The 57,671-nt window shown below is 71.2% G+C and carries 50 protein-coding genes (2 of these 50 only partly in view); 24 read left to right on the top strand and 26 right to left on the bottom strand.

Features of this window, described 5'->3' with window-relative positions; translation table 11 throughout:
- The 3 genes from AB0A69_RS22520 to AB0A69_RS22510 form a co-directional block, all read left to right on the top strand.
- Positions 1-305, top strand: the 3' end of a protein-coding gene (locus tag AB0A69_RS22520; protein WP_361424700.1) for an alkaline phosphatase PhoX. 1,051 nt of this gene lie to the left of the window's left edge; 305 of the gene's 1,356 nt are visible here — the last part of the coding sequence; the start codon falls outside the window, past its left edge; its stop codon occupies positions 303-305.
- A 94-nt stretch (positions 306-399) separates the two neighbouring features.
- Positions 400-1,245: a polysaccharide deacetylase family protein gene (locus AB0A69_RS22515; protein WP_361424697.1), complete on the top strand. Its 846-nt coding sequence runs from the start codon at positions 400-402 to the stop codon at positions 1,243-1,245.
- A gap of 104 nt (positions 1,246-1,349) precedes the next feature.
- Entirely contained in the window at positions 1,350-1,616 is a 267-nt protein-coding gene (locus tag AB0A69_RS22510) for a DUF2087 domain-containing protein (RefSeq protein WP_361424694.1), read from the top strand.
- 21 nt (positions 1,617-1,637) lie between these two features.
- Here the strand turns inward: AB0A69_RS22510 and AB0A69_RS22505 are convergent, their stop codons facing one another.
- Together AB0A69_RS22505 and AB0A69_RS22500 are read right to left on the bottom strand one after the other, a co-directional pair.
- A complete protein-coding gene (locus AB0A69_RS22505; RefSeq protein ID WP_361424691.1) occupies positions 1,638-1,856 on the bottom strand; it encodes a hypothetical protein in 219 nt (72 codons plus the stop codon).
- 29 nt (positions 1,857-1,885) lie between these two features.
- On the bottom strand, positions 1,886-2,227 hold the full coding sequence (locus AB0A69_RS22500; protein ID WP_361424821.1) for a hypothetical protein: 342 nt from the start codon (positions 2,225-2,227) through the stop codon (positions 1,886-1,888).
- Positions 2,228-2,338: 111 nt separating this feature from the next.
- Between AB0A69_RS22500 and AB0A69_RS22495 the strand changes: the two genes are divergently transcribed.
- The 4 genes from AB0A69_RS22495 to AB0A69_RS22480 all read left to right on the top strand — a co-directional run bounded on the left by AB0A69_RS22495 (position 2,339) and on the right by AB0A69_RS22480 (position 6,301).
- The gene (locus AB0A69_RS22495; RefSeq protein WP_361424689.1) at positions 2,339-3,007 is read left to right on the top strand and encodes a peptidyl-tRNA hydrolase; all 669 of its coding nucleotides are present in this window, start codon (positions 2,339-2,341) and stop codon (positions 3,005-3,007) included.
- 66 nt (positions 3,008-3,073) lie between these two features.
- Positions 3,074-3,835 carry a DUF4142 domain-containing protein gene (locus AB0A69_RS22490; protein ID WP_361424818.1) on the top strand — a complete coding sequence of 254 codons (762 nt, stop codon included), beginning with the start codon at positions 3,074-3,076 and terminating at the stop codon, positions 3,833-3,835.
- 115 nt (positions 3,836-3,950) lie between these two features.
- The gene (locus AB0A69_RS22485; protein WP_361424686.1) at positions 3,951-5,333 is read left to right on the top strand and encodes a DUF692 domain-containing protein; all 1,383 of its coding nucleotides are present in this window, start codon (positions 3,951-3,953) and stop codon (positions 5,331-5,333) included.
- 5 nt (positions 5,334-5,338) lie between these two features.
- Complete coding sequence (locus AB0A69_RS22480; protein WP_361424683.1) at positions 5,339-6,301, top strand: TIGR04222 domain-containing membrane protein; 963 nt, start codon at positions 5,339-5,341, stop codon at positions 6,299-6,301.
- Positions 6,302-6,426: 125 nt separating this feature from the next.
- On the opposite strand, the gene hemQ is transcribed toward AB0A69_RS22480, so the two are convergent.
- Both hemQ and hemG read right to left on the bottom strand, forming a co-directional pair.
- A complete protein-coding gene (hemQ, locus tag AB0A69_RS22475; RefSeq protein WP_361424680.1) occupies positions 6,427-7,140 on the bottom strand; it encodes a hydrogen peroxide-dependent heme synthase in 714 nt (237 codons plus the stop codon).
- A 4-nt stretch (positions 7,141-7,144) separates the two neighbouring features.
- Entirely contained in the window at positions 7,145-8,605 is a 1,461-nt protein-coding gene (hemG, locus tag AB0A69_RS22470; protein ID WP_361424677.1) for a protoporphyrinogen oxidase, read from the bottom strand.
- 163 nt (positions 8,606-8,768) lie between these two features.
- Between hemG and AB0A69_RS22465 the strand changes: the two genes are divergently transcribed.
- Positions 8,769-9,641, top strand: a complete 873-nt coding sequence (locus tag AB0A69_RS22465; protein ID WP_361424674.1) for a DUF4349 domain-containing protein — start codon at positions 8,769-8,771, stop codon at positions 9,639-9,641.
- A gap of 9 nt (positions 9,642-9,650) precedes the next feature.
- Complete coding sequence (locus tag AB0A69_RS22460; protein ID WP_361424671.1) at positions 9,651-11,039, top strand: FAD-dependent oxidoreductase; 1,389 nt, start codon at positions 9,651-9,653, stop codon at positions 11,037-11,039.
- Position 11,040: 1 nt separating this feature from the next.
- Here the strand turns inward: AB0A69_RS22460 and hemE are convergent, their stop codons facing one another.
- On the bottom strand, positions 11,041-12,114 hold the full coding sequence (hemE, locus tag AB0A69_RS22455; RefSeq protein WP_361424668.1) for a uroporphyrinogen decarboxylase: 1,074 nt from the start codon (positions 12,112-12,114) through the stop codon (positions 11,041-11,043).
- A 91-nt stretch (positions 12,115-12,205) separates the two neighbouring features.
- Here hemE and AB0A69_RS22450 point away from each other — a divergent pair, with 91 nt between their 5' ends.
- The 6 genes from AB0A69_RS22450 (at position 12,206) to AB0A69_RS22425 (ending at position 19,240) form a co-directional block, all read left to right on the top strand.
- Entirely contained in the window at positions 12,206-12,877 is a 672-nt protein-coding gene (locus AB0A69_RS22450; protein ID WP_361424665.1) for a DUF3000 domain-containing protein, read from the top strand.
- Positions 12,878-13,169: 292 nt separating this feature from the next.
- The gene (locus tag AB0A69_RS22445; protein WP_355364634.1) at positions 13,170-13,829 is read left to right on the top strand and encodes a response regulator transcription factor; all 660 of its coding nucleotides are present in this window, start codon (positions 13,170-13,172) and stop codon (positions 13,827-13,829) included.
- Positions 13,830-13,907: 78 nt separating this feature from the next.
- A complete protein-coding gene (locus tag AB0A69_RS22440; protein ID WP_361424661.1) occupies positions 13,908-15,212 on the top strand; it encodes a ribonuclease D in 1,305 nt (434 codons plus the stop codon).
- 200 nt (positions 15,213-15,412) lie between these two features.
- On the top strand, positions 15,413-16,639 hold the full coding sequence (locus tag AB0A69_RS22435) for an acetyl-CoA C-acyltransferase (protein ID WP_361424658.1): 1,227 nt from the start codon (positions 15,413-15,415) through the stop codon (positions 16,637-16,639).
- A complete protein-coding gene (locus AB0A69_RS22430; RefSeq protein ID WP_361424655.1) occupies positions 16,636-18,765 on the top strand; it encodes a 3-hydroxyacyl-CoA dehydrogenase NAD-binding domain-containing protein in 2,130 nt (709 codons plus the stop codon). The genes AB0A69_RS22435 and AB0A69_RS22430 overlap by 4 nt, the downstream gene beginning before the upstream one ends.
- An 88-nt stretch (positions 18,766-18,853) precedes the next feature.
- Positions 18,854-19,240 carry an NTP pyrophosphohydrolase gene (locus AB0A69_RS22425; protein ID WP_361424652.1) on the top strand — a complete coding sequence of 129 codons (387 nt, stop codon included), beginning with the start codon at positions 18,854-18,856 and terminating at the stop codon, positions 19,238-19,240.
- Between the two features lie 5 nt (positions 19,241-19,245).
- Here AB0A69_RS22425 and AB0A69_RS22420 read toward each other — a convergent pair whose 3' ends face one another.
- The 9 genes from AB0A69_RS22420 to ngcE all read right to left on the bottom strand — a co-directional run bounded on the left by AB0A69_RS22420 (position 19,246) and on the right by ngcE (position 31,544).
- Entirely contained in the window at positions 19,246-20,730 is a 1,485-nt protein-coding gene (locus AB0A69_RS22420; RefSeq protein ID WP_361424649.1) for an amino acid permease, read from the bottom strand.
- 197 nt (positions 20,731-20,927) lie between these two features.
- Positions 20,928-22,841, bottom strand: coding sequence for a 1-deoxy-D-xylulose-5-phosphate synthase (gene dxs, locus AB0A69_RS22415; RefSeq protein ID WP_361424646.1), 1,914 nt, complete (start codon positions 22,839-22,841; stop codon positions 20,928-20,930).
- Positions 22,842-23,016: 175 nt separating this feature from the next.
- A complete protein-coding gene (locus tag AB0A69_RS22410) occupies positions 23,017-24,300 on the bottom strand; it encodes a sugar ABC transporter permease (protein ID WP_361424643.1) in 1,284 nt (427 codons plus the stop codon).
- The gene (locus tag AB0A69_RS22405; protein WP_355364657.1) at positions 24,297-25,100 is read right to left on the bottom strand and encodes an ATP-binding cassette domain-containing protein; all 804 of its coding nucleotides are present in this window, start codon (positions 25,098-25,100) and stop codon (positions 24,297-24,299) included. Before AB0A69_RS22405 ends, AB0A69_RS22410 begins: the two co-directional genes overlap by 4 nt.
- A 269-nt stretch (positions 25,101-25,369) precedes the next feature.
- The gene (locus AB0A69_RS22400; protein WP_361424638.1) at positions 25,370-26,470 is read right to left on the bottom strand and encodes a substrate-binding domain-containing protein; all 1,101 of its coding nucleotides are present in this window, start codon (positions 26,468-26,470) and stop codon (positions 25,370-25,372) included.
- 121 nt (positions 26,471-26,591) lie between these two features.
- Positions 26,592-27,791 (bottom strand): ROK family transcriptional regulator, encoded by a 1,200-nt coding sequence (locus tag AB0A69_RS22395; protein WP_361424635.1) that lies wholly within the window; start codon positions 27,789-27,791, stop codon positions 26,592-26,594.
- Between the two features lie 230 nt (positions 27,792-28,021).
- Positions 28,022-29,011, bottom strand: a complete 990-nt coding sequence (locus AB0A69_RS22390) for a carbohydrate ABC transporter permease (RefSeq protein WP_361424632.1) — start codon at positions 29,009-29,011, stop codon at positions 28,022-28,024.
- A gap of 17 nt (positions 29,012-29,028) precedes the next feature.
- Entirely contained in the window at positions 29,029-29,952 is a 924-nt protein-coding gene (locus AB0A69_RS22385; protein WP_361424629.1) for a sugar ABC transporter permease, read from the bottom strand.
- A gap of 137 nt (positions 29,953-30,089) precedes the next feature.
- Positions 30,090-31,544: an N-acetylglucosamine/diacetylchitobiose ABC transporter substrate-binding protein gene (ngcE, locus tag AB0A69_RS22380; protein WP_361424626.1), complete on the bottom strand. Its 1,455-nt coding sequence runs from the start codon at positions 31,542-31,544 to the stop codon at positions 30,090-30,092.
- Positions 31,545-31,964: 420 nt separating this feature from the next.
- Between ngcE and AB0A69_RS22375 the strand changes: the two genes are divergently transcribed.
- From AB0A69_RS22375 to AB0A69_RS22365, 3 genes are all read left to right on the top strand, one after another.
- The gene (locus AB0A69_RS22375; protein ID WP_361424623.1) at positions 31,965-35,819 is read left to right on the top strand and encodes a GH92 family glycosyl hydrolase; all 3,855 of its coding nucleotides are present in this window, start codon (positions 31,965-31,967) and stop codon (positions 35,817-35,819) included.
- A 163-nt stretch (positions 35,820-35,982) separates the two neighbouring features.
- Positions 35,983-36,972 carry a hypothetical protein gene (locus tag AB0A69_RS22370; RefSeq protein ID WP_361424620.1) on the top strand — a complete coding sequence of 330 codons (990 nt, stop codon included), beginning with the start codon at positions 35,983-35,985 and terminating at the stop codon, positions 36,970-36,972.
- Positions 36,973-37,221: 249 nt separating this feature from the next.
- Positions 37,222-38,148: a VCBS repeat-containing protein gene (locus tag AB0A69_RS22365; RefSeq protein ID WP_361424617.1), complete on the top strand. Its 927-nt coding sequence runs from the start codon at positions 37,222-37,224 to the stop codon at positions 38,146-38,148.
- A gap of 98 nt (positions 38,149-38,246) precedes the next feature.
- Here the strand turns inward: AB0A69_RS22365 and AB0A69_RS22360 are convergent, their stop codons facing one another.
- Positions 38,247-41,039 carry an aconitate hydratase gene (locus AB0A69_RS22360; RefSeq protein ID WP_361424614.1) on the bottom strand — a complete coding sequence of 931 codons (2,793 nt, stop codon included), beginning with the start codon at positions 41,037-41,039 and terminating at the stop codon, positions 38,247-38,249.
- Positions 41,040-41,446: 407 nt separating this feature from the next.
- Between AB0A69_RS22360 and AB0A69_RS22355 the strand changes: the two genes are divergently transcribed.
- The gene (locus AB0A69_RS22355; protein ID WP_361424611.1) at positions 41,447-42,154 is read left to right on the top strand and encodes a 2-phosphosulfolactate phosphatase; all 708 of its coding nucleotides are present in this window, start codon (positions 41,447-41,449) and stop codon (positions 42,152-42,154) included.
- A 48-nt stretch (positions 42,155-42,202) separates the two neighbouring features.
- Here the strand turns inward: AB0A69_RS22355 and AB0A69_RS22350 are convergent, their stop codons facing one another.
- Both AB0A69_RS22350 and AB0A69_RS22345 read right to left on the bottom strand, forming a co-directional pair.
- Positions 42,203-43,069 carry an AraC family transcriptional regulator gene (locus AB0A69_RS22350; protein ID WP_361424608.1) on the bottom strand — a complete coding sequence of 289 codons (867 nt, stop codon included), beginning with the start codon at positions 43,067-43,069 and terminating at the stop codon, positions 42,203-42,205.
- A gap of 120 nt (positions 43,070-43,189) precedes the next feature.
- Positions 43,190-44,290, bottom strand: a complete 1,101-nt coding sequence (locus AB0A69_RS22345) for an alkene reductase (RefSeq protein ID WP_361424605.1) — start codon at positions 44,288-44,290, stop codon at positions 43,190-43,192.
- 66 nt (positions 44,291-44,356) lie between these two features.
- Between AB0A69_RS22345 and AB0A69_RS22340 the strand changes: the two genes are divergently transcribed.
- The 3 genes from AB0A69_RS22340 to AB0A69_RS22330 all read left to right on the top strand — a co-directional run bounded on the left by AB0A69_RS22340 (position 44,357) and on the right by AB0A69_RS22330 (position 46,837).
- The gene (locus AB0A69_RS22340) at positions 44,357-44,794 is read left to right on the top strand and encodes a MerR family transcriptional regulator (protein WP_361424602.1); all 438 of its coding nucleotides are present in this window, start codon (positions 44,357-44,359) and stop codon (positions 44,792-44,794) included.
- A gap of 106 nt (positions 44,795-44,900) precedes the next feature.
- Positions 44,901-45,257: a VOC family protein gene (locus AB0A69_RS22335; RefSeq protein ID WP_361424599.1), complete on the top strand. Its 357-nt coding sequence runs from the start codon at positions 44,901-44,903 to the stop codon at positions 45,255-45,257.
- Between the two features lie 50 nt (positions 45,258-45,307).
- Entirely contained in the window at positions 45,308-46,837 is a 1,530-nt protein-coding gene (locus AB0A69_RS22330) for a UDP-N-acetylglucosamine 1-carboxyvinyltransferase (RefSeq protein WP_361424596.1), read from the top strand.
- A 291-nt stretch (positions 46,838-47,128) separates the two neighbouring features.
- Here AB0A69_RS22330 and AB0A69_RS22325 read toward each other — a convergent pair whose 3' ends face one another.
- The 3 genes from AB0A69_RS22325 to AB0A69_RS22315 form a co-directional block, all read right to left on the bottom strand.
- Positions 47,129-47,410, bottom strand: a complete 282-nt coding sequence (locus AB0A69_RS22325) for a hypothetical protein (protein WP_361424593.1) — start codon at positions 47,408-47,410, stop codon at positions 47,129-47,131.
- A 65-nt stretch (positions 47,411-47,475) separates the two neighbouring features.
- A complete protein-coding gene (locus AB0A69_RS22320; protein WP_361424590.1) occupies positions 47,476-47,802 on the bottom strand; it encodes a tyrosine-type recombinase/integrase in 327 nt (108 codons plus the stop codon).
- 1,061 nt (positions 47,803-48,863) lie between these two features.
- Positions 48,864-49,700 (bottom strand): GIY-YIG nuclease family protein, encoded by an 837-nt coding sequence (locus AB0A69_RS22315; RefSeq protein ID WP_361424587.1) that lies wholly within the window; start codon positions 49,698-49,700, stop codon positions 48,864-48,866.
- 115 nt (positions 49,701-49,815) lie between these two features.
- Here AB0A69_RS22315 and AB0A69_RS22310 point away from each other — a divergent pair, with 115 nt between their 5' ends.
- Both AB0A69_RS22310 and AB0A69_RS22305 read left to right on the top strand, forming a co-directional pair.
- A complete protein-coding gene (locus AB0A69_RS22310; RefSeq protein ID WP_361424584.1) occupies positions 49,816-51,210 on the top strand; it encodes a DNA cytosine methyltransferase in 1,395 nt (464 codons plus the stop codon).
- Positions 51,207-52,025, top strand: a complete 819-nt coding sequence (locus tag AB0A69_RS22305; RefSeq protein WP_361424581.1) for a very short patch repair endonuclease — start codon at positions 51,207-51,209, stop codon at positions 52,023-52,025. Before AB0A69_RS22310 ends, AB0A69_RS22305 begins: the two co-directional genes overlap by 4 nt.
- Here AB0A69_RS22305 and AB0A69_RS22300 read toward each other — a convergent pair.
- The 6 genes from AB0A69_RS22300 to AB0A69_RS22275 all read right to left on the bottom strand — a co-directional run.
- A complete protein-coding gene (locus AB0A69_RS22300; protein WP_361424578.1) occupies positions 52,006-52,137 on the bottom strand; it encodes a hypothetical protein in 132 nt (43 codons plus the stop codon). The two genes, AB0A69_RS22305 and AB0A69_RS22300, sit on opposite strands and share 20 nt — an antisense overlap.
- Positions 52,138-52,243: 106 nt before the next feature.
- Entirely contained in the window at positions 52,244-52,915 is a 672-nt protein-coding gene (locus tag AB0A69_RS22295; protein WP_361424575.1) for a hypothetical protein, read from the bottom strand.
- A 45-nt stretch (positions 52,916-52,960) separates the two neighbouring features.
- Positions 52,961-54,031: an RNA polymerase subunit sigma-70 gene (locus tag AB0A69_RS22290; protein WP_361424573.1), complete on the bottom strand. Its 1,071-nt coding sequence runs from the start codon at positions 54,029-54,031 to the stop codon at positions 52,961-52,963.
- Positions 54,032-54,480: 449 nt separating this feature from the next.
- Positions 54,481-54,924, bottom strand: a complete 444-nt coding sequence (locus AB0A69_RS22285; RefSeq protein ID WP_361424570.1) for a hypothetical protein — start codon at positions 54,922-54,924, stop codon at positions 54,481-54,483.
- Positions 54,921-56,576 (bottom strand): DEAD/DEAH box helicase family protein, encoded by a 1,656-nt coding sequence (locus AB0A69_RS22280; RefSeq protein ID WP_361424567.1) that lies wholly within the window; start codon positions 56,574-56,576, stop codon positions 54,921-54,923. The genes AB0A69_RS22285 and AB0A69_RS22280 overlap by 4 nt, the downstream gene beginning before the upstream one ends.
- A gap of 5 nt (positions 56,577-56,581) precedes the next feature.
- On the bottom strand, positions 56,582-57,671 hold the 3' portion of the coding sequence (locus AB0A69_RS22275) for an ATP-binding protein (protein ID WP_361424564.1). 1,259 nt of this gene lie beyond the right edge of the window; the window shows 1,090 of its 2,349 coding nt (coding positions 1,260-2,349); its start codon lies beyond the right edge, outside the window; it ends in the stop codon at positions 56,582-56,584.

Raw genomic sequence — 57,671 nt, 5'->3', positions numbered from 1 at the left:
TGGTCGTCGTCTTCGGGCCGAGCACCGACCTCCAGCTGCCGGGCGAGTCGCCCGACAACATCTGCCTGGCGCCGAGCGGCGGGCTGATGGTGTGCGAGGACGGCGACGGCGGGCAGCACGTGTACGGGCTGACCAAGCACGGCGAGGTGTACCCGATGGCGCGCAACGCGCAGAACATCGGTACGCCCGAGGCGCCGGAGTGGGGCGAGTTCGCGGGCGTCACCTTCTCGCCGGACGGCGGGACGATGTACGTGAACTGCTACTCCCCGGGGACGACGTTCGCCGTCACCGGTCCGTGGCGGTGACACGGGCGCAGCGCTCCGCCCGAACCCTCCACTAATCATATAGTTTCACTATGTGATCGAACCTGTACGGTGTGCTGCCCGGAAGCTGTCGTCGGTGACCGCTCTCGCCGCTCTCGCCGCCGCTCTGACCGGCTGCGGCGGAAGCGGCTCCGGCGTCGCACACGCCCCGCCGCCTGCCGGGTCGCCGAGCGCCTCCCCGTCCCCCTCCCCCGCACGCGTCACCCCGCGTACGCCGCCGACGATGGCGCCCGGTCCCGGCGGCCTCACGCCCGTGTTCACCCGGGGACCCGCCCGGACCGAGAAGACGGTCGCCCTGACCTTCGACGCCGACATGACGGCCGGCCAGGGGCCCCGGGCGGCGCGCGGCGAGCGGTTCGACAACCCGCAGCTGATCGCCACGCTCAGGCGCCTGGAGGTCGACGCGACGATCTTCATGACGGGCCGCTGGGCCGAGCAGTACCCCGACCAGGCGAAGGCCATCGGCGCTGACCCGCGCTTCGAGGTCGCCAACCACTCCTACAGCCACTACGCCTTCAAGGCGCCCTGCTACGGGCTCCCCGCCCTGGAGGCCGGCGACGGGCGGGCCATGGCCGCCGACGTACGCCGCGCCTTCGACGCCTTCCGGGCGGCGGGCGTGCGCAACGTCGTGCCGTACTTCCGCTTCCCCGGCGGCTGCTACGACGACGACGCGCTGCGCGCCCTGGCGCCCGCGCGGGTGACCGCCGTGCAGTGGGATGTGGTCGGCGGCGACGCCTTCGCGACCGACCCGGACGCGGTGGCCGAACAGGTCCTCGCCGGTGTGCGACCGGGCTCCCTGGTGGTGCTGCACTGCACCCGCAGCGCGGCGCCCGTGACCGAACAGGCGGTCCGCACGATCGTGCCGGAGCTGCGCAGGCGCGGCTACCGGTTCGTGAAGGTGTCCGAGCTGATGGACAGGTGAAGCGGCGCCGCACGCAAAGGCGCCGCACGCAAAGGCGTCGTACGCAAAGGCGCCGCACGAAAAGGCGTTGCCCGGCCGGAGGCCCGGCTGCCAGGCTTCCGGCCATGTCCGACAACACCCACGGCGGCGTGGCCGCCCTCTTCTCGCGCGGCAGGCTGACCGCCATCCCGCGCAAGGCGGCCCGCCGCGAGCAGCTGCTCAACCACCTGACGGAAACGCTGTTCGAGCGGGACCGGGGCTACACCGAGCGCGAGGTCAACGACGCGCTGCTGACCGTCCACGAGGACTGCTCCGCCCTGCGCCGGTACCTGGTGGTGGCGGGGCTGCTGACCCGTACCAGGGACGGCGGCAGCTACCGCCGCGCCGCGTAGGACGCGGGACGCCGCCGGAGACTAGCCCGAGCAGGCGGTGCGCTCGGCCTCGCGCCACTCGCAGACCGGGCACAGCGTGATGCCCTTGGTCGACTCCGGGTACTCGGTCGGCTCCTGACACAGGACGCAGGCGGCGTACGGCCCGTCGCCGACGGAGTGGGAGCCGGCGGTGACAGCGGTGACAGGCGTGGGCCGGGTCCCACAGGATGTGGTGTCCGTGGTGTCGCTACGCCGTTCCATACCTCCCACCTTAGCCCTCGCCCATCGGGTCACCGGGAGACGTCGTAGGTCAGGTGCGTCGCGGTCGACGTCGGGATCACGCTCCGCTGCACCAGCGTGCGCGGCGCTCCGCCGGTGAACAGTGGTGTCCCGGCACCCAGCACGACGGGGGCGAGGTGCAGCGTCAGTGCGTCGACCACGTCGAAGAGCCGGCGGCCGAGGATGACGGCGCCCGAGCGGGCGGTCGCCTCGCGCAGGACCCGGCGGTCGTCGGGGTCGTCGGAGAACGCCCATGTGTGCAGGGCCTCGCCGCCGGTGCCCAGGCCGTTGTCCGGGCTGGGGCCGGGGCCGGTGACGAAGCCGTCGAGGGAGACCGAGATGTCGGCGATGATGCGTCATACCAGGGCAGACCCGATCCGCCGCCCGAACTCGTCACTCACGCACGAGTCGGGATGACCCGTTCCCCGACGAACCGCCTCCGGACCGGCTGGCACACTGTCCGGGTGACCAGCAGTGAAGCCCCCGAGTTCGCCCTCCCCCTCGTCGTCCGCATCGAGCGGGACGGTCCGCCCGCGCGTACCGACGCCCTCGAGACCGCGGCACGCGCGGTGGTCGTGATGCTCTCCGACGACCGGTCCCTGGGCGACGGCGCATGGGCCCGGGCCGTCCGGGACTGGGAGGACGCGCGGATCCGCAAGGTGGTGCGCCGGGCGCGCGGCGCGGAGTGGCGCAAGGCGTCGCAGCTGCCGGGCATCACCGTCACCCGTGGCACCGCCGAGGTGCGGGTCTTCCCGCCCGTACCGGTGGACGGCTGGCCCAAGGAGCTGGCCAAGCTGCAGGTCTCCGGCACCGAGCTGGACGACACCGGAGCACTGCCGGACGTCGGGCCGGGGCAGGTGGTGCTGTGGCTCAACCCCGGGCTGCGCATGTCGACCGGCAAGGAGATGGCCCAGGTGGGGCACGGCGCGCAGCTGCTGTGGTGGGCCCTGGACGACGCCCGGCGCAAGGCGTGGCGCGAGGCCGGTTTCCCGCTCGCGGTGCGCACCGCGGACCCCGGCCGGTGGGCGGAGCTGACCGAGAGCGGGCGGCCCGTGGTGCGGGACGCCGGGTTCACGGAGGTCGCCCCCGGCTCGTGCACGGTCGTCGCCGACTTTCCCGTACGGGTCAACTGAACGCCGCACCACCGGTATACGTACCTCCCAGTAATGCCATTCGGTTCGGGAGGCTCCACCTTGTTGTTGCGACGCATCAACGGCACGGCACTCATCATCGCGGCCCTGGTCGCCACGGTCGGCGCGCTGGCGTTCCCGGTCTGGTCGTACGCCGACCGCTCCGGCACCGGCGAGGCCAATCTCAACGCGTCGACCGTGGCCACCCAGTGGGGCCCGCTGTCGGCGACCGACCGGGACTTCCTGGTGAAGGTGCGGCTGGCCGGCCTGTGGGAGCTGCCGGCCGGCCAGCAGGCGATCGAGCGGGCGCCCAGCCAGGCCATCAAGGAGGCCGGCGACCACCTCGTCGTCGGCCACACCGATCTGGACCAGCGTGCGCGGGACGTCGCGGCGAAGCTGGGCGTGGAGCTGCCGAACCAGCCGTCGGAGCAGCAGCAGGGATGGCTGCGGGAGCTGTCGGCGGCGAGCGGCGAGGAGTACGAGCGGAAGTTCGCCAACCTGCTGCGCAACGCGCACGGCAAGGTCTTCGCGCTCGTCGCCCAGGTGCGGCACACCACCCGCAACACGCTGATACGGCAGCTCGCGAGCGACGCCAACCAGACGGTGCTGGACCACATCACGATGCTGGAAGCCACCGGCAAGGTCGACTTCGACGCGATCGCCAACGAGGCGGCGGGGCTGGCGACCGCGAGCCCGTCCGGTCCCCCGGCGCCCAACGGCAACCTGCCGCCGGCGCCGTCGCCGGCCGTGCCCTCGGGCGACCAGCAGTTCACCTCCCGGCCGTCGACGCAGCCCGGGCCGCCGACCGCGATCAACACCAACCGCCCGTGAGGCCCCTCCGGCGGGCGGAAGCTCAAATCAACCTCTGAACCTTCCCCGGGGTGGGTTGATCACTCCCCGCCGGGGCCATCACCCCTCCACGAACGTGCAGGAGGGGGACAGGGACATGACGGAACTGAGGCTGGGTACCGGCATCGGCTGGCGTCCGGAGATCGCGGACGCGGTGGCGGGACTGCCCGGGGTGGACTGGGTGGAGGTGGTCGCCGAGAACGTCTGCGCCGACCACCTCCCCGATCCGCTGCTGCGTCTGCGCGAGCGCGGGGTCACGGTCGTCCCGCACGGCGTGTCCCTCGGCCTGGGCGGCGCGGACCGCCCGGACGCCGGGCGGCTGGCGGCCCTCGCCGCCACCGCGGAGGCGCTGGGCGCGCCGCTGGTCACCGAGCACATCGCCTTCGTACGGGCCGGGGGACCCGCCGGGCCGCTGGAGGCGGGGCACCTGCTGCCGGTGCCCCGCACCTGGGACGCGCTGGACGTGCTCTGCGAGAACGTCCGCATCGCGCAGGACGCGCTGCCGGTGCCGCTGGCGCTGGAGAACATCGCGGCGCTGGTCTCCTGGCCGGGCGAGGAGCTGACGGAGGGCCGGTTCCTCGCGGAGCTGGTCGCCCGCACGGGGGTGCGGCTCCTGATCGACGTGGCCAACCTCCACACGAACCACGTCAACCGCGGCGAGGACCCCGGGAAGGCGCTGGACGAGCTCCCTGTCGAGGCGATCGCGTACGTCCACGTCGCGGGCGGCGTCGAACGGGACGGCGTCTGGCACGACACCCACGCCCACCCCGTCCCCCGCCCGGTCCTCGACATCCTCGCGGACCTGTCCTCCCGCGTCTCCCCGCCGGGCGTCCTGCTGGAGCGCGACGACGACTTCCCGCCGGCGGCGGAGCTGGCCGCGGAGCTGACGGCGATACGGGAGACGGTGCGCCTCGGGGCTGACACGGTACGGCGGGCTGCGGCGATACCGGTGGCGATACCGGTGGGTGCGGCGATATCGGCGGCGACACCGGTGGGTGCGGGCGTGGGCGCGGGCGTCGGGAGGGGCCCGCGCATCCCCGCCCCCGCCACGCCCCGCCCCCGCGAGGACGGCGCGCCCGGCGCGGCCCGCGAGCGGCTGTGGGTCGCGCAGACCGCCCTGCTGTCGGCGCTCGTCGCCGGGACGCCCGTGCCCGAGGGGTTCGACCGGGCGCGGGTGCGGGTGCAGAGCCGGGCGCTGGCGGCCAAGCGGGCCCGGGTGGTGGCCAAGCTCGCGCCCGAGGTGCCGGAGATCCTCGGCGACGGCTACCGCGCCTCGTTCGTGGAGTACGCCCTGGCCCGGCCCATGCGCGGCGGCTACCGGCGCGACGCGCTGGACTTCGTCGAGCACCTGCTCGCGGCCGACGAACCGGCCGACCCGGTCGCGCGGCGGCGGCTCACCCGGTGGTGGAAGGAGCGCGCCGGGGCGCGGCCACCGGGGCGCGTGACCCGTCTCGTCCGGTCCGTGCTGGCCCGGCGGTGAACGCCGTGGACGTCTTCGCCTACGTGATCGTCGCGACCGTCCTGGCCTCCTCCCTGGTGCTGCTGTCCGGCACTCTCGCCTCCCGGCCGCGCGGCTCCACGGGAGAGGTCCGCGACTGGGTGGAGGCCGCCTTCCTGGGCGGCGGGCCCGCGCGTGTCGTGGACAGCGCCATCGCGGCGCTCCACGCGGACGGGCGCCTGGTCGTCGCCGGGCCCGGCGTCGTCTCCGTACCGCGCCCGGTCCCCCGCGACGCGATCGAGCGCGCCGTGATCGACGCGTACCACGGGGCGCCGAGCGGCGCGCTGTACCTGGTGCGGGCGGCCGCCATGCGGCACCCGGCGGTGCAGGAGGTGGGGGACGACCTGGCCGCGCGGGGCCTGATCGTGCCGCCCGGTACCCGGCGGGTGTGGCGCAGTTGGAGCGTCGCCCAGGGGATGGTCTGTCTGCTGCTGCTCCTCGCGGGCATTCCCGTGACCCTGGTGCAGCTGATGTGGCGCCTGGTGGACGAAGACCCGCCGTTGCCGCTCATCGTCACGGTGGGCCCGGCCCTCGCCGTCGGCGGTGTCGTCGCCCTCTGGTGCGGGCGCCTCGCCGCCGCGCGGGGCACGCGTGAAGGCCGCGCGGCCCTCACCGCGTACGGCAGGGCGCACGCCCACCTCGGCGATCGGGCGCATCTGGTGGCGCTGCGCGGAGCGCGGGCGATCCCGGATCCGGGCTTCCGGGGGCAGTTGGCCGCTGCGGGCCGGATGTACGGGAGCGGTGGCTCGGGCGGCGGCTCGTCCTCGGCCGCACTGCTCGCCGACGGTACGCCGGGCGGAGCCTGGTGCGGAGGCTCCGACCCCGGGCGTTCGAGCTGTGGCTCCGGTTCCGGCTGTGGCTCCTCCACCGGATCGAGCTGCGGAAGCAGCGGCGGGTCGAGTTGCGGGAGCAGCGGCGGCTCCAGCTGCGGCGGCGGTTCGAGTTCCTAGGGGTGAAAAGGACGCCGGTGCGGCGCGCGTGACGCGCGCCGCACCCGGAGCCTGACCCGGTGTCGCTGGAGCGTCGGGCGCAGTCGCCCGCCGTCTGATCTTCCGGGTCTGTGGGGCGGCGCGGCTTACGCGAGCCCCGCCACCAGGTCCGCCACCGACTTGCGGCGGCCGGTGTAGAACGGGACCTCCTCGCGGACGTGCATCCGCGCCTCGGAGCCGCGCAGGTGGCGCATCAGGTCGACGATGCGGTACAGCTCGTCGGCCTCGAAGGCCAGGAGCCACTCGTAGTCGCCGAGCGAGAAGGAGGCGACGGTGTTGGCGCGCACGTCGGGGAAGCCGCGCGCCATCTTGCCGTGGTCGGCGAGCATGCGCCGCCGCTCCTCGTCGGGCAGCAGGTACCAGTCGTACGAGCGGACGAAGGGGTACACCGAGACGTAGGCGCGCGGCGTCTCGTCGGCGAGGAACGCCGGGATGTGCGAGCGGTTGAACTCGGCGGGGCGGTGCAGCGCCATGTTGGACCAGACCGGCTCCAGGGCGCGGCCCAGCTTGGTCCGGCGGAAGAGGTTGTACGCCTCCTGGAGCGCGTCCGAGGTCTCGGCGTGCCACCAGATCATCAGGTCGGCGTCGGCGCGCAGGCCGGAGACGTCGTACGTGCCGCGCACGGTGACGTCCTTGGCGGCGAGCTGGTCGAACAGTTCCTGGACCTCGTCGGCGTAGCCGGCGCGGTCCTCGGGCAGCACATCGCGCAGCTTGAAGACGGACCACAGGGTGTAGCGGATGACCTCGTTGAGGTCCTTCGCCTTCTTACCGGCGTTCGGGATCTTTTCGGGCGCACTCATACGGCTATTCTCGCTCGTCACTCAGGGTGCCCTGCGCCAGGGTCGGCGTGGCGGGGGTGGCGGCCAGGATTTCGTCGGCCGCGCGGTGCGCGCTCGCGATGGTCGCGGGGATGCCGACACCGTCGTACACGGCCCCGCAGACGCGCAGGGCGGGCAGTTCGGCGACGGCGTCGCGGATGCGGGCGACCCGGGCGAGGTGGCCGACGGGGTACTGCGGCAGGCCGCCGATCCAACGGGTGACCTCGCTCGCGACGGGCTTGGCGGCCAGCCCGGTGGCGGCGGCGAGGTCCCGCAGGGACGCGGAGACGAGGTCGGCGTCGTCGCGCTCCAGGTGCTCCTCCTCGCCGTACCGGCCGACGGAGGTGCGGAGCACGAGCAGGTCGCCGGCGCCCTCGTCGGTCCACTTCCACTTGCGGGTGGAGAAGGTGGACGCCTTGATGGTGCGGCCGTCGACGGGCGGCACGAGGAAGCCCGATCCCTCGGGCAGCGCGGCTTCCGCGTCGGTACGCCGGAAGGCGAGGGTGACCAGGGCCATCGACGCGTACTCGACGGCGGCGAGTTCGGCCGCGGCGGCCGGGGACTCGGCGGCGAGCAGTGCGGAGGCGGACCAGGCGGGGGTGGCGAGGACGACGGCGTCGGCATCGAGGAGGCGCCGGTCGGTGCGGATCCGCCAGCCGCCGGCGGCACCGCGGGTCAGGGCGTGCACCGGGGTGTCGGTGAGGACCTCGCCGCCCTGGGCGGTGATCGCGGCGGCGACGGCGCCGGGGAGCGTGCCGATGCCGCCCGCGATGCCCATGAACGCGGGGCCGGTCTGCTGCCGGGCGGCGCTCTGGACGGCGCGTACGGCCTCGGTGAGGGTGCGGTGGGCGCGCGCGGCCTCGAAGAGCTTCGGGACGGCGGCGCGCAGGGAGATGCGGTACGCGTCGCCCGCGTACACCCCGCCGAGGAGCGGTTCGACGAGCCGGTCGACGACCTCGCGGCCGAGGCGTTCGGCGACGTACGCGCCGACGGCGACGTCGTCGCCGAGCGCGTCGGGGTCGGTGGGCGGCAGGTCGCGCTCCCGCGCGATGCGGGCGACGCCCTCGGTGGAGAGCAGCCCGGCGAGGGCGGCGGCGTCGCCGGGGACGCCCATGACGTGGCCCTTGGGCATGGGGCGCAGGGCGTCGCGGGTCCACACGGCGGCGGTGGCGGTGGCGGGCGGCTGGAGGCGGTCGCCGAGGCCGACGGCGCGGGCGAGGTCGACCGCCTCGGGGCGGCGGGCCAGCATCGACTCGGCGCCGAGGTCGACGGGGACGCCCGCGATCTCGCCGGCGTGGAGCTTGCCGCCGAGGCGGCCGGTGGCCTCCAGCAGGGTCACGCGCCGGCCGGCGCGGGCCAGCCGGTGGGCGGCGGCGAGACCGGCGATGCCACCGCCGATGACGACCACGTGGCCGTCGGAGCCACCGTGCACTGTGTCCGCGTTCATGGTTCAACTATGGCAAACGCCGTTCCGAGTCCCGACCGTGACCGGTTCGTAAGCCGTTTCGCGGGCCGGGGAGGCAACCGGCCCGGGCGCCCCGTACGTCGAAGGGACAGCACTCATCACGGATCCTGGGGGGATCTTGCGTACACGACGACACTCCGTCGCGGTGGCGGTACTGATCGGCGCCTCGCTCGCGCTGGCCGGCTGCAGCGCCGGGGACGAGAGGAGCGCGGGCGCCGCGAAGCCGGGCGCGGCGCGCGCCGACGAGGGGGGTCAGGGCTTCACGGCCGACAAGCCCGCGGAGTCCGCCGGGTCCGGGGCGAAGGCGCCCGAGAAGGCCCCGCGGCCCCAGCACGTCATCCGCACCGCCGAGCTGACGGTGGAGGTGGCGGACGCGGCCAAGGCGCTCGCCGCGGCCCGTGCCACCGCCGCCGAGGCGGGCGGGCACGTGGCGAACGAGACGACGGAGCGCGTCGACGACGACCACGTGACCTCCCGGATCGTGCTGCGGATGCCGCAGGCCTCGTACGACTCCGTCCTCGGGAAGCTGGCGGGCGGCGGGAAGCTGCTGTCCCGCAAGGCGGAGGCGAAGGACGTCACGGAGCAGGTCGTCGACGTGGAGAGCCGGATCGCCACGCAGCGGGCGAGCGTCGCGCGGGTGCGCGCGCTCATGGACGAGGCGACCAAACTCGAGGACGTGGTGACGCTGGAGAGCGAGCTGAGCCGCCGTCAGGCGGACCTGGAGTCGCTGCTGTCCCAGCAGGCGTCGCTGAAGGACCGTACGACCATGGCCACGATCACGCTGGAGCTCACCGAGCGCGAGGACGCGGCGCGGGAGACGGACGAGGACGGCCCCGGCTTCCTGGACGCGCTGAGCGGGGGCTGGAACGCGCTGGTGACGGCCCTGACGTGGGCGGTGATCGTCCTGGCGGCGGTGGCGCCGTGGCTGGCGGTGCTGCTGGCGGCGTACGGGGTGTGGCGGTGGCTGGTGCGGCCGAGGCTGCCGAAGCGCAAGAGGCCGGACACGCCGGCGACGTAGCGTGTCGGTATGGGACGACGAGAACGACTGGTCATCATCGGCGGCGACGCGGCGGGCATGTCCGCCGCGTCGCAGGCCCGCAGGCTCAAGGGTCCGGACGAGCTGGAGATCGTCGCCTTCGAACGCGGGCACTTCACCTCGTACTCCGCGTGCGGCATTCCGTACTGGGTCGGCGGCGACGTCGACGACCGCGACCGGCTCATCGCGCGCGGCCCCGAGGAGCACCGGGCGCGCGGCATCGACGTGCGGCTGCGCCGCGAGGTGACCGAGCTGGACCCGGACAAGCGGCGGGTACGCGTACGGAACCTGCAGTCGGGCACCGACGTGTGGGAGCGGTACGACAAGTTGGTGATCGCGACGGGCGCCCGCCCGGTGCGGCCTCCGCTGCCGGGCATCGACGCTCCGGGCGTGCACGGGGTGCAGACCCTCGACGACGGTCAGGCGCTGCTGGACACCCTCACGGCGCTGAACGGCACACCGGGGCGGCGGGCCGTCGTCGTCGGCGCCGGGTACATCGGCGTGGAGATGGCGGAGGCGCTGCTCAACCGGGGCTACGAGGTGACGGTGCTGAACCGGGGCGAGCAGCCGATGTCGACGCTCGACCCGGACATGGGGCGGCTGGTGCACGAGGCGATGGACGGCCTCGGCATCACCACGGTCGGCGGCGCGGAGGTCACCAAGATCCTCACGAGTGACGACGGCCGGGTCCGGGCCGTGGCGACCGAGGACGCCGAGTACCCGGCGGACGTCGTCGTCCTCGGCATGGGCGTGGAGCCGGAGACGGGCCTCGCGCGGGCGGCGGGGCTGCCGCTCGGCGCGTACGGCGGGCTGCTGACCGACCTGTCGATGCGGGTGCGCGGCCGGGACGACATCTGGGCGGGCGGCGACTGCGTGGAGGTCCTGGACCTGGTCTCCGGCCGCGAGCGGCACATCGCGCTCGGCACCCACGCCAACAAGCACGGCCAGGTCATCGGCTCGAACGTGGCCGGCGGCTACGGCACCTTCCCGGGCGTCGTCGGTACGGCGGTGAGCAAGGTCTGCTCGCTGGAGATCGCCCGCACGGGCCTGCGGGAGCGGGACGCGGAGGCGGTGGGGCTGCGGTTCGTGGCGGTGACGGTCGAGTCGACGAGCCGCGCCGGGTACTACCCCGGCGCGGCCCCGATGACGGTGAAGATGCTCGCCGAGCGCCGCACGGGCCGGCTCCTCGGCGTCCAGATCGTCGGCCGCGAGGGCGCCGCGAAGCGGGTGGACATCGCGGCGGTGGCGCTGACCGCCCGCATGACCGTGGACCAGGTCGCCGCCCTGGACCTGGGCTACGCCCCGCCGTTCTCCCCGGTGTGGGACCCGGTCCAGGTCGCCGCCCGCAAGGCCGTGGCGGCGGTGCGGGCGGCGGGGTGAGTCAGCGCGCGGTCTGCGTGTGGACGTACTCGACCAGGCGCGTCAGGGCGTCCGGGTCGGTCGTCGGCAGGACGCCGTGGCCGAGGTTGAAGACGTGGCCCTCCAGGCCGGCCGCGGCGTCCAGCACCTCGCGGGTCTTCGCCTCGACCGCCTCGGGGGTGGAGAACAGGACCGCCGGGTCGAGGTTGCCCTGGAGCGCCTTGCCGGGGCCGACGCGGCGGGCCGCCTCGTCCAGCGGGACGCGCCAGTCGACGCCGACGACGTCGGCGCCCGCCTCGCCCATGAGGCCGAGGAGCTCGCCGGTGCCGACGCCGAAGTGGATGCGCGGGACGCCGTAGGAGGCGACGGCGTCGAAGACCTTGGTGGAGGCGGGCATCACCGAGCGGCGGTAGTCGGCGGGGGCGAGGGCGCCGACCCAGGAGTCGAAGAGCTGGACGGCGGAGGCGCCGGCCTCGATCTGCACCTTGAGGAAGGCGGCGGTGATCTCGGCGAGCCGGTCCAGCAGGTCGGCCCACAGCTCGGGGTCGCCGTACATGAGCGCCTTGGTGTGCTCGTGGTTGCGGGACGGTCCGCCCTCGACGAGGTAGCTCGCGAGGGTGAAGGGCGCGCCCGCGAAGCCGATCAGCGGGGTGGCGCCCAGCTCGCCGGTGAGCATGCCGATGGCCTCGGTGACGTACGCGACGTCGTCCGGGGTGAGGTCGCGCAGCCGGGCGAGGTCCTCGCGGCGGCGGATCGGTTCCGCGACGACCGGGCCGACACCGGGCTTGATGTCGAGGTCGATGCCGATGGCCTTGAGGGGGACGACGATGTCGCTGAAGTAGATCGCGGCGTCGACCTTGTGGCGGCGGACCGGCTGGAGGGTGATCTCGGTGACGAGCTCGGGCCGCATGCAGGACTCGAGCATCGGGATGCCCTCGCGCACCTTCAGGTACTCGGGCAGCGAGCGACCCGCCTGGCGCATGAACCACACCGGGGTGTGGGGCACGGGTTCGCGCCGGCACGCCTTGAGGAAGGCGGAATCTGCGACGGCGTTGGTCTGCGGCTGCTGGCCCGAGGGGCTGTCGATGGCACTCACGCCCAGAATCTTCGCATGCGGGCGCAAGCCGCTTCGCCGGTGCGGGTGTCCCTCCCTGCGCGAGGGGCTCCTTCCGCCTACTCTTCCCCGCATGGCTGCGGCTCAGGGACAGTTCTCCGATCACCCCGCCCACTCCGAGGGCCCCGAGGGCGTGCCGCCCGCCTTCGCGCTGGCGGTCGACGCCCTGCGCACGGCGCACGTCCGGCCGGAGGTCGAGGCGGAACCGACGCGCCCGCCGCAGCGGCTGGCCCCGTACGCGTACGCCCTGGAGGCGGCGGTCGTCGAGGGCGAGGAGGACCTGGCGGACGGGCGGCTGGTGCTGCTGCACGACCCGGCGGGGCACGACGCCTGGAAGGGCACCTTCCGGCTGGTGACGCTGGTGCGCGCGGAGCTGGAGCCGGAGATGGCCGCCGATCCGCTGCTGCCGGAGGTGTGCTGGTCGTGGCTGACGGGTGCGCTGGAGGCGCGGGGGCTCGCGTACGGGGAGGCGAGCGGGACCGTCACCCGTGCGGGGTCTCACTACTTCGGTGGACTCGCGGAACGCCGTCCGGCGACACAGATCGAGATCCGCGCCTCCTGGACGCCGCGCGAGGGGCGGGGCGGCGTGCCGGACGCGGCGGGGCACCTGACGGCCTGGTGCGACCTGCTGTGCCAGATCGCGGGGCTCCCGCCGTCGGCTCCCGGTCCGCTGGACGAGGGCGCGGGGTCGCCGGGGGCGGGCGTGGTGTCGCTGCCGCAGCGGCGTGGTCCGCAGCACCCCTGACCGTCCACGGGAGCGCTCGGGCGCGCCGTACGAGCCCTACGATGCGACGACCGGGCGACCGCGTACGGGTCCGGCGGCGCCGGAGTGCGGGGGCGCGCGACCCCGATCGCAGGGGGGCGCTCGTAGGATGATCGATCGCCCGTCCGAATTGCCCCAATTGTTACTCACCAAATCGTGATCTTCCCCTAAAGGCGGACGGGTGGGCTGCCGAAGAGGTCTGTGACCCTTCAAACACGGTTCGCCCCGGCTTTTCCCCGAGCCGGCTGTGTCCCGCACCTTCCCAGGAGGCCTGGTGTCCGTTCTCCTCGAGCAGCCCGCAAGCCTGGTCGCCTACCGCCCGAACAAGCCGACGGCCATGGTCGTCGTGGCCGACCCGCGCGTCCGCTCCACCGTGACCCGCCACTTGTGGGCACTCGGAGTGCGAGACGTCATCGAGGCGTCGTCCATCGCGGAGGCCCGTCCCCGTATCGGCAACCCGCGCGACATCTGCGTTGCCGACGTCCACCTGCCCGACGGTTCCGGGCTGACCCTGCTGTCCGAGACCCGCGCCGCCGGCTGGCCCAACGGCCTGGCCCTCTCGGCGGCGGACGACATCGGCGCCGTGCGCAACGCCCTCGCGGGCGGCGTCAAGGGCTATGTCGTCACCGGTACGCGCACCAACATCGGCCACCCCACCCGACCCGGCGCCGCCCCCATCGGCGCCGCCGCCCGGATGCACCGCCGTCCCCCCGGCGCCCCGAGCCACCCGGGCGGCTACCGCGAGCTCTCCGGCCGTGAGGTGGAGGTGCTCCGCCTCGTGGCGGAGGGGCAGTCGAACAAGGCCATCGGCGTCTCGATGGGCCTGTCCGCGCTGACCGTCAAGAGCCACCTCGCCCGTATCGCCCGCAAGCTCGGCACCGGCGACCGGGCCGGGATGGTCGCCGTGGCACTTCGTACGGGAATCATCCACTGACCGGTTCGCACCACATCCACGCCCGTCGACGGAACGTTCCGTCGGCGGGCGCTTGCCGTTCACAGATACCCTTGACAGGTGACCGACGCCCAAGAGACCGCAGCAGAGACCGTACTGCGCATCACCGGGGGCGGCCCTCCGGACGACGGCGTCGCAGACGGCGCAGTCGACGGGACGCCGATCCCCTTGCTGGTGCCCCGTGAAGGGGTGCCGCCCGTGGTGGCCGACGAGCATGCCCTCGCGCAGGTGATCGCCGCCTTCGCCGAGGGCACCGGACCCGTGGCCGTGGACGCGGAGCGCGCCTCCGGCTACCGCTACGGGCAGCGCGCCTATCTGGTGCAGCTGCGCCGCGAGGGCGCGGGCACCGCGCTGATCGACCCGGTGGGCTGCCCGGACCTGTCCGCGCTCGGCGAGGCGCTCGGCGACGCCGAGTGGATCCTGCACGCCGCGACGCAGGACCTGCCGTGCCTGCGCGAAATAGGCATGGTCCCGACCCGGCTCTTCGACACCGAGCTCGCCGGTCGGCTCGCGGGCTTCCCGCGCGTCGGCCTCGGCGCGATGGTCGAGTCGGTCCTGGGCTACGCCCTGGAGAAGGGGCACTCGGCGGTGGACTGGTCCACCCGCCCGCTGCCCGACCCCTGGCTCCGGTACGCCGCGCTGGACGTCGAGCTCCTCGTCGACCTGCGTGACGCACTGGAGAAGGAGTTGGACCGGCAGGGCAAGCTGGACTGGGCGCACCAGGAGTTCCACGCGATCGCCTCCGCCCCGCCGCCCCCGCCGCGCAAGGACCCCTGGCGCCGTACGTCCGGGATGCACAAGGTGCGGCGGCGCCGCCAGATGGCGGTCGTCCGGGAGCTGTGGACGGCCCGCGACCGGATCGCCCAGCGGCGCGACGTGTCGCCGGGCAAGGTGCTCAGCGACGCCGCGATCGTGGAGGCCGCCCTCGCCCTGCCGGCGAACGTGCACGCGCTCACCGCACTGAGCGGCTTCGGTCACCGCATGGGCCGCCGTCAGCTGGAGCAGTGGCAGGCGGCCGTCGACCGGGCCAAGGCCCTGCCGGACGCCGAGCTCCCGCAGCCCGGCCAGCCGGTGACGGGCCCGCCGCCCCCGCGCGCCTGGGCGGAGAAGGACCCGGCGGCCGCGGCCCGTCTCTCGGCCGCCCGCGCGGCGGTGTCGGCCCTCGCGGAGGAGCTGAACCTGCCTCCGGAGAACCTGATCACCCCGGACACGGTCCGCCGGGTCTGCTGGGAGCCCCCGAAGGAACCGACGCCGGACGCGGTCGCGGCCGCGCTCGCGGGCTACGGTGCGCGGCCCTGGCAGGTCGAGCAGGTGACGCCGGTGCTGGTGGCGGCGCTGGCCGGCACGAACGAGCCGCAGCAGTAGGCGTAGGAGCAGCGGAAAAGGGTGCCCCCTCCGGTCGGAGGGGGCACCCTTCTGTTGTGACCACGCAGTGTGACGTTCACCGCTCCGGGCGGGGGGACTGTGCAGCCTGGTTACTCGTAAGTAGCATGGGGGCTGCAAGCGCACGCTTAGCCGCGTCCGCAGCAGTGCAGTGCCATCCCGCACCCTGGAGGAGAGCCATCGTGCCTCGTACCGTCAGGGACGTCGTCTTCGTCGACGGCGTCCGCACCCCGTTCGGCAAGGCGGGCCCGAAGGGCATCTACCACGAGACCCGTGCCGACGATCTCGTCGTGAAGGCGATCCGGGAGCTGCTGCGCCGCAACCCGGACCTCGACCCCGCGAAGATCGACGAGGTCGCCATCGCCGCGACCACCCAGATCGGTGACCAGGGCCTGACCATCGGCCGCACGGCCGGCATCCTGGCGGGTCTGCCGCAGTCCGTGCCCGGGTACTCCATCGACCGCATGTGTGCGGGCGCCCTGACCGCCGTGACCTCGGTCGCGGGCAGCGTGGCCTTCGGCGCGTACGACGTCGCCATCGCCGGTGGCGTCGAGCACATGGGCCGCCACCCCATGGGTGAGGGCGTCGACCCGAACCCGCGCTTCGTCAGCGAGAAGCTGGTCGACGAGTCGGCCCTCTTCATGGGCATGACCGCGGAGAACCTGCACGACCGGTACCCGCACATCACCAAGCTGCGCGCCGACGAGTACGCCGTGCGCTCGCAGGAGAAGGCCGCCAAGGCGTACGCCGACGGCAAGATCCAGGCCGACCTGGTGCCGATCTCGGTGCGCCGCACCAACGCCGAGGCCGGCGAGACCGGCTGGGGCCTGGTCACCGCCGACGAGCCGATGCGCCCGGGCACCACGCTGGAGAACCTGGCCGGCCTGAAGACGCCGTTCCGTACCCACGGCCGCGTCACCGCCGGTAACGCCGCGGGCCTCAACGACGGCGCCACCGCGTCGATCATCGCGTCCGAGGACTTCGCCCGCGAGAACGGCCTGCCGGTCAAGATGCGCCTGGTCTCCTACGCCTTCGCCGGCGTCGAGCCCGAGGTCATGGGCTACGGCCCGATCCCGGCCACCGAGAAGGCACTGGCCAAGGCCGGTCTGACCATCGGCGACATCGGCCTGTTCGAGATCAACGAGGCCTTCGCCGTCCAGGTCCTGGCCTTCCTCGACCACTACGGCATCGCCGACGACGACGCCCGCGTCAACCAGTACGGCGGCGCCATCGCGTTCGGCCACCCGCTCGCCTCCTCCGGCGTACGCCTGATGACGCAGCTGGCGCGGCAGTTCGAGGAGCAGCCGGAGGTCCGTTACGGCCTCACCACCATGTGCGTCGGCTTCGGCATGGGCGCCACGGTCATCTGGGAGAACCCGAACCACAAGGACGCCGGAGGCAGCAAGTGAGCACCACCGCTGAGCTTTTGAAGGGTGCGGCCGAGCTGTTCCCGGACGAGGTCGTCACGCAGGCGCACGTACGCCACTTCGACCTGCCCTTCGGCGCGGGCACGTTCGCCCTGATCACGCTGGACAACGGCTTCGACCACACCAAGCCGACCACCTTCGGCCCGCAGTCGCTCGCCAACCTGAACGCGGCGATCGACCAGGTCGAGAAGGAGGCGTCCGAGGGCGCCATCGTCGGTGTCGGCATCACCGGCAAGCCGTTCATCTTCGCCGTCGGCGCCGACCTCAAGGGCGTCGAGCTGCTGAAGCGCCACGAGGACGCGCTCGCCATCGGCAAGGGCGGCCACGACGTCTTCAAGCGGCTGTCCGGACTGGCCGTGCCGACGTTCGCGTACTACAACGGCGCGGCGATGGGCGGCGGTGTCGAGGTCGGTCTGCACTGCACCTACCGCACCGTGTCGGCGGCCGTGCCGGCGTTCTCGCTGCCCGAGGTCTTCCTGGGCCTGGTCCCGGGCTGGGGCGGCTGCACCATCCTGCCGAACCTGATCGGCGCGGACCGCGCGGTCTCGGTCATCATCGAGAACTCGCTCAACCAGAACAAGCAGCTCAAGGGCGCTCAGGTCTACGAGCTCGGCATCGCCGACGCGATCTTCGAGGGCGCGGACTTCCTGGAGCAGTCCCTGCTGTGGACGGCCTCCGTCCTCAAGGGCGAGATCGTCGTCGAGCGCGCGGACGTCGACCGCGGCGAGGGCTGGGACCAGGCCGTCGCCCGCGGCCGGTTCATCGCCGACTCCAAGGTGCACGGCGCGGCCCCGGCCGCGTACCGCGCCCTGGACATCATCGAGGCGGCCAAGGACGGCGACCTCCAGAAGGGCTTCGACGCCGAGGACACGGCGCTCGCCGACCTCATCATGGGCGGCGAGCTGCGCTCCGGCATCTACGCCTTCAACCTGGTGCAGAAGCGCGCCAAGCGCCCGGCCGGCGCGCCGGACAAGAGCCTGGCCCGCCCGGTCACCAAGGTCGGCGTCGTCGGCGCCGGTCTGATGGCCTCCCAGCTGGCGCTGCTCTTCCTGCGCCGCCTGGAGGTGCCGGTCGTGCTGACCGACATCGACCAGGAGCGCGTCGACAAGGGCGTGGGCTACGTCCACGGCGAGATCGACAAGCTGCTCGGCAAGGGCCGCATCAACCAGGACAAGGCCAACCGCCTCAAGGGCCTGGTCTCCGGTGTCCTGGACAAGGCCGAGGGCTTCGCGGACGCGGACTTCATCATCGAGGCCGTGTTCGAGGAGATGTCGGTCAAGCAGAAGGTGTTCGCGGAGGTCGAGGCGGTCGCCCCGGCGCACGCGATCCTCGCCACCAACACCTCCTCGCTGTCCGTGTCGGAGATGGCGTCGAAGCTCCAGCACCCGGAGCGGGTCGTCGGCTTCCACTTCTTCAACCCGGTCGCGATCCTCCCGCTGCTGGAGATCGTGCGCGGCGAGAAGACGGACGACGCGTCGCTCGCCACCGCCTTCGGTGTCGCGAAGAAGCTGAAGAAGACGGCCGTGCTGACGAAGGACGCCCCGGCGTTCGTCGTCAACCGCATCCTCACCCGCTTCATGGGCGAGATCCAGAACGTCATCGACGAGGGCACCCCGGTCGCCACCGCCGAGAAGGCCATCGAGCCGCTCGGTCTGCCGATGTCCCCGCTGGTGCTGCTGGAGCTGGTCGGCCCGGCGATCGGTCTGCACGTCTCGGAGACGCTCAACCGCGCCTTCCCGGACCGCTTCAAGGTGTCCCCGAACCTCAAGGCGGTCGTCGAGGCCGGCAAGCGCGGCTTCTACGTCTACGACTCCGGCAAGCCGGAGCTGGACCCCGAGGTCGCCGCGCTGCTCAAGCAGGGCGACGTCGTCCTGACCGAGGAGCAGGTCCGCGCGCGCGTCCTGGACGCGGTGGCGCAGGAGATCGGCCTCATGCTGGAGGAGGGTGTCGTCGCCGAGGCGCAGGACATCGACCTGTGCCTGATCACCGGTGCCGGCTGGCCCTTCCACCTGGGCGGCATCACGCCGTACCTGGACCGTGAGGGCGTCTCGGAGCGCGTCAACGGCAAGCGGTTCCTGCCGCAGGGCGTGGCGAGCGTCCCGGCGTAACGCACCTGTCACGCCTCACCGCCCCGGCACCGCGCGCTCGCGGTGCCGGGGCGGTGGCGTTGTCGGCACCGGATGGGAGGCTGGGGCCATGAGCGTCTTGGTGGTCGTCGACGCGGCCAACGTGGTGGGCTCCGTCCCGGACGGCTGGTGGCGCGACCGGCGCGCCGCCGCCGAGCGGCTGCGGGACCGGCTGGTGCCGTACGCCGCGGAGGGCGTGGCCGGGCGCCCGGGGCCGGTCGAGGTCGTGCTGGCCGTGGAGGGACGGGCGCGCGGCGTGGAGTCCGTACCGGGGGTGCGGGTGGAGTCGGCGCCCGGCAGCGGGGACGACCTCATCGCCGAGCTGGCGCGCGAGGCCCGGGAAGCGGCCGGCCGGCCGTGCCTGGTGGTCACGGCCGACCGGGAGCTGCGGCGGCGGGTGGAGGCGTACGGCGCCGAGTGCGTTGGGCCCCGGGCGGTGCACGGACCGCCCTCCTGAAACCCCTAGGCGTCGCGGGTCCCCAGCGGGACCCGGCGGCCGCCGAGCCGGCTGTGGGAGCGGCTGTACAGGAAGTACACGACGATGCCGAACGCCATCCAGACGGCGAACCGGAACCACGTCTCCCCCGGCAGGTTCAGCATCAGCCACACCGACGCCGCGACCGACAGGATCGGGATGAAGGGGACCCACGGCGTGCGGAACGCCCGGTGCAGGTCGGGCCGGGTGCGGCGCAGAATGATCACGCCGAGTGCGACCACGACGAAGGCGAAGAGCGTGCCGATGTTCACCAGGGTCGCCAGCTCGTTGATGCTGGTGAAACCGGCGATGATCGCGATGAGTACGCCGAGGAGGATGGTCGGGCGGTACGGGGTGCGGAACTTCGGGTGCGTGACGGAGAAGAACCGCGGCAGCAGGCCGTCGCGGCTCATGGCGAAGAAGACCCGGGTCTGGCCGAGGAGCAGGATCAGGCACACGGTGGTGAGGCCGACGGCGGCGCCGAAGCTGATGACACCGGCGTAGAAGGGGTGTCCGGTCGCCTTGAAGGCGTCGGCGAGCGGGGCGCTCACCGACAGCCGGCTGTAGTGCTGCATGCCGGTGACGACGAGCGAGACGGCGACGTAGAGCACGGTGCAGATGAACAGCGAGCCGAGGATGCCGCGCGGCATGTCGCGCTGCGGGAGCTTGGTCTCCTCGGCGGCGGTGGCCACCACGTCGAAGCCGATGAAGGCGAAGAAGACGACGGACGCGGCGGTGAAGATGCCCATGACGCCGAAGTTCGTCGGCTCGTAACCGAAGATCGTCTGCACGAGCGGCGCGTCCCAGCCGGAGGACGCCGGCGGGGTCACCGGGTCGGGGATGAACGGCGAGTAGTTGTCCCCCACGATGAAGAACAGACCCGCGATGATCACGATCATGACCACGGTCACCTTGATGGCCACGACCAGCGCGGTGATGTTGGCGGACAGCTTCATGCCGAGCACGAGGATCGCGGTCAGGACCAGGACCAGCAGGAAGGCGAGGATGTCGAAGGTGCCGCCCGCCACGTCCGGTCCCTGCAGCGCCGCCGGCAGGTGCCAGTCCACGTTGTCCATCAGCGAGCGTACGTAGCCGGACCAGCCGACGGCCACCACGGCCGTGCCGAGGGCGAACTCGAGGACCAGGTCCCAGCCGATGATCCACGCGGGCAGCTCGCCGAGGGAGGCGTACGCGAAGGTGTACGCCGATCCGGCCACGGGGACGGTGGAGGCGAACTCGGCGTAGCAGAGGGCGGCGAGGGCGCAGACGACGCCCGCCGTGACGAACGCGAGCGCGGTGGCGGGTCCGGCGGTCTCCTTGGCCACCTTGCCGGTGAGGACGAAGATGCCGGTGCCGATGATGACGCCGACGCCGAACACGGTCAGGTCCCAGGCGGAGAGGGACTTCTTGAGCGCGTGCTCCGGCTCCTCGGTGTCCTGGATCGACTGCTCCACGCTCTTCGTCCGGAACATTCCGGTATCGCGTGACTGCTGGCCTGTGCTCACCGGCGTACCTCCGTACGTACCCATCGGCCCCTAAGGCCATGATCGGGAGGGGTACGGGGCGGCGCCCGCCGTGAGGGGCCGTTTCACACCAATGGACCGGCCGGAAACCCCTCGGGTACTCCGACCGGTCCAATCAGGTGCGCGGCGGTGGCGGCGCGGCGGTGTCAGTCGCGCGCGGCCTGGATCTCGGCCTCGTCGTACCGGCCGTCGAGCGTGGAGACCAGCCCGGTGACCTGGCGGGCGATGTCCGGGGCCGTCAGCCCGATCTCGGCCAGGATCTCCGCGCGCGAGGCGTGGTCCAGGAAGCGCGGCGGGATGCCGAAGTCGCGCAGCGGTACGTCGACGCCCGCGTCGCGCAGGGCCTGGGCGACCGCGCAGCCGACGCCGCCGACGCGGCCGTTGTCCTCGACCGTGACGACCACGCGGTGCCGGGCGGCCAGCGGCGCCATGGCCTCGTCGACCGGCTTGACCCAGCGCGGGTCGACGACGGTGGTGGAGATGCCCTGCTGGTCGAGCAGCCCGGCGATCTCCAGGCACATCGGCGCCAGCGCGCCGACCGAGACCAGCAGCACGTCCGGGGAGTCGGTGCCGGCCTCGCGCAGCACGTCCATGGAGCCGACGCGCGACACGGCCTGGACGGCCGGGCCGACCGCGCCCTTGGAGTAGCGCACGACGGTCGGCGCGTCCTTGACCTCGACGGCCTCGCGCAGCTGGGCGCGGACCTGGTCGGCGTCGCGCGGGGCGGCGATCCTGATGCCCGGGACGACCTGGAGGATCGACATGTCCCACATGCCGTTGTGGGAGGCGCCGTCGGTGCCGGTGACACCGGCCCGGTCCAGGACGAAGGTCACGCCGCAGTTGTGCAGGGCGACGTCCATCAGGACCTGGTCGAAGGCGCGGTTGAGGAAGGTCGCGTACACGGCGACGACCGGGTGGAGGCCGCCGGTGGCGAGGCCGGCCGCGGACACGGCGGCGTGCTGCTCGGCGATGCCGACGTCGTACACCCGGTCCGGGAAGGCCTTGGCGAACTTGTCGAGGCCCACCGGCTGGAGCATCGCGGCGGTGATGGCGACGATGTCCTCGCGCTCGTGGCCGAGCTTGACCATCTCGTCGGCGAAGACCCCGGTCCAGTCCGCACCGGAGGAGGAGATCGGCAGGCCGGTGTCCGGGTGGATCTTGCCGACGGCGTGGAAGCGGTCGGCCTCGTCCGCCAGGGCGGGCTGGTAGCCGCGGCCCTTCTCGGTGAGGCAGTGCACGATCACCGGGCCGCCGAACCGCTTGGCGCGGGAGAGGGCGGACTCCAGCGCCTCGATGTCGTGGCCGTCGATGGGGCCGACGTACTTCAGGCCGAGGTCCTCGAACATGCCCTGCGGGGCGATGAAGTCCTTCAGGCCCTTCTTGGCGCCGTGCAGCGTCTCGTACAGCGGCTTTCCGACGACCGGCGTGCGGTCGAGGATCTCCTTCGTACGGGCGAGGAAGCGCTCGTAGCCGTCGGTGGTGCGCAGCGTGGCGAGGTGGTTGGCGAGGCCGCCGATGGTCGGGGCGTAGGAGCGCTCGTTGTCGTTGACGACGATGACGAGCGGGCGGTCCTTGGCCTCGGCGATGTTGTTCAGGGCCTCCCAGGCCATGCCGCCGGTGAGCGCGCCGTCGCCGATGACGGCGACGACGTGGTCGTCCTTCTTCAGCACCTCGTTCGCCTTGGCGAGGCCGTCGGCCCAGCCGAGGACCGTGGAGGCGTGGCTGTTCTCGATGACGTCGTGCTCGGACTCGGCCCGGGCCGGGTAGCCGGACAGGCCGCCCTTCATCTTCAGCCGCGAGAAGTCCTGCCGGCCGGTGAGCAGCTTGTGGACGTAGGACTGGTGGCCGGTGTCCCACAGGATCTTGTCCTTGGGCGACTCGAAGACCCGGTGCAGGGCGATGGTCAGCTCGACCACACCGAGGTTGGGGCCGAGGTGGCCGCCTGTCTTGGACACGGCGTCCACGAGGAAGGACCGGATCTCCGCGGCCAGCTGCTCCAGCTGCTCCGGGGAGAGCCGGTCGAGATCGCGCGGGCCCGTGATACGGGTCAGCAGAGCCACCCGTGCCTCCTTGCGTGTTGAGCTGGTCGAGCTGCCGATTTTGTCGAGTCTAATGTTCCGCTCCCGATCATCATCATCGGGCGGGCCCCCCTAGGTCATCACATTGGCGCAGACGCAGCGGTGCCCGGCACCGGTTCAGCGGTGCCGGGCACTGCGGCGCATCTCACTCGTGATGTTAGGCGCGGCCCGCGGTCTTCTGCGTGCGGCGGGAGACCGAGTCGATCACGACGGCGGCGAGAAGCACCGCGCCGGTGATCATGTACTGGATCTCGGAGGCCATGCCGAGCATGTTCAGGCCCTGCTGGATCGCCTGGATGACGATCATGCCGAGCAGGGCGGACCATACCTTGCCGCGGCCGCCGAAGAGGCTGGTGCCACCGATGACGGCCGCCGCGATGACGAGCATCAGGGTGTTGCCGCCGCCGAGGCTCTTGGTGGCGCCGCCGGAGAGGCTGGCCACGAAGAGGCCGCCGAAGGCGGCGAGCAGGCCGGAGAGGCCGAAGACGGTGATCCGGATCCGGTCGACGTTGATGCCGGCGCGGCGCGCGGCCTCGGCGTTGCCGCCGACCGCGAAGACCTGGCGGCCGAAGGTGGTGCGGCGGGCGACGAAGTCGGCGACGACCAGGACGACCAGGAAGAGCACCAGCGCGAGCGGCAGGCCGCGGGCGCCGGCGGGCTCGTTGAGCACGTACGCGACGACGAAGCACAGGACCGCGACGACGGCCGTGCGCAGGACGACCTCGCTGGTGGGGCGGGCGAGCAGGCCGGCCGCCTTGCGGCGCTGGCTGTCCAGGACCAGCGAGGCGGCGTACGCGAGGACGGCGATCAGGGCGAGGCCGTACGCGGCCGCCTTGTCCTCGAAGTAGTAGCCGGTCAGGTGCTCGACGATGGAGCCGGTCGGCGCGTTGATGGAGCCTTCCTTGCCCATCAGCCAGATCTGCAGTCCGCTCCAGCCGAGGAAGCCGGCGAGGGTGACGACGAAGGCCGGGACGCCGATCTTGGCGAAGAAGAAACCGTGGAGCAGGCCGAGCGCGAGGCCGCAGAGGACGGCGATGCCGACGGCGAGCCAGTCGTTCATGCCGTTGCTCACGTTGAGCACGGCCCACACGGCGGCGCCGACGCCCGCGACCGAGCCGACCGACAGGTCGATCTCGCCCAGGATCAGGACGAAGACGATGCCGACGGCCATGATGCCGAGGCCGGAGGTGTAGACGGCGATGTTGGCGACGGAGCTCGCGGAGAGGAAGTTCGCGTTCTGCGACTGGAAGACGATCGCGATGACGATCAGGCCGATGAAGACCGGGAGCGAGCCCAGCTCACCGCCGCGCACCTTGCGGGTGAACTCGGTCCAGTAACCCTTGAGGCCCTCTTCGCGTACGAGCAGGCGGGGGTCGACGGCGGGGACGAGGGCGGCGGACTCCGCGTTCTCGCTCGCGGGGGTCTTGGTGAGGTCGCTCACTTCGCGTCCTCCTTCGTGGCCTTCGTGGCCGTACGCGCCTGGCGGCGGGTCACGGCGTTGTCCGTGGCGCCGGTGATGGCGGCGATGATCTCTTCGTGCGTGGTGTCCTTCACGTTGAAGACACCGTTGTTGCGGCCCAGCCGCAGGACGGCGACCTTGTCGGCGACGGCGCGGACGTCGGCCATGTTGTGGCTGATGAGGATGACGCCGTGGCCGCGCTCGCGCAGCCGCTCGACGAGGTCGAGCACCTGGGCGGTCTGCTCGACGCCGAGGGCCGCGGTCGGCTCGTCCAGGATGACGATCTTGGGGTCGCCGATCAGGGCGCGGGCGATGGCCACGACCTGGCGCTGGCCGCCGGAGAGGGCGGCGACGGGGATGCGGACGCTCGGGATGCGGATGGACAGGGTGTCCAGCAGCTCCTTGGCGCGCTTCTCCATGGCGATCTCGTCGAGGACGGAGCCGCGGCGCAGCTCGTTGCCGAGGAAGAGGTTGGCGACGACGTCGAGGTTGTCGCAGAGCGCCAGGTCCTGGTAGACGGTGGCGACTCCGAGGTCGGAGGCCTCGTTCGGCTTCGTGATGCGGACGGGCCGGCCCTCCCACTCGATGGCGCCTTCATCGATGGGGTGGACACCCGAGATCGTCTTGACGAGCGTCGACTTGCCGGCGCCGTTGTCGCCGACCAGGGCGACCACCTCACCGGCGTGGATCTCCAGGTCTACGTCGGTGAGCGCCTGGACGGCGCCGAACCGCTTGGAGACTCCGCGCAACGCCAGCACGGGCGTAGCGAACACGTGAATCATCTCCTTCGCCGCCTGTCCGGCGGGGATGGTGGTGCGATGAGCTGAGGAAGCGTGCGAGGGGTGCGAGAGCGGGTCCGGCGCCCGCCCCCGGTGCTTGCGGGGCATGGACGGGGCGGGGCGCCGGACCGGCGTGGGGAGGCCGCGTGCGCGGCCTTCGCGCGTGGGGGGCGGGGTGCTCGCGGGCGAGGAGTATCGCGTGCGATGGGTGCTCGCAGGCGAGGGGTCTCGCGTGGGGGGTGCTCGCGTGGAGGGGGGTGGGGTGCCGGCGGTTACTTGATGCCGGCCGCCTCGCAGGCCGCCTTGTACTCGGCGGTGCAGATGTCCGCGGCGGTGTAGACCTTGTCGGCGAGGATCGTGGAGGCGATGTTGTCCTTGGTCACGATCTCGGCGTCGTACAGCTTGGCCGGGATGTCCTTGAACTCACCGGTCAGGCTGGTGACCTTGGCGCTCACCAGGTCGTCGATCTTGTCGCCCTTCAGCAGGCGGACGGCGATCGCGGCGGTGGTCTCGGCCTCCGGCTTGATCTGCTTGTAGATCGTGAAGGCCTGGTCGCCCTTCAGGATGCGCTGCAGACCGGCGAGCTCGGCGTCCTGGCCGCCGACCGGGACCTTGATGCCCTGCTTGGCGAGGGCGGTGATGATGCCGCCCGCCATGCCGTCGTTGGCGGAGTAGACGCCCTGGAAGCCGTCCTTGCCCAGGGAGTCGATGGCGGCGCCCATCTTCTTGTTGGCCTCGTCGGGCGACCAGTCCGGGATGTCCTGCTCGTAGACGACCTTCTTGACCTGCTTGTCGAGGACGCTGTGGGCGCCCTTCTTGAACAGCGGGGCGTTCGGGTCGGTCGGCGAGCCGTTGATCATGACGACATTGGCGTCCTTGGCCTGGGCGCCGAGCGCCTTGACCAGGGCCTCGCCCTGGAGGCGGCCGATCTTCTCGTTGTCGTAGCTGACGTAGGCGGAGATCGGGCCCTCGGCGAGGCGGTCGTACGCGACGACCTTGACGCCCTGCTTCTCGGCGCTCTGGACCCACTTCTTGGTGGCCTTGTAGTCGACCGCGTCGAGGATGATCACCTTGACGCCCTGCGTGACCAGCGCGTCGAACTGCTTCTTCTGGGTCTCGGTGTCCTGCGCGGCGTTGTTGTACTTGACCTCGCAGTCGCCGCAGAGCTGCTTGATCTTCGCCTCGATGATCGGGCGGTCGAACGTCTCGTAACGGGTCGTCTTGTTCTCCGGCAGCAGCAGACCGATGGTCTTGCCGTCGCCGCCGCCACCACCCGCGGCGTCGCCGTCGCCGGCCTTGCCACAGGCGGCGAGGGTCGCGGCCATGGACACCGCGGCGGTGCCTATGACAAGGCGTCGCGTCAATGCGTTCATGTGGGTTGCCTCCCTGACGAGGCCGCGACGTTGCGGCCGAGGTGGCTGGAAGTCAACTCGGCCGCCACCCCGTCGTCAAGGAGTAAATTGACAACGAGATGACAACGGTGCCATTCGTTATCTAAGTGAACGCAGGAGCCGACCCCGGCAGCGCACTCTGCAGAAGGGTCGAATCGCCCATTTCGCTCAGTACGAGGGCGAGGGCGCCGAGCACTTCCGCGCGGCCGCCGAGGGCTCCGGGAGCGACCGACAAGTGGCGCGCGGCGCTGGGGATGGCGTACCGCGAGACCGACTCCCGGATGGGGGCGAGGACCAGCTCGCCGGCCTCCGCGAGGTCGCCGCCCAGCACCACGCGGCTGGGGTTGAGCAGGTTGCAGAGGTTGGCGACACCGCTGCCGATGTGACGGCCGACGTCCGCGATGACGCGGCGGCAGCCCGGGTCGCCCTCGCGCGCCAGCTGCACGACCCGCTCCATGGTGAGATCGGCGCCGTGGCTGGGCTGGAGCAGCGGCAGGACGTAGCGCGCGGCGGTGAAGGTCTCCAGGCAGCCGCGGTTTCCGCAGCGGCAGACCGGGCCCGACTCGTCGAGCGTGATGTGGCCGATCTCGCCGGCGGTGCCGCCCGGGCCCCGGTAGATCTGGCCGTCGATCACCAGGCCGGCGCCCACACCGCTGGCCACCTTGATGTACGCGAGGTCCTTGACCCCCCGGCCGCCGCCCCAGACCAGCTCGCCGAGGGCGCCGAGGTTGGCGTCGTTGTCGACGTACACCGGGACGCCGAGGCGGCCGGAGAGCTCCTGGCTCGGGTTGATGCCGGTCCAGCCCGGCAGGATGGACGTGGAGCCGAGGGTTCCGGAGGAGACGTCGATGGGGCCGGGGACGCCGAGGCCGACCCCGATCACCTTGTCCTGGCCGATGCCGGTCGCCGCGATCAGCCGCTTGACCAGCCGTTCCGCCCGGTCGAAGCCCTCGGCCGACGAGGCGTCGACGTCCAGCGGCTCGGCCTCCTCGGCGAGCACCTGGTGGGCGAGGTTGCCCACGGCGACCCGCAGGTGGGTGTGGCCGAAGTCGACCCCGATGACGATGCCGGCGTCCCCGCTGAGCGAGACGCTGCGGGCCCGGCGGCCGCCCGCCGAGGTAGGGGTGACCTCGACGGTGCCGCCGTCCTTGAGCTCCCGGACGATGTTGGAGACCGTGGCGGCGGAGAGGCCGGTGGTCCTGGCGATCTCCGCCTGGGTCAGAGACCCGGCCATGCGGACGGCGCGTACGACGCGCTCGAGGTTGGCCCGATGCAGAGATGTCTGCGACCCCGGAGTCTCCATCGACTCTCTCACTCCTGCCGTTTTCTCCAACATGTGAACTCTAAGCTGAGCCTTTCGGGTTGCTCCCCGTCAAGACCTTGAGCGTTCCGGGCCTCGGATGAGCGAATGACAGGGGGATAAAGCGGGCGCAAGCGCTCACGAGGGAAGAAAAACGCCCGCCGACAGCGGGTGGGCTGTCGGCGGGCGGTTCGGGGAAAACGCGGAGGGCGCGGGGCCGTGGGAGTGACGGACTACTTCAGCGCGCCCGCCGTGAGGCCGGACTGGACCTGCCGCTGGAAGACCGTATAGACGACGAGCACCGGCAGCATCGCGATCATCATGCCGGCCATCAGGGCGCCCCAGTCGTTCTCGTACCCCTGCTGGAGCGCGATCATCGCCAGGCCCTGGGTGAGGACGTACTTGTCCTCCTGCTGGTTGAGCACCATCGGCAGCAGGTACTGGTTCCACTGCCCCAGGAAGTTGAAGATCCCGATGCTGATCAGGCCCGGCTTCGCCATCGGCAGCATGACCTGGAAGAAGGTGCGGGTGTGCGAGGCGCCGTCGATCATCGCCGCCTCCGCGACCGACGCCGGCAGCGTACGGAAGAACGCCGTCATGAAGAAGACGGTGAAGGGCAGCGAGTAGGCGATGTAGACCAGGATCAGCCCGTGGTACGTGGCCAGCAGGGAGCTGCCCGGGAAGTCCCGCAGGACGAAGAAGAGCGGGATGACCAGCATGAAGACGGGGAAGGACATGCCGGCCACGAACAGGTAGTAGATGAAGCGGTTGCCGGGGAAGGTGAAGCGGGCCAGGACGTACGCGGCCATCGAGCCGAGCACCATCGTGCCGACGACCGAGCCGCCCACCACGATCGCGGTGTTGACGAAGTACTGGCCCATGTTCGCGTCGTCCCACGCGTTGGACCAGTTCTCCCACCGCAGCGCGGTCGGCAGGCCCCACGGGTCGGTGAGGATGCCGTTGCTGTCCTTGAAGGCGCTCCACAGCACCCACAGCAGCGGCACGCCGACCATCAGGGCCCACACGATGAGGATGCCGTGCGAGAAGACGTTCAGTACGCCGCCCTCGGCCGCCCGGCCGGCGCGGCCCGGGCCGCCCGTGCGGTCGGTGCGGCGTGCGCGGCCGGTCGTCGGCCCGAGCCGCCGCCGTGCGGCCTTGGCGGGCGGCGGGGCCTGCTCCTTGCTCACCGCGTCGTCCTCGTCCCGGATCTCGTCGGTTGTCATCCGGCGCACCCCTCCCCCTAGTACTCGATCCGCTCACGGCGCGCGAAGCGCATCGTGAGCACGGCGAACGTCATGGTGACGATGAGCATCGCGACGCCCATGGCGGCGGCGTAGCCGAACTGGCTGTCGCGGAAGGCCGTCAGGTACAGCCTCAGCGGCATCACGTCCGTGGCGCCGTCCGGGCCGCCCATGTTCACCGACATGATCTGGACGAGTGCGAAGGCGTCCAGCGCGATGATGCCCATGTACACCCAGCCGGTCTGGACGGTGTCCCACAGCAGCGGGAGGGTGATCCGGAAGAAGGTGTGGAAGCGGCCGGCCCCGTCGAGCAGCGCCGCCTCGTAGATGTCGCGGGGGATGGAGGCCATGGCGGCGGAGAACAGCACCACGTAGAAACCGACGTGGCTCCACACCATCACCGCGCTGATGCACCAGAGGGCGAGGTTCTTCTCCCCCAGCCAGGAGTTCTGCAGGGCGTCCAGGCCGACGGCGCCGAGGAGGGAGTTGAGCATGCCGTCGTCCGGGTCGGGGTTGTAGATGTTGAACCAGATGACGGCGACGATGGTGACCGAGATGACCTGCGGGAAGAAGAAGACGAACTTGTAGAAGCGGGACCCGGTGACCCCGGTGACGACTTCGTTCTTCCGGCGGCGGCCGCCCACGTTGAGCATGAAGGCGAAGAACAGCCCGAGGGCGAGCGTGACCACCGGGACCAGGGCCAGCATGTAGACGTTGTGGCGCAGGGCGTTCCAGAAGTCGTCGTTCTCCCAGAGTCTCCCGAAGTTGTCGAGGCCGACGAACTTCGCGGTGCCGACGAGTCCGGACCAGTCCGTCATCGAGATCTGGAAGGCCTGGACGAAGGGCGAGATCACGAAGACGCCGTAGATGAGCAGAGGCAGGGCCAGGAAGCCCACGATGAATCGGTACTTGCCGTGTTGCATGAGCTCCCCGGCCCTTCCCCTCTGGGTGTCCGCCCGACGGTCGGTCAGGCGGTGCATAGCTGGTGGCGTCAGGCGGTGCGTCGCTGGTGGCGTCAAACGGTGCGTAACTGGTGACGTCAGGCGGTGCGCTCCCGGCGTCAGGCCGTGCGCTTGAACTTGGTCACGGAGTCGTCCTTGGCGACCCGGTCGCACTCCTGCTGGGTCTTCTTGATCCAATCGGCGGCTTTGAGCTCGCCCGTGAGCAGCTGACCGGTCAGACCGCCGATCTTCTCGTCGGTGAGCGCCGGGTACCACTCCTGCAGCTGAAGGCTGATCAGGTTGTCGCCCGCCTCCTTGAAGGCCTTGCTGGCGGAGGCGAGGCCGGGCGAGAGGGTCATGCCCTCGGTGGCGTCCATGACGCAGGTCAGCGACTTCACCTTGGTGGCGAAGTTCTGGGCGTGCTTCTTCGAGAGCATGATGCGCAGCAGCTCCATGCCGCCCGCCGGGTTCCTGCCCTTGCTGGCGACGAGGTACGGCTCGCTCGGCTCGCCGCGCAGGGTGCCGTGCGGCATCTTGTCGCCGGTGCCGTCGAAGAGGGCGCCGACCGCCATGCCGAAGTCCTTCGGCGTGGTGGGGGCGGCTTCGTTCTCGACCCAGGAGCCGTTGGGGATGAAGACGGCCTTGCCCCGGTTCCAGGCGGTCTGGGACTGGATGTGGGTGAGGCCCTGGCTGCCTTCGAGGAAGTACTTCTTGGCGGCGAGCTCCTCGTAGTGCTCGACGACCTCCTTGACCGCGTCGTTCGAGGTCCAGGCGTTGGGCTCCAGGTTGTCGATGGCGATCCACTTCTCCATGCCGCCGATCTTGGCGATCTGGGCGAAGAGGTTGAAGTGGACGTAGTACGGATACTTTCCGGCGTACGTCCAGGGGGCGATGCCCGCCTTCTTGATCTCGCCGCAGAGGCCGACCATCTCGGAGAGGGTCTTCGGGTACGTCCAGCCGCGGTCGGCCAGCAGCTTCTGGGAGTACCAGGTGCCGTAGATGGTGAAGGCGTAGTAGAGCACGTCGACCTTGTCGCCGTGCTTGCCCTTCTCCAGGGTGCTGGGGTGGAGGGTGTCGCGGACCTTCTTGGCCGGGTCGTCCAGCGAGGGCGCGTCCAGCAGCGGGGCGAGGTCCTGGAGCTGGCCCTGGGTGGAGAGCTTGTTCATGTCGAGGTGGTCGGCGCCGGAGTTGTCGATGACGTCCGGCGGGTTGCCGCCCGCGAAGCGCGGGGTGAGCTTGGGCCCGACCTGCTGGGTGCCGGTGTGCTTGACCTCGGCGCCGTAGGTGGCCTTGTAGTCGGCCTCCGCGTCCTTGGCGTACTGGTCGCCCAGGCCGCCCTTGAAGATGAACGCCTCCAGCGGGGCGCCCTGCGCCACGCCGAGCGGGTTCTTGGCCGACTTCTCGCCGGCGGGCGCCTTCGTCTCCTTCTCGCTGCCGCCACCGCCGCCACCGGTGGCGCAGGCGGACAGGAAACTCATCGTCGGCACGCTGATCAGCCCGAGCGCGGCGGACCGCTTGATCAGCTCGCGGCGGCCGGGGCCCTTGTGGTCATGGCGGGCGGAGGTGGATCCCATGCTCAAGTACTCGCCTTCTCCAGGACTCAGGCGGTGTGCCGGTCGCCCCGAACCGCTTCTCGCCTCAGGCGAAGGGCCCCCGCCACCGCGCGGTCTTGTGCAGGTGGGTCGTGCTACAGTGCTGGGTTGCCGACAGGTATAGTCCACTTCGCGTCGCCTGAGCAAGATCGAGGCGGACTTTCGGCAGCAGTCTTCTCCGAGTTGAGACCTGCCGGAAAGAGCGCGGCGCCCGGAAGTTTTTTCAGCCGTCCGGCCGCGCCAACACCCTTGACACCACACGCCACTTACCTCCTACTGGGTGCTGCGCACATCAGCTGACAACGTTGTCCGCCGCACGATCGGCGGACAACCGACGCATGACCGACGCAGAACCGACGGACGTCCGACGCGCTTCGGCAGGAGCAGGAGGCACGACGCGGCATGCAGCCCAGACCACGATCGCTCAAGCGACGTACGGCCGCCCTCGTGGCGGCCGCCACCGTGACCGCTTCCCTGGCCGTCTCCCTGACCGTGACGGCCGGTCAGTCGGCGGCGCAGCCGCTCCCGCACCAGGCCCCGGCCGCCGCCACGGAGTCCGGCACCTCCTTCACGACCTCCTTCGAAGCCGGTGAACCGCCACCCACCTGGCGCGACACCGTCGACCTGGACGCCGAGGGCCGCAAGCGGTCGGCCGGCGTCGACGGCGCCTACTCCGCCGGCTTACCGGGCGACGTCACCGAGAAGGTGACGGAGCTGCGTGCCAGCGGCGAGAACAGCGCCGCCGGGGAGACCAAGGAGAACCTGGTCGACCTCCAGCCCAGCACCAAATGGCTCACCTTCACCCCCACCGCCTGGGTCGAGTTCGACCTCGACGAACCGGTCAAGGTGGTGACGTACGCCCTGACCTCCGCCAACGACGCCGCCCCCCGCGACCCCCGGGACTGGACCCTCAAGGGCTCCGCGGACGGCAAGGAGTGGACGGTCCTGGACACCCGCGAGGGCGAGGCGTTCGCCCAGCGCTTCGAGACGCGGACGTACGACATCGACGCGGAGGGCGCGGCGCCGTACCCGCACTACCGGCTGGAGATCAGCCGGAACAACGGCGCCACCGGCATCACCCAGCTCGCCGACGTCCAGTTCTCGAACGGCGACACCTCCGCTCCCGTGCCGCCCGACATGCGCAGCCATGTCGACCGGGGCCCGGGCGGCTCCCCCACCGCCAAGGCGAACGCCGGGTTCACCGGCAAGCGGGCGCTGCGCTACGCCGGTACGCACCACCCGGCGGGGCGCGCGTACGCGTACAACAAGGTCTTCGACGTCGACACGCGCGTCGCCCGCGACACCGAGCTGTCGTACCGGATCTTCCCCTCCATGCCGGAGACGGACCTCGGCTACCCGGCGACGAACGTCTCCGTCGACCTCGCCTTCACCGACGGCACCCATCTCAGCGAGCTCGGCGCGCTCGACAGCCACGGCGGGCGCCTCAGCCCCCAGGGCCAGGGCGCCGCCAAGCGGCTCTACGTCAACCAGTGGAACCAGGTGCGGGCCTCCATCGGCACGGTGGCCGCGGGCAGGACGGTGGACCGGATCCTGGTGGCGTACGACGCGCCGAGGGGCCCGGCGAAGTTCCAGGGCTGGGTCGACGACATCACCCTCGGGCGCGCGGCCCCCGTGAAACCGCTGCCCCGCGTGTCCGACTACGCCTCGACCGTCCGCGGCACCAACTCCAGCTCCTCCTTCTCGCGCGGCAACACCTTCCCCGCGACGGCCGTCCCGCACGGCTTCAACTTCTGGACGCCGGTGACCAACGCCGCCTCCAAGAGCTGGCTGTACGAGTACGCGCGCGGCAACAACGCCGACAACCTGCCCACCGTGCAGGCGTTCAGCGCCAGCCATGAGCCGAGCCCCTGGATGGGCGACCGGCAGACCTTCCAGCTGATGCCGTCGGCCGCGCCCGGCGCCCCGCCCACCGCGCGTACCGCACGCGCGCTCCCCTTCCGCCACGAGCGGGAGACCGCCAGGCCGCACCACTACGCGGTGACGTTCGAGAACGGCCTGAAGGCCGAGATCGCCCCGGCCGACCACGCCGCGATGATGCGGTTCACCTATCCGGGTGCCGACGCCTCCGTCGTCTTCGACAACGTGACGGAGGAGGGCGGGCTGACCCTCGACCCGGCGAGCGGCTCCTTCACCGGCTTCTCCGACGTCAAGAGCGGCCTGTCGACCGGCGCCACGCGCATGTTCGTGTACGGCGTCTTCGACGCGCCGGTCACGGACTCCGCCTCGGCGGGCGTCACGGGCCACCTGCGCTTCGCCGCGGGCGCGGACCGCACGGTGACCCTGCGCATGGCGACCTCCCTCATCAGCGTGGAGCAGGCGAAGCGCAACCTCGCGGCCGAGATCCCGGCGGGCACCGGCTTCGAGCGGGTCCGCGAGACGGCGCAGGCCGCCTGGGACCGGATCCTCGGGCGCGTCCGCGTCGAGGGCGCGACCCACGACCAGTTGGTCACGCTCTACTCCAACCTCTACCGGCTGTACCTCTACCCCAACTCGGGCTTCGAGCGCGTCGACGGCGAGGACCGCTACGCCAGCCCCTTCTCGCCGCAGACCGGCCCCGACACCCCGACCCACACCGGCGCCAAGATCGTCGACGGCCGGGTCTACGTCAACAACGGTTTCTGGGACACCTACCGCACCACCTGGCCCGCCTACGCGCTCCTCACGCCACGCAAGGCGGGCGAGCTGGTGGACGGCTTCGTGCAGCAGTACAAGGACGGCGGCTGGATCTCCCGCTGGTCCTCCCCCGGCTACGCCGACCTGATGACCGGCACGTCGTCGGACGTCGCCTTCGCCGACGCGTACGTCAAGGGCGTGGACTTCGACGCGGAGGCGGCGTACGAGGCGGCGTTGAAGAACGCGACCGTCGTGCCGCCCGGCAAGGGCGTGGGCCGCAAGGGCATGGAGACCTCGCCCTTCCTCGGTTACGCCTCGACCGAGACGCACGAGGGCCTGTCGTGGTCCCTGGAGGGCTACCTCAACGACTACGGCCTGGCGAGGATGGCCGAGGCGCTCTTCGCCAGGACCGGCAAGGCCCGGTACAAGGACGAGTCGGCGTACTTCCTCAACCGGGCGCGCAACTACGTCACTCTCTTCGACTCCCGGGCCGGCTTCTTCCAGGGCCGCAACCTCAAGGGCGAGTGGCGCGTGCCGTCGGAGGCGTACGACCCGAGGATCTGGGGGTACGACTACACCGAGACGAACGGCTGGGGTTACGCCTTCACCGCGCCGCAGGACAGCCGGGGCCTGGCCAACCTGTACGGCGGGCGGGCGGGGCTGGCGAAGAAGCTCGACACGTACTTCGCGACGCCCGAGACGGCCTCCCCGGAGTTCACGGGCTCGTACGGCTCCGTCATCCACGAGATGACGGAGGCGCGCGACGTGCGGATGGGCATGTACGGGCACTCCAACCAGGTCGCGCACCACGTCACGTACATGTACAACGCGGCCGGTCAGCCCTGGAAGACGCAGGAGAAGGTGCGCGAGGTGCTGTCGCGGCTCTACACGGGCAGCGAGATCGGCCAGGGTTACCACGGCGACGAGGACAACGGCGAGCAGTCCGCCTGGTGGCTGTTCTCGGCGCTCGGCTTCTACCCGCTGGTGATGGGCGGCGGGGAGTACGCGATCGGCTCACCGCTGTTCACCAAGGCGACGGTACGGATGGACAACGGCCGCACGCTGGTGGTCAAGGCGCCGGAGAACAGCGCCCGGAACGTCTACGTGCAGGGGGTACGGGTCAACGGCCGGCCCTGGACGTCGACGGCGCTGCCGCACGACATCCTCGCGCGCGGCGGCACCCTGGAGTTCGCCATGGGGCCGAAGCCGTCGGCGTGGGGCACCGGGCCGGGCGCGGCGCCGGTCTCGATCACCCGGGGCGACGAGGTGCCGTCGCCGCGCCGCGACCTGGCGAGCGGCGGGGGCGCGCTCCTCGACGACACCTCGGCCACGGCGGCGGAGCTCACGGCGCCGCTGGAGCTGCACGTCCCGGGCCCGGCGCGGGCGGTGCAGTACACGCTGACGTCGTCGGACCGGGCCGCGGCTCCGACGGGCTGGGCGCTGCAGGGGTCGGCGGACGGGGCGACGTGGACGGAGCTGGACCGGCGTACGGGCGAGCGCTTCGCGTGGGACCGGCAGACGCGGGTGTTCACGGTGGCCCGGCCGGGCTCGTACCGGCACTACCGGCTGGTCCCGTCGGCCGGTTCCGGCGGCGTGCTGGCGGAGCTCGAACTGCTGGGCTGAGCAGGGAGAACGAGCGGCGCACAGAGGCCGGCCCGCGCTGCGGTCCGGCCTCCGTGTGCGGCCACGCGCCCCCGTACGCCGGATATCCGGGGCGGAACTCCGCGAGTACGTTGACGGCCCGCCGACACGGGACGCCCTCGACGCCTTCGCGAAAGGACGCCTGATGACGTACGCCTCCTCGAAGACATCCCCCGGAACGACCACGACCTCCACGCCGGCGACCTCGCTCTTCGTCAACGGCCACTTCCCACGGCGCAGGGCCCTCGTCATCCTCGTCAGCGCCCTGTTCGGCTTCGCCCTGACGGTGGTGTGGTCCGCGGAGTTCGTCGACCGGACCATCGGCGGGAACGTCGCCGCCGCCCTCCTCGGCCACGAGGCGCACGACGCGTCGCTCGGCGGCGCCCTGGCGGGTATCGCCTTCGCGCTCGCGACCGGGGTGGCGGGTACCTTCACCGCCTGCAACGTCGCCGCGTTCAGCGCCATCGCGCCGCTGGCGGGCGCGGGCACCGTACGCACCCGGCGCGGCCGGATGGGGCGGGTGCTGAGGCCGCTGGGGCCGCTGGCCGCCGGGGCGGTGGTGGTGTCGGCGGCCTACGGCGTGGTGGTCGCGCTCGTCGGTACGGGCATGCCGCAGTTCCAGGAGAGCGCGCCGGGCGGGGCGTCGGCCGGTCTGTCTCCCCGGCTGATCCAGGCCATGGTGGTGTTCGGCGTTATCGGGCTCGTCATGGTGGTGTTCGGGCTGGCCGCGCTGGGGCTGGTCCGTGACCCGCTGGCGCGCGTCTCGGCGCGCTTTCCCGGCGCGCCGATGTTCGTGATGGGCGCGCTCATCGGCGCGTTCCTCATCGGGCGGCCCTTCCCGCTGTTCCGGCAGCTGTTCCGGGACGCGGCCGAGAGCCACAACGTCCTGTACGGAGCGGTGGCGTTCGGGCTCCAGGCGCTCGGGAACGTGCTGGTCATGGCGGTGTTGTTCGTGGTGATGGCCCTGGTGGCCGGTGAGCGGCTGGGCGCCTGGTTCGCCGCCGACCCGCGGCGGGCGTCCGCCGTGACGGCGGGGGCGTTCATCGCCGCGGGCGTGTTCATGATCCTGTACTGGGACGTGCGGATCCTCGCCCGCCGGGACCTCATCTGGTACCCGATGGCACCATGGGCGTGAGGCCGGGCCCGCGCTCCGGTGGCGACGGTTGATTCGTCACCAGTTCGTCACAGATTGACGGCGCGTCAGGGCGGCGGCCCCTGGCGCGTCGGTCTTCTCATCCCGATTAGGGCTGATTTCCAGGGGCGCTTCCCGGGCTTAAACCAGTTGCCCCGTAAAGGTGTTGTGCAAGGATCTCCATGATCCCGCGGCGACTGGGGCGTACCACCACCCGAGATCGTCGCACCCCCTTTCTCATGGAGAACATACGTGGCCAAATTCTCCGGCCTCAAGCGCGGGCGCGCGCTGTCGCGTCTCGCCGTATCGGCCATAGCCGCCACCCTGGTCGGCGCCTCCGCCGGTTCCGCGGTGGCGGACACGCCGGCCCCCGCACCGCTCAAGAGCATCAACCAGGACGGCTTCACCCAGCCGGTCCCGCAGAACGGCACGATCGCCGCCAGCGCGGCGGCCCCCGTCTTCGTGCTGTTCGCGATGGACAAGTACGGCGACCTCTACGTGTACGGGCCCAACGGCCGGGGCGGGCTCGGCGCCCGCGAGCACGTCACGAGCGACTGGGACGCCTTCCGGGGCGCCGCTCAGGCCGACCACACCGCCGACGGCAACGCCGACGGCCTGTACACCTGGGACAAGCAGGGCTACCTGTACTACTTCGGCGAAGAGAAGACCCTCGAGCTGGGCCGCGGCTGGGACGCCTACGACAAGATCGTCGTCGCGGGCAACCTCGGCGGGACCACCCCGGCCGACGTGCTGGCCCGCGACAAGGCCGGCGTGCTCTGGTTCTACAAGGGCAAGGCCGACGGCACCCTGTCCGCGCGGACGAAGGTCGGCTCGGGCTGGCAGGCCTTCAACCAGATCGCGGGCCAGGGCGACCTGACCGGCGACGGGCGGGCCGACGTCGTGACCCGCGACAAGTCCGGTGTCCTGTGGCTCTACAAGGGCACCGGCAACGCCGCGGCCCCGTTCGCCAAGGGCACCAAGGTCGGTGGGGGCTGGAACTCCTTCAACCACCTGATGTCGACGGGCGACCTGAACATGGACGGCCGCACCGACCTGATCGCACGCGACGGCGCGGGCGCGCTGTGGCGCTACAACGGGACGGGCAACGCCGCCGCCCCGTTCGCGAAGCCGACCAAGATCGGCACCTCGGGCTGGAACGGCTACCCGATGATGTTCTGACCGGTGCTCCCACCGGTGTTCCCACCGGCGTGACAGCACGAAGAGGGCCGCACCCCGAGGGGTGCGGCCCTTTCGCGTACCGGCCGGGCCGGATCCGCTTACTTGCGGATCAGCGAGCGCAGCACGTACTGCATGATGCCGCCGTTGCGGTAGTAGTCGGCCTCACCGGGGGTGTCGATGCGGACGACCGCATCGAACTCCACGCCCGTCTCGGTGGTGACCTTGACCGTGCGCGGCGTACGGCCCTCGTTGAGCTCCGTCACGCCGGCGATGGAGAAGGTCTCCTCGCCGGTCAGACCGAGGGACTCGGCCGACTGGCCCTCCGGGAACTGCAGCGGCAGGACGCCCATGCCGATGAGGTTCGAGCGGTGGATGCGCTCGTACGACTCGGCGATGACGGCCTTGACGCCGAGCAGCGCGGTGCCCTTGGCGGCCCAGTCGCGCGACGAACCGGAGCCGTACTCCTTGCCCGCGAGGACGACGAGCGGGATGCCCTGCTCGATGTAGTTGCGGGAGGCGTCGTAGATGAACGACACGGGGGCGTCGGGCTGGGTGAAGTCGCGGGTGTAGCCGCCCTCGGTGCCCGGCGCGATCTGGTTGCGCAGGCGGATGTTGGCGAACGTACCGCGGATCATGACCTCGTGGTTGCCGCGGCGCGAGCCGTAGCTGTTGAAGTCGCGGCGGTCGACGCCGTGCTCCGTGAGGTACTTGCCGGCCGGGGTGTCGGCCTTGATGGCGCCGGCCGGGGAGATGTGGTCGGTGGTGACCGAGTCGCCCAGCTTGGCGAGGACGCGGGCACCGGTGATGTCGGTGACCGGCGTCGTCTCCATCGTCATGCCCTCGAAGTACGGGGGCTTGCGGACGTAGGTGGACTGCGGGTCCCACTCGAAGGTGTTGCCGGTCGGGATCGGCAGCGCCTGCCACTGGGCGTCGCCCGCGAAGACGTCGCTGTAGGACTTGGAGAACATGTCCTCGCCGATGGCGTTGGCGACGACGTCGTTGACCTCGGCCTCCGACGGCCAGATGTCCTTGAGGAAGACCGGGTTGCCGTCCTGGTCGGTGCCCAGGGCGTCCTTGGTGATGTCCACCTTCATGGAGCCGGCCAGGGCGTACGCGACGACCAGCGGCGGGGACGCCAGGTAGTTCATCTTGACGTCGGGGTTGATCCGGCCCTCGAAGTTGCGGTTGCCGGAGAGCACCGAGACGACGGCGAGGTCGTTGTCGTTGACGGCCTTGGAGACCTCCTCCGGCAGCGGGCCGGAGTTGCCGATGCAGGTGGTGCAGCCGTAGCCGACGAGGTTGAAGCCGACCTTGTCCAGGTACGGGGTCAGGCCCGCCTTGTCGAAGTAGTCGGTGACGACCTTGGAGCCCGGGGCGAGGGTGGTCTTCACCCACGGCTTGCGGGTGAGGCCCTTCTCGACCGCCTTCTTGGCCACCAGCGCGGCGGCGACCATGACGTACGGGTTCGAGGTGTTGGTGCAGGAGGTGATGGCGGCGACGGTGACGGCGCCGTGGTCCAGCTCGTACGAGACGCCGTCGGCGCCGGTGACGGTGACCGGGTTGGACGGGCCGGGGCCGGGGACGACGGCGGAGTGCTGCGGGGCACCGGCGCCGTTGTCGTCGTGGCCGTAGGCCGGGGCGTCGGAGGCCGGGAAGGACTCGTCGCTCGCCTCGTCGACCGGGGAGGAGAGGTCCTGCCCGCCCTGGCCGGCCGGGACGTAGTTGAGGACGTCGCTGTTGAACTGCTGGGCGGCCTGGGCGAGGACGATGCGGTCCTGCGGGCGCTTCGGGCCGGCGATGGAGGGGACGACCGTGGAGAGGTCGAGCTCCAGCTTCTCGGAGAAGTCCGGCTCGGCGGCCGGGTCCAGCCAGAGGCCCTGCTCCTTGGCGTACGCCTCGACGAGCGCGAGCTGCTGCTCGGAGCGGCCGGTGAGCTTGAGGTACTTGATGGTCTCGTCGTCGATCGGGAAGATCGCGGCGGTGGAGCCGAACTCCGGCGACATGTTGCCGATGGTGGCGCGGTTGGCGAGGCTGGTCGCCGCGACGCCCTCGCCGTAGAACTCGACGAACTTGCCGACGACGCCGTGCTTGCGCAGCATCTCGGTGATGGTGAGCACCAGGTCGGTGGCGGTGGTGCCGGTGGGCAGCTCGCCGGTGAGCTTGAAGCCGACGACGCGCGGGATGAGCATGGAGACCGGCTGGCCGAGCATGGCGGCCTCGGCCTCGATGCCGCCGACGCCCCAGCCCAGCACGCCGAGGCCGTTGACCATGGTGGTGTGCGAGTCGGTGCCGACGAGGGTGTCGGGGTACGCCTGGCCGTCGCGGACCATGACCGTACGGGCCAGGTGCTCGATGTTCACCTGGTGGACGATGCCGGTGCCGGGCGGGACGACCTTGAACTCGTCGAAGGCGGTCTGGCCCCAGCGCAGGAACTGGTAGCGCTCCTTGTTGCGGCCGTACTCCAGCTCGACGTTCTGCTTGAACGCGTCGTTGGTGCCGAACTTGTCGGCGATGACGGAGTGGTCGATGACCAGCTCGGCGGGCGCGAGCGGGTTGATCTTCGCCGGGTCGCCGCCGAGCTCCTTGACGGCCTCGCGCATGGTGGCGAGGTCGACGACGCAGGGCACACCGGTGAAGTCCTGCATGATCACGCGGGCCGGCGTGAACTGGATCTCCTGGCTGGGCTGCGCCTGGGAGTCCCAGCCGCCGAGGGCTCGGATGTGGTCGGCGGTGATGTTCGCGCCGTCCTCGGTGCGGAGGAGGTTCTCCAGGAGCACCTTGAGGCTGTAGGGGAGGCGCGCGGAGCCCTCGACCTTGTCCAGCCTGAAGATCTCGTACGACTCGTCGCCCACGCGCAGCGTGCTGCGGGCGTCGAAGCTGTTCGCCGACACGACAGTCTCCTTCATCAATGTGCGCGTTCTTACCGCATCCTGCCGTGATGGCTCCTCGCCGATCCGCTAAGGTAAGACTTAGTTAGGTAACCCTTACCGGCTGGCGCGGCTGCGGTGCGTCTTTTCGGCAGATATCTCGATGTCGAGATAACTCTAGTACATGAGGGCTGCCGGGTCATGCGCGCGCCGCGTGACCTGTCGCACCGGACTTCCTTCGCCCCCCTGTGCGGAGTGGGCGGGTCGGCCGTGTCCGGGCTCAGGCGACCGGCACGAGCGTCAGGTACGCGATGCCGAGGACGCCGCGGTAGCCGGCCGGATGCGCGGGCGCGCGGTGCGTTCCGCGCCCGCCGCTGTGATGCGCGTCACCAGCAGAGGGTTTCGGGCCGGGCCTGCGCGATCATGACCGGATGGACGCTCGCTTCCTTGGTATCGACGAGTTGGTCGAAGCTCCCTCCGTGGCGGTCGTGGTCGACGTCATGCGGGCTTTCACGGTGGCCGCCTGGGCCTTCGCCCAGGGAGCGGAGAAGATCGTCCTGGCCGAGTCGCTGGACGAGGCCCTCGCGCTCAAGACGCGCCACCCGGACTGGGTGGCACTCAAGGACGGGCCGTCGGCGCCCGGGTTCGACGCCGTCAACTCGCCGGGCCTGCTGCGCTCCCGGGACCTGGGCGGACGGACCGTCGTGCAGAAGACCACGGCGGGGACGGTCGGTGCCCTCGCGGTCAAGGAGGCGTCGCTGGTGCTGTGCGCCGGTTTCGTGGTGGCGGAGGCGACGGCCCGGGTATTGCGTACCCACGCCCGCGACACGGTCACGTTCGTGGTCACCGGCGAGGACGGGCGGGCCGACGAGGACCTGGCGTGCGCTCAGTACATCGCCCGGAGGACCACCGAAGCCGAGACGGATGCGGCCGAGTTCCTCCGCCGCGCCGGCGCGTCGCGCGCCGCCGCCGAGCTGAGGGAGGGTGTGCGTCAAGGAGTCCACCCCGATGACGTCGCGCTCTGCCTGGAGCTCGACCGGTTCCCCTTCGCCATGGTGGCGGCCGTGGAGGACTCGCTCATGGTCCTCCGCCAGCGCGCCGTGCGGTCGCCGGCGGACGGGCTGGCGGCAGGCGGCTGAGCGCTCCGGCCGGGCCGCAAGACCGGCCGGAGCGCTGACACGCGGCTGTCAGCCGTGCTCGGGCTCCACCGGGAGCCACAGCTCGGCGTCGGCCTCCGTCTTGTCCGGCGACAGTCGGGTGCGCAGGATCTCGGGACCGGTGCGGCTGCGGTACGGGTTCGACGGGAACCACTCGGTGAAGACGTCCCGCCACAGTTCCTGGATGGCCTGCGGCACCGGCCCGGAGGTGGTGAAGACCGCCCACGTCCCGGCCGGGACCGTCAGCGTGGCCGTGCCCTCGGGAGCGGCCGCGGCGGTGATCACACCGTGGTAGTAGTCGAGTTCGGTGCCCTCGGCACGGCTGGGGTCCAGGTCGTCGCAGACGGCGACGACGCCGTGCGGCTCCTGGTCCGACAGCTTCTCCAGGCCCTCCAGCGTCTGCGGGTCGATCCCGCGGACGAAGTCGATGATCGCCTGGTTCGGCCCCGCGTGCACCAGCGGTACCCGGGTCTTGAGCCCGACGACGGTGAAGTCCGCCTTGTCCACAACGCGGTATCGCATGCTGCTTCCCCCCTCGATGGTGAGGCGGAAGGTCATCCGGGGCTGGGAGCTGAGCGCGGCGCCGGTGCGCCGGGCCTCGCCCGGTCCGATGCCGTGCATGGCGCGGAACGCCCTCGCGAACGCCTCGCCGGAGCCGTAGCCGTAGCGCACCGCGATCTCCAGCAGCGTCTCCCGGCCCGCGAGCACCTCGGCGCCCGCGAGGGTGAGCCGCCGGCGCCGGATGTACTCCGACAGCGGTATGCCGGCGAGCGCGGAGAACATCCGACGCAGGTGGTACTCCGACGTGGCCGCGATGCGTGCCAGCTCGTCGACCTCGATGTCCTGGTCGAGACGCCGCTCGATGTGCTCCATGGCCTGGTTCAGCCGCTCCAGCATGCCCGGTTTTCCTTCCTTTCGACGATCACCACGCTAGGCAGCGCGCCCCCTGCCGGACCCGACATCCTGTGCCCGATCGGGTCGGGTCCGGAGGCGGGCCGGCGGCGTCGGTCCGCGCGGTCACGCCGCCAGCACCGGGTAGTCGGTGTAGCCCGCCTCCCCGCCCACGTACATCAGGCCGTCGTCGCGGACCGGGTTGAGCGGGGCGCTGAGGCGCAGGCGTTCGACCAGGTCGGGGTTGGCCAGGAAGGCCCGGCCGAGGGAGACCAGGTCCGCTCCGGCGGCGAGCAGCCGCTCGCCCTCGCGGCGGCCGCCGTCGGCGGGGAGGGGGCCCGGGTACGGCAGGGCGGGGTTGGCGATCAGCGTGCTGGGCCATGCCCTGCGGAGCGTGTGGAACAGGGGTTGGTCGGGGTCGGCGAACACGACGTGCAGATAGGCCAGGTCCAGGGGCGCCAGGGCGGCGGCGAGCGCCGGGTGGAGGGCCTCGGTGTCGCCCTCGTCGATGCCGTTGACGGTGACCCCCGGCGAAACGCGCACCCCCACGCGCTCCGGGCCGATGGCCGCGGCGACGGCCTGGACCACCTCCACGGCGAACCGGATCCGGCCGGCGACGGAGCCGCCGTAGGCGTCGGTGCGGTGGTTGGTGTTCTGCGCCATGAACTGGTGCAGGAGGTGGCCGTTGGCGGCGTGCACCTCGACCCCGGCGAACCCGGCGTCGAGCGCGTTGCGGGCGGCGGTGGCGAAGTCGGCCACGGTGGAGCGGATGTCGTCGAGCGTCATCTCGCGCGGCACGACGGCGTCCTTCCGCCCGCCGGGGGTGTGGATGGTCTCCGGCAGCGGGATCGGCGAGGGGGCGAGCGGCAGCAGCCCGCTGTTGTCGGGGTGGCCGACCCGGCCGCCGTGCTGGAGCTGGAGGAACATCCGGCCGCCCGCGGCACCGACCGCGTCGGTGACCTGCCTCCAGCCGGCCACGTGGGCGTCGTTGTGGATCGCGGGGATGTCGGGGTAGGTCTGCCCGACGGCGTTGGGCGTGGTGCCCTCGGCGATGATCAGCCCGGCGGAGGCGCGCTGCGCGTAGTACGTGGCCATCATCGGCCCGGGGACGCCGTCGGCGCCCGCGCGGTTGCGCGTCAGCGGGGCCATCACCAGCCGGTTCGGCAGGTGGAGGGGGCCGAGGCGGGCGGGTTCGAGGAGCGGCGAGGCCGCGGGTGTCTGCGTCATGCCGGTACGGTAGAAGTTGACACCAGTGTCAGATTCAAGTCGCTTGGTACGCGGGCGGGGTGGGGCATGCGGATCGGTGAACTGGCGCAGCGCACGGGAGTGAGCGAGCGCTCGCTGCGCTACTACGAGAAGCAGGGCCTCCTGACGTCCGAGCGCACGCCGGGCGGCCACCGCGAGTACGGCGACTGGGCCGTCGACCGGGTCATCCGCATCCAGGCGCTCTACGCCGCCGGCCTGCACAGCACGAAGATCGCGCGACTGCTGCCGTGCATGCGGGACGTGGACGGCGGCCCGTCCGCGGTCGCCACCGCGCGGCTGGTCGCGGAGCTCACCGAGGAGCGGGAGCGCATCGACCGGATGATCGGCGATCTGGTGCGGTCGCGGGAGGTGCTGGACGAGGTGATCGTCGCGGCGTCGGAAGCCGAAGCCTCGGCGGCGGCCTCCGCCACAGCCGGCCGCCTGGCGGAGAGCGGGAGGCGGGCGGAGGCGGCTCATTCGGCGTAACGGAGCGTCATTACGGAACTATCCGACATGCCCGGCTTGTCCGGTCGCTCGCCCACCCAGCCGCGCCCCGCTTGCGGCGGTTTCGTACCGTATCGAGCATGGAGGCATGTTCAGCGGCGCGCACGTCATCATGTACACCCACGACGCCGACGCGGACCGGGCCTTCGTCCGCGACGTGCTTGGGTTTCCGCATGTCGACGCGGGGCGCGGGTGGCTCATCTTCAAGCTGCCGCCCGCCGAGGTCGCCGTGCACCCGTCGTCGGGCGAGCCCCGGCAGGAGTTCTACCTGATGTGCGACGACATCGAGAGCGTGCTGCGCAAGCTGACGGAACGTGGGGCGGAGCTCGCGCGCCCGGTCAGCGACCAGGGGTGGGGGCTGCTCGCAGCCGTGCGGCTGCCGAGCGGCGCCGAACTGCCGCTGTACGAGCCGCGCCACCCCACAGCTCACAGCGTGTCACCCTAATGACCTACCCCACCGCGAGCACCATCTCATATCTGAGATAACCTGCCGCCATGGCAGACGACTACCTCGTACGCATCGGCAAGCTCATCCGTGACGCCCGTCAGCACCGCGGCTGGACGCAGACGCAGCTCGCCGAAGCCCTGGCCACCAGCCAGAGCGCGGTCAATCGCATCGAGCGCGGCAACCAGAACATCAGCCTTGAGATGATTGCCCGCATCGGCGAGGCGCTCGACAGCGAGATCGTGTCGCTCGGTTACGCCGGACCCATGCACCTCAGGGTGGTCGGCGGGCGCCGGCTGTCCGGCTCCATCGACGTCAAGACCTCCAAGAACGCCTGCGTTGCGCTGCTGTGCGCCTCCCTGCTCAACAAGGGCCGCACGGTCCTGCGGCGCGTCGCCCGCATCGAGGAGGTGTACCGCCTCCTGGAGGTGCTGAACTCCATCGGCGTACGCACCCGGTGGATCAACGACGGGATGGACCTGGAGATCGCCCCGCCGGCGCACCTGGACATGGAGGCCATCGACGCGGACGCCGCGCGCCGCACCCGCTCCATCATCATGTTCCTGGGCCCGCTGCTGCACCGGCTGCGGCAGTTCAAGCTCCCGTACGCCGGCGGCTGCGACCTCGGTACGCGCACCATCGAGCCGCACATGATCGCACTGCGCCGCTTCGGCCTGGACATCACCGCCACCGAGGGCCTCTACCACGCGCAGGTGGACCGCTCCATCGCCCCGGACCGCCCGATCGTCCTGACCGAGCGCGGCGACACGGTGACCGAGAACGCCCTGCTGGCGGCCGCCCGCCACGACGGCGTCACCGTCATCCGCAACGCCTCCTCCAACTACATGGTCCAGGACCTGTGCTTCTTCCTGGAGGCCCTGGGCGTACGGGTGGAGGGCATCGGTACGACGACGCTCACGGTGCACGGCGTGCCGGCCATCGACGTGGACGTCGACTACTCCCCCTCCGAGGACCCGGTCGAGGCGATGAGCCTGCTGGCCGCCGCGGTGGTCACCGAGTCGGAGCTGACGATCCGTCGCGTACCGATCGAGTTCCTCGAGATCGAGCTCGCGGTGCTGGAGGAGATGGGCCTCGACCACGACCGCTCGACGGAGTACACCGCGGACAACGGCCGCACGCGGCTCGTGGACCTGACCGTACGCCCCTCCAAGCTGGAGGCGCCGATCGACAAGATCCACCCGATGCCGTTCCCCGGCCTGAACATCGACAACGTGCCGTTCTTCGCGGCCATCGCGGCGACGGCCCAGGGCCAGACCCTCATCCACGACTGGGTCTACGACAACCGCGCCATCTACCTGACGGACCTCAACCGCCTCGGCGGCCGCCTCCAGCTCCTCGACCCGCACCGCGTCCTGGTCGAGGGCCCCACCCGCTGGCGCGCGGCCGAGATGATGTGCCCGCCGGCCCTGCGCCCGGCGGTGGTGGTGCTGCTGGCGATGATGGCGGCGGAGGGCACGTCGGTCCTGCGCAACGTCTACGTCATCAACCGCGGTTACGAGGACCTGGCGGAGCGGCTCAACTCGGTGGGCGCGCAGATCGAGATCTTCCGGGACATCTGACCGGCGGATGGCGCACCCCTTCTGACCTGCCGTTTAGCGGGTCAGGCAGGGGTGCGGCAGCATCCGTGGGACTTCTCCAGGGCGTTGGGCTGGTGACGGGCTTCTGCGGGCCGTTCCGGCCCGATGCCTCCACGGCCGACGCCTCCGCGCCCGAGGCGACGCGAAGATCGCGTCGATGCCGGCCTGTCCCGTGCTCCGCCCGTGGCAGGAATGGCGAGTACTTCCGCAATGTGTACCCCGGGTCGGCGTGTCGCAGCCAGCTTGCCAGCGAGACGACCGACTCACCAGCCTTCAGTTCTTCGAGGCGAAGAAGTCACGCAGGGTGTGGAAGCCGTGCTCCCGGGACAGCTCCCACACCCGTGCCCCGGTGGCCGCAGCGCTCTCCTTGAGCGAGGCGATCACCCCCGCCTTGGCGAGGGCGGGCTTCCACACGAAGGAGTTGAAGTAGTTCCGGTTGACGGCCTTCCTCTCCCGTCCGGTCACCAGGAGGTCGTACGTCCTCGGCCGCCGATGCTTCGCCTCCACCGGTGACTCGGGAGGAGTGGGGCCGTCCCACGGCAGCGTGACTGGCACGGGAGGGAACCGCTCCATGTGCTCCCGGACCGCCCGCGCCACACTCGGCGGCAGTGGGACATCCCTCACCTTGCGGCCTTCCGCAGCGCGAAGCACAGCTTCGCCCGCACCATCTTGACCTGCCGCCGAACGTGGACAACCTCCTTGTCGAAGTCGATGTCCTCGACGGCGAGCCCGAGAGCCTCCCCTTGCCGGAGCCCGAGTCCCGCGCCGACCACGACCAGGAGGCGGTAGCGGTACGGCAGTGCCTCACACACCGCCAGAAAGCGCTCGGGCGGCCACGCCTCGACCCTGCCAGGCGCCGCTTCGGGCGGCCCCACCGTGCTGGACCGGCACGGGTTATGCCCGATGCGTCGGTCTTCGACGGCGGCCTGGAGGACGCTGGACTCCAATGGCGCAGCACTTCCGCGCTGATGCCGTTGAGCGGCTGGGACCCGAGGTGCGGAAGGACGTGGCGACGCACCCGCTGCTCGATGCGCTCCATGGTGGACGGGTCGCCGCGTCCGCACCGGCCGCCTGACCGTCCACCCGCATGCCCACGACGGATTCACCGCGATCGCCGTCGGCACCTGCAACGCCGAGGGCGGCAACACCGTCTTCCTCCACGGCTAGGACCACCTCCGCGGCGTCACCGACGCCTACGAGGCCCCCGCCGCCTTCCGGAGAACTACGGCCCCGCCGTCCGACCCGGGCCCGCCCCGCCACCAGCGCCGAGCGTCAGGCCACCGACGCCCTCAAGCCGCTCCCCTCCCCTGTCACGGAGGCGACCCTGCGCCGCGCCTCCCGGTCACGTCCCACCCTCCGTCCACCGAGCCCGCGACCGTCCAGGACCACGAGGAACTCCTCGACACGTTCGTCGAGACCCACCGCGACTGGGAGAAGTACCGCACCTGGGACGACGTCCGCTCCTACGCCAACCACGAGTCGCTCACTCGTTTGGCACGCCAGCGCTACCACCACCGCCCCTGTCGCCCTCGTCCGCGACCTCCTCGAGGACGCCGCCGACCACCTCACCCCCACCCCGCACGCCACCGCCACCCTCGACGACCGCGTCGCCCGGGCCACTGGCTCTCTCACCGACGCCGGCTGGCGCCGGCGGACCGATACCCGATGGATCACCTGGACCGCCCCCGACGACACGCACGGCCTCCGTCTCGACACCTACGCGGTCACCCACCCCAACCAGGGGCTCCGCGCCTGGACCGCGTGGCGTCGCGCCACCACCGACCGACCCGCCTGGGCAGTAGCTCTCTCCACCGACGCGCCCTTCGACATCCTCGAGGACGTCGCCTTCATCCTGTCCCTCGCTGTCACGCTGCGGCCGTCGGTCACCTCGAAGGTTGCGTCGACGCCGCCGGGGCCGAGGCAGGTGACCGAGGCTCCCGCGAGGCGGCCGCTGCCGGGCTACTGAGGGTGCTTCGGGCTGTCGGGTCGCGGCCTTCCTTCCGGGCCCCTACTCGGTGTCTTCGACGTCCTCCGAGGTGAGCGGTGCGGCGGACTTCTCCGGTTCCTGGTCGATCACGTCCCCGGCTCGGTAGTACCGCGACGCGCTCTTGTAGTGCTGGTCCTCCTCGTACATGATCACGTAGTTGAGGAGGGCGGTGATCTGCCAGGAGGCCGGCAGGGCGGCGGACGCGACTCGCAGCGCCTCGTCCGCGGTGGGTTCCCCGTCCGGGACCCGCAGGGTCGTGTCTCCGGGGTCGACGGGCTCCGCGTAGCGGAAGTTGTACGGCAGTGCGGTTTTCAGGCTCCTCAGGTACGAGCGCAGGTCCACCTCTCCCACCGGGAGGCCGTGGAGTCGCGCCTCGAGGTTGATCGGGTACTGGACGTCGAAGTGGTCCTTCTTGAGGACCGTCCGATCCCGCCTCCGCCCCGGGTCCTTGCTCCCGAACCCGCTGTTGTTCCAGGGGATTCCGCCCCTGCTCCGGTGGTGGTTGATGAGGAGCTGCTCCGGCGCCAGCGCCGAGAAGCCCTCGTCTACGTACAGGCAGCGGAACGAGATGTCCGCCGGGTCGATGTTGCGGCGGCCGGAGAGCTTGCGCACGTGGTTGCGGAGCCGCCCGGGCAGCCCTTTGTGCCGCTGGTCAGCCTTGCCCACGTAGACGAGCGACCCTTTGTGGTAGAGCTGGTACACGCCCGGGCGTTCCTCCAGCGCCGCGAGGTTCCGCTCGCTCAGCTCGGCGCTCTCGAGCCTCTCCAGCGCCTCGGCGAGCTGGTCTCCGAGCGCCTTGGTGATGCTCAGGCGGAAGTGGTCGTGGAACTCCCCGCAGCCGTCCATGCTCTGCTTCATCGTTCTCTTTCCTCGCGCAAGGGTCGCGGGGACACTCTATGGGGTTGCACACGTCTCGCTCACTCGTTCGAGTGAAGTGCCCTACGAGCCGGCCATTCCGCGGTACGATTCGGCCATGGGTGACCAGCCAGAAGAGACCAAGATCCCGCGCGACCGGACGAGCGTGGAGCTGTTCGCGGGCGGTGGCGGCCTCGCGATGGGGGTGCACCGCGCGGGGTTCCGCCCGCTCCTGTTCAACGAGTTCAACAATCGCGCCTGTGAGACCCTGCTCGCCAGCGCCGGCCGGGTGCTCGGCGACTCCGGGCTCGTCCTGACCCGGGACACCGCGCCGGTCCCCCCGGCCCCCGGCGAGCCCGCGCCCCTGTATCCGGGCGACGTGAGGGAGCTCGACCTCCGCAAGTTCGACGGCGAGGTCGACGTCCTGGCTGGCGGCCCGCCCTGCCAGCCGTTCAGCGCCGGCGGCGTCGCCAAGGGTGACGAGGACAAGCGGAACATGTTCCCCTCCGTCTTCAACGCCGTCCGCGAGATGCGACCCAAGGCCGTGATCTGCGAGAACGTCCGGGGACTCCTCCGGCCCTCGTTCGCCGGCTATTTCGAGTACATCAAGAACGAGCTGCGCCTGCCCTTCATGGAGCGCGACCCCCGGCGGACCTGGCAGGAGCACAACCGCGCGCTGATGGAGGCCCTGGGCGACCCTGACCCGGCGTCCCACGGCCTGGACGTCGACGGTGGCCTCCCGGCCGGGGACCGCGACCCCGACCGCTACCGGGTGATCGCCTTCCCCGTCAACGCCGCCGACTACGGCGTTCCGCAGGTGCGCAACCGGGTGGTCATCGTCGCCTTCCGGGCCGACCTCGGCGTCGACGTCGTCCGGGACTTCGCCCACGAGGTCAGGGCCCACCCCTTCTCCCAGGCCGCCCTCTTCCGCTCCATGCGGGACGGGTCCTACTGGGACCGCCACCGCGACGTCCCGCCCTACGTCATGGAGCGCGTCATGGCGCGCCTGCCCCGGGACGTCAAGGACGACGGCCGGCGACCGTGGCTCACCTTCCGGGACGCGATCAAGGGTTTCCGCGCCGACGGCGAACGGCTTCGCCCGCTGCCCAAGGTCGACCTCTCGCGGCTCGACGAGAAGTACGACTTCGGCGAGGGCCGCTTCCCCGGGCACATCGGCTGGCCCGGCGCCCGGATCTACAAGGGACACACTCCCAATGAGTTGGATCGCCCCGCCAAGACGGTGAAGGCCGGGGTCCACGGTGTGCCGGGCGGCGAGTCCGTCATGGAGCTCGACGATCGCGTCGAGGACCCGTCCGCCCCGGGCGGCTGGCGCTACCGGCATCGGTACATGACCGTCCGCGAGACGGCCCGTGTGATGACCTTCCCCGACGAGTGGGTCGGCTGCGGCCCGCGCGGCGAGCAGATGCGGCAGCTCGGCAACGCGGTCCCGGTGGTCCTTGGTGAGTTCTTCGCCCGGTCGGTCTCGCACGCCTTGGACGCGGCCGGCCAGTGACGCCCGCGACCCGGCCGGCCGAGCGCGCCGGACGCTGGAAGGAGAGCCTCCCTCCCGAGCGCGCCTACAAGCGACGGGCTGGGGCGGCCGCCCCAGCCGTGGAGCAGGACCGCGCCGCCGGGGGACGCCACCGCCGCTCGGTGGACCTTGGTGACGGCCGCTACGCGCGCGCCTCCATCGCGTTGAAGCTTTACCGGCGCACGCGGCGCATCCGTGCCTACCTCCGCTGGTCATGCGATGGTGCCACGCGCGAGCGTTACGTCTGCGAGGTCGACCACCCCACCCGGGGCGAGAACCTGGCCGAGGCGTGGCGCCAGGCCCGGCTGATGGGTCTGGTCACAGGTCCTCCGCCGCCCGAGGGCTCCACGGCGTCCTCCGACGCCGTCCGGGCTGTCATGCGGGCCAACCGCGGGAGGGACACCGGCCCGGAACTGGCCCTGCGCAGGCTTCTACACGCGAGAGGCCTGCGTTACCGGGTGGACGCCCGCCCGGCGCCCGAGGTCCGGCGCAGGGCTGACCTGGTGTTTCCCGGCGTCAGGGTGGCGGTCTTCGTCGACGGCTGCTTTTGGCACGGCTGCCCGGAGCACTACCGGCCCGCGACCCGCAACGCCGAGTTCTGGCGGGAGAAGATCGAGGGCAACAGGAGAAGGGACCGCGAGACGAACGAAATCCTGCGAGCGGCCGGTTGGAGCGTGATCCGCGTGTGGGAGCACGAGACCCCGGAGACGGCGGCCGAGCTGGTCTCGCGGGAGGTGCGGGCCCGGCGATCGGGTTCCGGGCCCTCGCCCTCTCTCGCTACAGGGGACGGCCGCTGAGCAGGTCGTCGACGGCGTCCGCCAGCCGCCGCAGTACGACCTTCCTGTCTTCGGTGCTCACCGCCATGGCCTTCTCGCCCGGGTTGAGACCGGCTTGGACGAGAAGGCTCACGGGCAGTTGGAGGGTGCCGTCCTCCTGGATGACCACTTCCTGCGGGTCTTGGACACACGGACAGTGTCCCGCTGCCCTGTGGCGGGTCGCCTCCCGGACGTGCCTGTCAGAGGGGGGCGAACTGAGGCTGGCCGATGCAGCCATCGGTGAACACTGGGTAGACCCTCAGGAACGCGATCGTCTCCCTGTGCTCATCGTCTGTCCGCAGCCGGCGAACGCCCCTGGTGACGCTGGTCAGGCGCCGCATCACGTCCTCCTCGCTCTCCTCACGGATCCTGCCCTGCTCGTCGGCCGTCGGGACGTCCAGGCGCAGCTCGTCGCCCAGTCGGTTCCCGGCGTCGGCGATGTAGTGGACGGGGCGATCGCCGCTGATGATCCACACGGCTGTGACCATGCTGGCGACGGCTCCGGACGACCTCCGCGTTCGGCTGGTCGTTGAGTACCCCCATGCGCCGCCCGTCCGTCGAGGCGTGCTCCGCCCGCCATGGTCCGGAACCGTCGTCCCACTGCCGCGCGTCCGGTACTCCTCTCCGCCGTGCCGGAACACGTGTTTCCTCCCCTTGCCGTCCGGCACCTCGCGCAGGACGGGGAGTATCGGCAGGGTGACGGTAGGGCGGAGGTCTTCGGCGTCGCGCCAGGTCGTGCTGCCGTCCCTGTGGTTGAAGACGCAGACCGCTGTCGGAGACGTCGGCGGGGGACCGTTTGTGCAGGACGACACACGGATCGCCGGTGCTCGCCAATGTGACGTTGCGTCAGGGACAACCTCGTCGTAGCGCATGGTCACTTCTGTTCTTGCCTTCGAAATTTCACTACTGTCATGTCATCAGCCGGACGCTGGGCTCGCACGACGTTTGGTCAACTCCACAGGGGAGTCCTTCAGAGCGGCCTGACACTCGCCTGGCGCGCAGCCGTGGCGCACTCGTGCGGTACCCGCGGCGAGGTCGAGGATCACGGCGAGGACACAGCCCTCCACGGCGCCGAGCTCGATGGCGTGACGGCGGAGGGTGGAGACCTGCGCGAAGCTGGCGGCGCGGGTGACGGTGAGCGGCGCGTGCCCTCCGGCCGTGGCGAACGTGCGGCGCATGGGGGTCTGTCGCAGCCCCAGCCTCCAGGTTAGCCACGAGTGCACCCGGACACCGCTGCCGCGGAGGACGTCCGGGTCGACCGGGATCCGCACACCGAGGACATCGCCGTGGACGGCCATCGAGGCCGGCCTGGGCGGTTCCGGCTCCTCGATCGGCTGGGCACCTCGCGCGACGAGGTCGATCAGGCCGTCAGGCGTCCTTCCGATCTGGTCGCTGAGGAGGCACTGCCGGAGCCTTGACGCGCTCACCGGGTACACCTGCCTGACCTGTGAGAAGAGGGCCCTCTGGGTCATGGGCCCCTGCTCGGTGACCACCGCCACCACCGCCTCGATGGCGTTGCCGTACGGGGCGACACGCAGGTGCGACCACTCCGCCAGGGCCCACGTGCCCTCCGGCCGGACTTGGACGAAGCGGTCGTCGCGTCGCAGCCCTTCTCGGGCCGCTGCGACGGACGTCACCCCCATGGGATCGACCAGCTCCTCCGCCCGGCAGGGGCGTCCGGCGTCCAGGAGGTGGAGGTACGCGGAGTCGCGCCTTCTCACCTTGCGGCGGACCCAGTGGCCGGCCGCGTCGCGGACGACTCGCGATCGAGGGTCGTCGAGGAGCGCGGCGACGTTCACACCCTCTGGCACTCCGACGATGCGCGCCTCCTCGTCCAGGTCGTCCCCTCGTACAGGTGCCCTGTCGACCAACCGCAGCAGCCTTCGGTCGAGCTCGTCGGGGTCAGTGGTCCACCAGCCTCGCAGCGAACCCGCCCAGGTCCGCGGGGCGCGCAGACCCGCCTCGAGCAGGAGCACTTCCAGGATCATGTGATCCTCCGCGCGCAGGGCGACCGCGAGATCCTCCCTGCGGACAGCGGGAGCAGCGCCGGCTTGCTGGGCGACTGCGCGCCACGCCGGTGTCACCGAGTCGGCCATGAACGCAAGCTTTCCCTGCCCTTCGCTGATGACCTGGCGGGCCCTCTCTCGAGTCACCCCGAACCTCGCGCCGGCCTCCTCCAGGGAGTGCCCCGCCGCCCTGGCCTCGATGATCCCTCGGGCCCTCTCGTCGAACACCGTGTCCCATGCCTTGGTCAACCACTCCCGCAGCTCCATGACCGCCCCTACATCTCCTGGAAGTAGATGACCCGCACGCCGAGGAACCTGGCCACGCGGCCGTGCAGCGCCTTGGCCTCACGCGTCACGGGAGAGGAGAAGGGCTCGATGACGCAGATCGTCCACGGCGCGGTCTCCCCGTTCGACCGGTCGAGGATCGCGGGTCACAGCAGGTGCTTGAAGCTCCCGCTGGGGCCGGCGACGAAGTGGAGTTCGTCGTCCTCCGCGCCGATCCTGCGGACCTTCGCGCGCATGGGCTTCTGGCGCTTGGAGCGGGGCACGAGCTCCCAGTCGCCGCCCAGGGACTTCTCGATGATCTCCTCGAGCGTCGCGGCCGGCTGGCTGACGTACTTCGCGTACTTGGTCTCACCCCGGAGTGCCCGCGGGTACTCCTTCATCGCGATGTCCTTCAGCCACGGCCGGATGTTCGCGGCGCTGCCCAGGTGCCCGACCAGACGGCCCCCGATCTTCGGGTCGTCGGTCCACCGCTGGTACAGACGCGTGTGCTCGTCGTCGCTCTGGGTGAACCAGTCGGCGTCCGCAGCCTGCGAGTAGACGAGCTTGAGGACCGCTTCCTCGACCTCGGTCGGGATGTTGTACTTGCTCACTGGATTCCTTTCGGCATGGGGAACTGAAGACGGACCTCGTCCGCTGCGGTCTCGAGGTCCGCGGCGTCCTGGATCCACATGTCCATGAGGGAGCCGACGGTCTCGTCCTGGAACTCGATCCGCGAGGTGTGCGGGAGTTCCAGGTGCTCGGCCTCCGTGGCCTCCAGGGTCCGGCGCAGGTTGAGGGCCGCTGCGGCGCGGCGGATGTCCGTCACGAAGTCGAGGACCTTGAGCGCCTTCTTGTTGGGACTCAGGCGCAGTCCGCGGCCGAGCTGCTGGACGAAGATCCTTCGACTGTGGGTGACGCGCAGGAAGGCGATCAGGTTGACGTCGGGAACGTCGACGCCCTCGTTGAACACGTCCACGCACGTGATGACAGGCACACGCCCGAGGCGGAACTCGTTCAGCAGGATGTTGCGGTGCCGCTTGGGCAAACCGCTATGCAGGTAGGAGGCGTTGACCCACTGCGGGTCGGAGACCGAGAGAAGTTCAGCCATGTGCTCGGCGTGCTCGATCGTCTGGCAGAAGACGATCGCGCGGGGTTCCACTGTCTCCCGCCAGGCGGCCCGCAGGTGCTCCACGATCTCCTCGTCCCTCTGCGGGAGGAAGAGGCGACGGTTCAGGTCCTTGATCGAGTAACCGTGACGGCTGATTTCCCTGACGGCGTCCCAGTCGACCCCGTCGGCGTAGATCCGGTAGTCGACAGCGGACAGGAATCCCTTGGCCATGCCCTCGGCGATACCCATGCTGAAGCTCGGGTAGCCGAAGCGCGCGGTGATGTCGAACTTGTCGCCTCTCCACGGAGTGGCGGTCACCCCGAATTGGGCCGCAGCGGAACACAGATCGAGAAGTTCTGCAAACCTGCCGGTCTCCGCGACGTGGTGGGTCTCATCGATCATGATGAGGTCGGGGCGGTACCCGTTTCGGGCGGCGGAGAGCGCGGACTCGACGGTCGCGACGACCACTCCCTCCAGGTTCCTGGGCTTGTCCTCACCGGTGAGGAGGCGGGTGGGGACGGTCTTCGGGATGTGCCGCCACAACGCCTTCTCGAGCTGTTCGACGAGGTCTCGCATGTGCGCCACGACGAGGATCTTCGCCTGCTGCCGAGACGCGAGGAGGTTGCCGATGACCTCCCCGCCCACGACGGTCTTGCCCAGACCCGTCGCCAGCACGAGGAGGGCGGACCCTTCGGCCGCCAGGTCACGCTCGATGGCCCGGACGGCGTCGGCCTGGTAGGGCCTCAGTTCGTACGGGCTGGGCACGCGCTCCGGCATACGTTCGCCGATGGTCTCAAGCGTGGCGCCATGCCACAGCGCGATGTCGATTCCGACGCCGGCCAGGGCGCGGCGACGTGCCTCGGCCGTGGGGGTGATGTTGGTGTTCGTCGCTAGGACGGCCTTGTCGGCTCGGTAGTGGGTGCGGGCTCGCTCAAGGTCGTCGACGCCGGCGTGGTCCGCCGTGCCGTGCGCCTTCCACTTGCTCTGGAACACCCACTGCTCCCGGTTCCGCACGGCCAGGAGGTCGGCGCCGTGGTCGTTGGCGCCGTCCACGACACGAACGTCATGGAACCCCAGGTGCCACAGCGTCCTCTCAAGGGCCTTGGTGAGCCCCGCCGGGCCTCCGTCGCGCAGCTCGGCGGGGGACAGGAACACCGCGCTCACTCCTCACCGGCCAGCGCGTCGGCGAGAAGGGTGACGCTGAGACGGGCGCGCTGCAACTGGAGGACGGTGGCCTCGTCGGCGAAGGTTCCGATCGTCGCCACGTCGGCCAGGTAGCCGGTGACCAGGGCCAGACTCAGGGAGCGGGCGGCCGGCGACTGCACGGTGGTATACGGCCCCCGGAAGACACGGCCGTCGAGGAACACGTCGGGCATGACCTCCACCAGGCGGACCAGGGCCAGCGGGGGAAGGTAGGTGATGAACCCGGCGTCCTCACCGAGGGCTCCGACCGCGCCCACGCGCCCGGACGCGATCATCGACGACTCGATGGCGTGCCGCTCCTCCTCGCTGAGATGGCCGAACACCTCCCGGTACGCGCCGGTGCGGTTGAGCTCCGCCATCGCGCGGCTGCGGATCTCGTTCAGCAGGTCGCGCGCCTCGGCGCCGACCGTGTTGCCGTCCAACGCGCTGTCCTTCAGGGACTCGGCGCGGATGCCGGCGAGGAGCTGGGACGGAGCCCACTGGGAACGCGAGCGGACCTTCAGCAGCGGGGCGAGTTCCGCGAGGAGGAGGTCCGCGTAGTCCGCGCCGAACCGCTTGAAGACCTCGTGGTCGGTGTCGAGGAAGGCGACGAGCTCGTTGCCCGCGCGCTGGTCGAGGAGGACCGGGACGGCCACGCCCGTGTCGTCGAGGAGGCTCTCGCCGTTCTTCAGCAGCCGCGTCTCCACGTTCAGGTAGCCGAGGGCCGGGTGACCGAACGGACGGCTGAGGTAGGAGTGCCGCGTCGACGCGGCCTCGTAGCGGGCCAGGCGCTCACTGCGGGTCTCGGTCTTCGGCTTCACCACGGTGGGCGCGCCGCCGCCTGCCTCCTGGCCGGGAGCCGGGGTGGCCACAGGGGTGGTGCCGGACGCGGGCGCGTCGGTGGGCACACCGAGGGCGTCCAGGACGGCCTGTTCGTCAGCCTGGCTCGGGACACTGGCCTCGGTCTCGGCCTGCTTGCCCTTGTTCTTGGTCTCCTCGTGCTCGAGGACCGCCTGCCACCAGCGCTCGTCGGTCTGGAAGTCCGGGTTGCCCCTCTGGAATTCCTGC

Origin of the sequence: Streptomyces sp. NPDC045431, assembly GCF_040646655.1 — a bacterium.
Taxonomy (GTDB): Bacteria; Actinomycetota; Actinomycetes; order Streptomycetales; family Streptomycetaceae; genus Streptomyces.
Note: the sequence above shows the minus strand (reverse complement) of the source record. Positions and strands in the feature narration are given on the sequence as shown.

What these genes read in the sequence shown, in the direction of transcription:
- AB0A69_RS22510 (WP_361424694.1), top strand. Translation starts at nt 1,350, where the DNA reads ATGTCCGACAACACCCACGGCGGCGTGGCCGCCCTCTTCTCGCGCGGC.
- AB0A69_RS22505 (WP_361424691.1), bottom strand. Translation starts at nt 1,856, where the DNA reads ATGGAACGGCGTAGCGACACCACGGACACCACATCCTGTGGGACCCGG.
- AB0A69_RS22485 (WP_361424686.1), top strand. Translation starts at nt 3,951, where the DNA reads ATGACGGAACTGAGGCTGGGTACCGGCATCGGCTGGCGTCCGGAGATC.
- hemQ (WP_361424680.1), bottom strand. Translation starts at nt 7,140, where the DNA reads ATGAGTGCGCCCGAAAAGATCCCGAACGCCGGTAAGAAGGCGAAGGAC.
- hemG (WP_361424677.1), bottom strand. Translation starts at nt 8,605, where the DNA reads ATGAACGCGGACACAGTGCACGGTGGCTCCGACGGCCACGTGGTCGTC.
- AB0A69_RS22460 (WP_361424671.1), top strand. Translation starts at nt 9,651, where the DNA reads ATGGGACGACGAGAACGACTGGTCATCATCGGCGGCGACGCGGCGGGC.
- AB0A69_RS22450 (WP_361424665.1), top strand. Translation starts at nt 12,206, where the DNA reads ATGGCTGCGGCTCAGGGACAGTTCTCCGATCACCCCGCCCACTCCGAG.
- AB0A69_RS22425 (WP_361424652.1), top strand. Translation starts at nt 18,854, where the DNA reads ATGAGCGTCTTGGTGGTCGTCGACGCGGCCAACGTGGTGGGCTCCGTC.
- AB0A69_RS22420 (WP_361424649.1), bottom strand. Translation starts at nt 20,730, where the DNA reads ATGTTCCGGACGAAGAGCGTGGAGCAGTCGATCCAGGACACCGAGGAG.
- AB0A69_RS22405 (WP_355364657.1), bottom strand. Translation starts at nt 25,100, where the DNA reads ATGATTCACGTGTTCGCTACGCCCGTGCTGGCGTTGCGCGGAGTCTCC.
- AB0A69_RS22400 (WP_361424638.1), bottom strand. Translation starts at nt 26,470, where the DNA reads ATGAACGCATTGACGCGACGCCTTGTCATAGGCACCGCCGCGGTGTCC.
- AB0A69_RS22395 (WP_361424635.1), bottom strand. Translation starts at nt 27,791, where the DNA reads ATGGAGACTCCGGGGTCGCAGACATCTCTGCATCGGGCCAACCTCGAG.
- AB0A69_RS22390 (WP_361424632.1), bottom strand. Translation starts at nt 29,011, where the DNA reads ATGACAACCGACGAGATCCGGGACGAGGACGACGCGGTGAGCAAGGAG.
- AB0A69_RS22385 (WP_361424629.1), bottom strand. Translation starts at nt 29,952, where the DNA reads ATGCAACACGGCAAGTACCGATTCATCGTGGGCTTCCTGGCCCTGCCT.
- ngcE (WP_361424626.1), bottom strand. Translation starts at nt 31,544, where the DNA reads ATGGGATCCACCTCCGCCCGCCATGACCACAAGGGCCCCGGCCGCCGC.
- AB0A69_RS22375 (WP_361424623.1), top strand. Translation starts at nt 31,965, where the DNA reads ATGCAGCCCAGACCACGATCGCTCAAGCGACGTACGGCCGCCCTCGTG.
- AB0A69_RS22370 (WP_361424620.1), top strand. Translation starts at nt 35,983, where the DNA reads ATGACGTACGCCTCCTCGAAGACATCCCCCGGAACGACCACGACCTCC.
- AB0A69_RS22355 (WP_361424611.1), top strand. Translation starts at nt 41,447, where the DNA reads ATGGACGCTCGCTTCCTTGGTATCGACGAGTTGGTCGAAGCTCCCTCC.
- AB0A69_RS22350 (WP_361424608.1), bottom strand. Translation starts at nt 43,069, where the DNA reads ATGCTGGAGCGGCTGAACCAGGCCATGGAGCACATCGAGCGGCGTCTC.
- AB0A69_RS22345 (WP_361424605.1), bottom strand. Translation starts at nt 44,290, where the DNA reads ATGACGCAGACACCCGCGGCCTCGCCGCTCCTCGAACCCGCCCGCCTC.
- AB0A69_RS22340 (WP_361424602.1), top strand. Translation starts at nt 44,357, where the DNA reads ATGCGGATCGGTGAACTGGCGCAGCGCACGGGAGTGAGCGAGCGCTCG.
- AB0A69_RS22335 (WP_361424599.1), top strand. Translation starts at nt 44,901, where the DNA reads ATGTTCAGCGGCGCGCACGTCATCATGTACACCCACGACGCCGACGCG.
- AB0A69_RS22330 (WP_361424596.1), top strand. Translation starts at nt 45,308, where the DNA reads ATGGCAGACGACTACCTCGTACGCATCGGCAAGCTCATCCGTGACGCC.
- AB0A69_RS22315 (WP_361424587.1), bottom strand. Translation starts at nt 49,700, where the DNA reads ATGAAGCAGAGCATGGACGGCTGCGGGGAGTTCCACGACCACTTCCGC.
- AB0A69_RS22310 (WP_361424584.1), top strand. Translation starts at nt 49,816, where the DNA reads ATGGGTGACCAGCCAGAAGAGACCAAGATCCCGCGCGACCGGACGAGC.
- AB0A69_RS22295 (WP_361424575.1), bottom strand. Translation starts at nt 52,915, where the DNA reads ATGCGCTACGACGAGGTTGTCCCTGACGCAACGTCACATTGGCGAGCA.
- AB0A69_RS22290 (WP_361424573.1), bottom strand. Translation starts at nt 54,031, where the DNA reads ATGATCCTGGAAGTGCTCCTGCTCGAGGCGGGTCTGCGCGCCCCGCGG.